The organism is Micromonospora sp. NPDC005174 (genome assembly GCF_040608495.1).
GTDB lineage: Bacteria > Actinomycetota > Actinomycetes > Mycobacteriales > Micromonosporaceae > Micromonospora.
On the sequence record NZ_JBEXIJ010000028.1, the window covers coordinates 1 to 56,678 of the forward strand.

Below are 56,678 nucleotides of genomic sequence, written 5' to 3' on the forward strand. Positions count from 1 at the left end.
CACCCGCTACGCCAAACGAGCATCCCTTTACCGGGCCAGCCTTGTCCTCATCGCCGCCATCATCTGGCTTCCATGATCGACAGGACAGGCCCTAGCTGCTCACGAACGGGATTGCCAGCCGAGCGACGACTACATAAACGGGCCTGTGTTAGGTCGCGACACGAGCGCGGAGTACCGTCGGTGATTGCAGCGCTGCTGGCTGTTGCCATTGCCGCCGTCAAGCCGTGAGGTAGGAGCGCCGTCATGCCCCCACGCGCAACCACACTCGTCGACCCACGGTTCCCGGCTGAACTGCGGCGGCTTCGGCAGGCGCGAGGGCTCTCGCTACGGCAACTTGCCGCCGTCGTCAGCCACGGCAAGAGCCTCATTCACCAACTTGAGGCGGGGCAGACCAAGCCAACGGTGGACGTGGCGGTCCGACTCGATGACGCGTTGCAAGCGAACGGCGGGTTGGCAGCCCTGGTCGTCGAAGCACCTCAGAGCGGCGATCGTCTGGCGTACGTGACGGCGCATCGGGGACGTGTGGATCGCGCCACTGTGGATGCGCTCGCCGGTCTTCTCTCGGGTTACCGCCGTTTGGAGGATGCCATCGGCGCAGGGGTAATCACGCGACCCGTGCGTGATCACCTCGAAACCGTGACCGATCTGCTGAGGGATGCTCCGGACGACGTGCGGCATCGCATGGTCGATCTGGCCGGGCAGTGGGCACAGTTCGCGGGCTGGCTCAGCATTGCGCAAGGTCAGGAGCGTGCCGCCACGGCGTGGAACGCGAGGGCGTTGCAGTGGGCCGAGGAGGCCGGCAACAGCGATCTGGTCGCTACCGTGCTGTCGTTTCAGGGATATCAAGCCGAGTGCCGCCACGAACTCCCGACCATGATTCGGCTCTCTCAGGAGGCGAGACGCGATAAGTCGGCGAACGCGGCCCTGCGGGCCTATTGCGCGGGGCAAGAGGCGCGTGGTCTCGCCATGGCCGGTGCTGAGCCAACCGTCGTCACCAACCGTCTATTCGAGGCGTCGGACCTGTCAGCCCAGGCTGCCGAAGAGCCCTTGTCTCCGTGGGGCTACTGGTACACACCGTCGTTCTTCGCCATCCAGCAGGGGAGCGTGCTGCGGCACCTCGGTGCAACCGACAGCCGTGCCAACGATCGGGCGGTGGAGTTGCTGACGGCCGGTGTGGCGGGCGTCAACGAGGAGGCCGGCAATGCCGAGTGGCACGGACACAACCTGATCCACCTGGCCGTCGCGCAAGCGCAAGCTGGGGACGCGGCGGCGTCTCGCGAGACGTTAGCGGCGGCAGACTCGATTGCCGTATCCACCGCATCCCACCACCTCGCACGCAAGGTCAGCGAGGCGGTCCGTCTGCTTCGGCTGTCCGCTATGCCGTAACGGACGCGTTTCGCCTGGTCGGCGACCCACTGTCACATTGACGATGACTGTGGGTGATGACGATCAGAGCTGTTCGGGGACCTACGTTGCGCCCATGGCCCGACGGAGGTGTGCATGCGTGGCGACGAGACGGCGAGCAAGGGTGAACAGGCTGAGGCGGCCGAGCGGGAGGCTGCCAAGCAGCGCATTCTGGCGCAGGCCGAGGCGGAACGCGTACCCGTCGACGACACGACTCGTGCGGTTCCCGATCGGCGGTGGCGGCGTGAGCAGGGATGACCTGCCCATCGGCCGGCGGGTGGCGGGTTGGCGGGTGCGGCGGTCGATGACGCAGCAGATGTTGGCCGATCGCCTGCGCAGGTCGAAGAGCTGGGTCGACAAGATCGAGCGGGGTGTTCGCCCACTGGACCGGTACTCGGTGATCCAGGAGGTGGCCGGCGTCCTGCGGGTCGACCCGGAGGTGCTGCTCGGCCAGCCGTCCAGCAGCACCGCGAGCGCGCCGGCCGGAGTGGACGACATCCGGGCCGCGCTCGCCCGCTACGACACCCCGCCGACCCCGCCAGACATGCACGAGCTGAGGCGTCAGGTTGGGCATGCCTGGTTGGGGTACCAGCACGCGCACTACCCGCAGTTGATGCGTGCGGTACCGGATCTGCTCGACGCCGCCCAGGGCGCGCGGTCGGCGGAGCTGCTGGTGCAGGCGTACCGGATCGCCGCCCTGCTGCTGGTCAAGCTCGGCGAGGCCGACCTAGCCTGGCTGGCCGCCGACCGGGCCATGGGTGCTGCCGGCGATGACCCGCTGCTCGCGGCGACGGCGGCCGTCGCGGTGGCCCAGGCGCTACGCGCGTCGGGCCGCGACCGGCTGGCCCTGTCCGCGACCATCACCGCCGCCCACCGGGTCCTGCCACCCCCACGGCGGGATGGTGATCAAGAGGTCTGCGGGGCTTCTGGAGATCAAAGTCTCCGCAAACCTCTTGATCACCCCGGCGAAGGTGTGGGCTTCCAACGGAAGTGGGCCGTGGGCGGGGCGCTGCTGCTCCAAGCGGCCCTCGCCGCCGCCGGCTGCGGCGAGCACCGCCGCGCCGACGACCTGATCGACCGGGCCGTGGCCATCGCCGCCAGCCTGCGAGGCTACGACGATCAGCACCGCACCAGCTTCGGGCCGGTCGCCGTGGAGATGGTGCGGGTGCTGCTGTCAGCGCAACGGGGTGACGCCGATGCCGCGCTGCAACGGCATGTGAGCGTCGTTCGGCGGGAGGCGTGGCGGCGGCTGCCGGCCGAGTATCGGGGCGCCTACCTGCTCGACGCCGCGCGGGCGTACCTCCACATGGGTGACCTGCGCGGGGCGGCGCGCGCCCTGGTCGACGCGGACAGTGTCGCGCCCGCCGAGGTCCGGTGGCGGCCGTTGGCGCGTACCCTCATCGCCGATGTCGCCTGCGCGCAGCCAGCGCCGGCCGGTGTGGCGCGACTGGCGACGCTGGTCGGCCTCAGCCGCTGACGGACGCGCGCCAGCCGCCGAGCTGTCGACGGCTACGGGTCAGCCGGCCAGCGCCGCGCCGATCACCCGCACCTGCGCCGGGGCGACCGACGCCCAGTAGTCGCCGTCGTGGCAGCCGACCCCGATGGTCACCACCTCCGGGTCGGGCAGCCGGTCCCGCAGTGTCTCGACCGCGCCCGCGAACGGATCGGCCGCGCCGATCGCGATCCGTACCGGAAGTCCGGCGAACTGCGCGGCGCGGGCCGTCACGTCGTACCGGGCCCACTCGTCGGGACCGTCGAACGCGCCGGCGTTGACCCGCTCCGCGTCGGCGTACGAGCGGAAGATCGCCGGTGACGTGGCCACCACCGCCTGGAACCGATCCGGATGGGTCAGCGCGGCGAGCAGCGCGCCGTACCCGCCCATCGACCAGCCGGCCACCGCGACCCGGTCGGTGCGCAGGCCACGCCCGGCCAGCAGCGGCAGGAACTCGTCGACGAGCATGCCGAGCGGGTCGTCGGTAGCGTGCGGATGCCAGTAGCCGTCGCCGCCATCTGGTGCGGCCAGCGCGAACGGGGGCACCCCTGCTGCGAGTGCGCCGGCCAGGAACTCCGGATACCGGGCTACGGCGACGGCGGAGCGGGCGTCGGCCGCGTACCCGTGCAGGGCCAGGCAAACGGGCAGCCGCGCGCCCGGGGCGTACCCGGGTGGGTAGGAGATGGCGAAACTTATTTCCCGGCGGCGTGCCGTCGAGCGGAAGCTGCCGGTGACCGGCGGTTGGGGCGTGCCCTGCGGCGCGGTCGGCGGTGCGGCGTCGCAGCGGCCCAGCGCGTGGTCGAGCACCGACCGGCCGGGCAGCACCTCGGCGTCGACCAGGGCGATGCCGCCCGCGCCGAGCGCGCTGACGCCGCCGCCGGCGGCCACCAACTGGAGGATTCGGCGTCGACTGATCGGCATCCGGTCACCGTAGTCGCTGCGCTCACAACAGGGGTTTTGAACGTGACCGAGCTGCGCTTCTCGGCCCAGCCCGCTGAGATCCGGGGACGGCCGTTGGCGTGTACTCTCATCGCCGATGTTGCCCGTGCCAAGCCGGCGCCGGCCGGCGTGGCGCGACTGGCGACGTTGGTCGGTCTTACCCCGCTCCCGTCAAGCCCCTGGCCACGAGGCACTTCGCTGTCGAGGTGTCAGTCGGCTGCCTCAATGGAGGGCTGCGGGGACGTTGGCCACTGAGTCAGCGCCTGCTCATAGCCGCACTCCTCATGCAACCAGCGATCAAGGTAGGCAACTCTGCCACCTCGCGAATCCACGACCGCGAGCCATTCGGTTGCTGCCCGCCTCATGTGTCGAACCGCAGCGACGTCCTGCTCCGGCGATCCCCTCCCAGGCGCGTCCATCTCATCTGTCAGTGCTCCCCAGATGAGGTTCAGCGCGGTCGGTGTCTCGGGCATGTACTCGCCTTCGGGGATCGTGACCATCGCTTGGATAGCCATCCCCTGAAAGTCGCGCCCCGCCTCGTAGGTGGGTAAGCCTTCTTCGACATCGAGCACGAGGCGTGCCTGGTGTGTAGTTGCTTCCAGGAAACCCTCGGGGCCGTCTTGTGGATGCCAGTGACCTGCCATGACGAAGACGCTACGCCGGCCCGTCCTCACCGGACGATTCCGGCGGTGCACCTGGTGGTGACGGTCTGGAGGGCGTCGAGGTCGTGACGCAGTTCCGCCACGCGGGCTTCGGCCTCAGCAACCAGCGAGTCGCAGACCCGCGCCCAGTCCTGCGCCGACGGCTCCTCGGGTAGAGCCTCGAAGATGGTGGCGATCTCCCGAACTGTCAGCCCGACCCGCTGAGCGAGTCGGGCGAACCGGATGCGACAGGCCGCGTTCTCGTCGAACCGACGCTGGTTCCCAGTGGTTCGACGCGCGTGGATCAGGCCTTGTTCTTCGTAGAAGCGCACCGCGGACGGAGCGACCTGGCTCGCGTGCGCAACGTCTTTGACGGTGAACACGAAAGATGGCAGGGCCTCCGTGGTGGTCATGTTCCCAACATGCTGCAACACGCTCTTGACTTCAACAGTCCTTGAACGTCCAGCATCAGCCGTATGCAAATCCCAGGAAGCAGTGGTGCCCCGATGCGGGCCGATGCCAACCAGGTGGCCGCGTACTGGACGCGGTTGGCGTATGAATCCATCATCCGGTTCACCCGCGACGAGCAGGCCAAGCGCGGCTTCACGCAGCCGCAGTTCTGGATCCTGCGCCACCTCTCTCCGCACGACCTCGCGCCTCATGACGGCGCAGCCAGGACCATTTCCCAGCTTCAGCAAGCCATGACCGAGTACATCCGCCCCGACGACGACCTCGCGAGCGAAGCCGAGGTACTCCTCAGCCGCGGATGGATTCACGCAGATCACGACGGCAACCTACGACTCACCGACGCCGGCGAGGCAGCTCGACTGCACATGAAGCGGTCCGCTCCCGAGATCCGTGCGCTGATTCATCGAGGTATCGATGACGCGGACTACGTCGCGGCGCTGACGGTGCTGCACAAACTCATCGCCAACACCACCCTGGCACCGGAGACGGACGCCTGAAGCTTGCGGGAGAAGCGCTCGGGCCTTGCCCTGGCCGTCGCGCCGGCTGAGGTCCGTGGGCGGCCTCTGGCGCGTACTCTCATCGCCGATGTTGCCCGTGCCAAGCCGGCGCCGGCGGGCGTGGCGCGGCTGGCGACGGTGGTCGGGCTTACCCGGTGACCGAGGTGCGGTGGCGCACGTCGTCGGCGGGGTTGATGGTGCGGACCGGGTTCGGTGTCGGGCCGCGTCGTCGCCACTCGCGGGGGTAGCCGAGCGAGACCTCCTCGAAGCGGACGCCGTCGTAGAAGGTCGTGCGGGGGATGTGCAGGTGCCCGTAGACCATCGTGGACGCGCCGAAGCGCAGGTGCCAGTCGCGGGTGCGCACGGTGCCGCACCACTGGGCGAACTCCGGGAACCACAGGATGTCGGTGGGTTCGCGCACCAGCGGGTAGTGGTTGACCAGCACGGTCGGCAGGTCCGGGTCGCGCTCGGCGAGGCGGCGCTCGGTCTCGGTGACGCGGGCGTCGCACCAGGCCTCGCGGCTCGGGTACGGGTCGGGGTGCAGCAGCGCCTCGTCCGTGCAGACCACGCCGGCCGCGTACGCGATGTCCAGCGACTCCTGCTTGGTGCTCGCCTTGGGCACCCGGAACGTGTAGTCGTAGAGCAGGAACAGCGGGGCGATGGTGGCGGGGCCGCCCTCGCCGTCCCACACCGGGTACGGGTCCTCGGGCGTGACGACGCCCAGGCGTTGGCACATCGCCACCAACTCGCGGTAGCGGGTCTCGCCGCGCAGGTGCTCCGGGTCGCCCGGCGGTGTCCACAGCTCGTGGTTGCCGGGCGCCCACACGACCCTGGCGAAGCGGCTGCTCAGCAGCTCGAGCGCCCACTCGATGTCGGCGAGCTTTTCGCCCACGTCACCGGCCACCAGCAGCCAGTCGCCGGGGTGGTCCGGGTGTAGCTCCTGGACGAACGCGCGGTTCTCCGCATAGCTGATGTGCAGGTCGCTGACGGCCCGCAGCCGGGGGGAAGCGCTCACGCCTTGAGGCTAGGCGGCGGTGGCCCGATCGGTACCCCCCCCGGTTCGTGTTCGTTCCGGACGGCAAGCCGGCGTCCCGGTGGGCGATGCAGTTTCCACGACTGTGCCGCCTTTGTCAGAAGTTGCCGGTCGATTCACGTTCGAGGATGCCCCGGCGGCGAGTCGGCCCGATCACGCTGCGATTGAAACATGATCGTAATAGGAGTTTACGGCGGAGCGTTCATGCTGGCTGGCAGGTTGTGCCGTCCGTCGGCTGAGGAGCGGTGAGTGCCAGATTTATCGAATTTGGGCTGTCCTGAGGACTTTTACAAGTGGGTGCCCTCTGGCTCTTACCTCAGCCTGGAGCGGGACGTGCCGCCGGAGGTCATGTCTGCCAGCTCGGTTCCCGGCGTGAACATGGTCTACTTGGTCCCGGATCCGGCCGTTGTGTCTGCGGCCGGGCAGTTCCTACAGACACAGTCGTTCGACGTGCAGGCGCGCACGGTGCTGGCAGGCTCGTCGGCATCGGCTGGCGCCCAACTGGACCTCACCGGGGCGATCACCCTGGCCGACACGCTACGGCTGCCGGTCCGCCTGAGCAGAGCTCAGGCAGACGGGAGCAGTGATCGATTCCTGTTGCCCATCGACGCCGCGTTTCGTCCTGTCGCTGCCGACGCCGCTGATCACGTACTCGTCCTGCCGGAGCGCCACCTGATCGCGGACTACCCCGACGCCGCGACCGACACCGAAGTCTTAGCTCGAATCCGCGACGGCGCGCCGATGCTGAGTCAACTGCGGTGGAACGGTACGCGGGTCGAGGTGGGCCTGCCGCAGCAGATTGTCGGCGCCCGGTTCGCCGACCTTGATCTCAGTGGAGTGCCGGCAGAGCAACTCCGACCTGTCGAGGGCGGAATCAGGGGGCTCCTAGACGAAATCATCGCCTTGGTGCCCCACCAGGGCGTCCGGATCCGTGCCACCACCGATAGCGTCACCGAGGACATCGTCGCGGTACGGGCGTCTGACGGTATCGCCCTGCTCCACGAGGCCCCGACTGGGACCGTCGCTGCGACCCTGCCCCGTCACCCGATCACGCTCCGCGTCTCACCGCCGGTGACCATCCCGGGTATCGACGCCCGAGTCGATCTGCCGCAGCCGCCGACGGACCCGCTGAAGGGGGCACTCGACCGCAGCATCGCGGGGATGCTCGGTTCCTTGCAGCTCATACCAGTCGGTTCGACCGGACAGGAGGATGTCGGGCCGCGTGCGGTCCTCAAGGCCCATCTCGAAGCGACCCGCAGCAACATCGGACGAGCATCTGGCGCCGACCTCGAGGGCTTGCGGACCACGGTTGAGCAACTGAGCCACGGCTTCTTCTCCTGGCGTCAAGTCCTCGCCGACAGCACCTCCGGCGTGCACCCGCAGTCGGTACGGTCAGACAGCCTGCCGGCGCGGCCCGAATGGCACGCTGCTCTGGCTGCCCAGGTGGGTGAGCTACATGAGAGGTTGACGCACCTTCCCACCGACCAGCGGGACGCGAGCACGCAGCACAGTTCTTCGCCGCTGGGGATCGTGTGGACGCGGAACATGGCTCGTCAGCAGCTCGTGCATGCCACTGGTCGGCTTGAGGCCGCCCTGTTCGCCTTGGATGGCGGGCAGCACGCACCCTGGGTGCTGACCGACTTCGACGCGGAGGTCGACGAAGCCAGACGGATGTTGACCAACACGCTGGTGGAAATCGGCAAGGCTGTCGAGAGTCGCGACGTTCCCGTTACGGAACTCGCCTCCCCGTCGGACTCGTGGGAGCCGCGCGAGAAGTTCGCCCCACCATTGTGGCTTGTTCCGGACGGTCACTCGCGGGCGAGCCTGGGAGCTGAAGATCAGCCCGCCGACTTCACGGACGCGCTCATCACCAAGATCAAGTCCGAGATCGTCTCGGCGTTCTACCAATTCGGCATCGAGCTGAAGCCAGCTGAACTCGGTAGCGTAGTGACGAGAGCAGCGCTGCTCACGGCTGCGGCGGACGTGATCGGTGACGAATGGACGTTCGAGGTCCAGGGCCACTCTGTCGCGGTGTCGCTCGCTCTGGGGCGTACGGAGAACGGGTGGCGGCAGGTCTCCGACGCCGTGGAGATGCGCGGCAAGCAGACGACGAGTCTCGCCGGACGGCACAGCCGTGGTCACGGGCACATGAACTTCCTCGACACGAACACCAACCTGTCCTGGTACCTGGGGCACAAGCCCGAATTGGTGAAGAAGGGCTTCACCATGAACGAGGCGTATGCCGGCCTAGCAACGATCATCTGGAGTGAGCACGAGGAAGCCAATACCCTCAGTCTGGCCCTCTCGTCGGAACGCACCATCAAGAATTCCTCCTACATCTCGTACCTGTTCGCTTTCGACGCGACGGTGAACATTCGTGTCACCTCTCCCGACAATGTTCAGAACCAGAACGTCGATCGTCAGACCGCGGTACCCGGCGCGGTCAAAATCTTCGTGTCGCGGGAGACCGCCCGACCCCTCGACGCGGCCGCGACCGACTTCTCCGAGGCGAAGCATCCGATCTACGGTGCCCCGACCTACGCAGCATCCACGGTGGCTGCCGACGCACCGATCAAGTTGCCGAGAGATTCGGCGGTTCAAACATTCTCCGGGGTTTCCGAAATCCGTCAAATGGTCGAGGAATACGTCGCGGACCTCGCCAAGCCGGGTAGCCCCGAGCACAAACGACTGCTCGCGGGACTGAAACCGAAGATGATGGTCGCCGGATCGTTCGCGGCGGCGACGAAGGGCTACGAGATCGTCTTCGGTGACATCGCGGGCCATGCCCCGTCGAGCGTCACAATCCACTTCGTCCCTGTCAACCCACGTGTGATCATCGAGAGCGACGACGCGACGTGGATGGACATCGATGATCAGACATCGATCTCGCACAACTCGGAACAGGTCGCTGCGGACGGCTTCGACATCCCGCCTGGTCTCCTGTTGCAGGCGTTCGGCATCGAGCTCCTCCCGGTAGCTGGCGCGGCGCTGCCGTCCGTCGCGAAGTTGGAGCCATACCTCTTCGCCTGGCCCACGCTGGATGCGGTGCGAATCAGGTCTGGGCCCAGCCTCGATGTTTCCGATCTGTCCGGGGTGCGCTTCACCGGTGAGCGGACCGCGGTCGTTGCTTTCGATGTCAACGTGTGGCTCGAACGGTCCGACCGGCCAAACCAGTTGAAAGGCCCGAGCCAGCTCGCTCAGGCCCTCCATCAACGGGTGCTGCGGGAGGACGCCAAGCAGTGGGCCGATCTGGCGACGCTTGCGGGAGATGTGGATTCTCAGAGCCTCTCTCTCCAGGTGCGTCCCGGGCAGCAGCTTTCCGCAGTCACTCGCATCGCGGACCTGACTCTCCACTCACCTGGCCAGAGCCCAGCCGGACCGCGCCAGCAGCCGTTGGTGGAAGCGGTGCTGGCGTTGATTCGTGCCCACTACCCAGGCTTGGTGGTTCACGAGGACGGTGCCGCGACCCACTACGCCGGTCGGTGGAGCAGCGTCGCCGATGCTCGGATGGCATTGGAGAACACCCGCCGGGTTCGCGATCAACTCAATGAGGACAGCGCGGCCAGCCTTATCCGGCGGGCTCAGGGAGCAGCGGGCGTTGCATTCGCATTGAGCAGGAAGGGCATCAGCGGGCGCGGCGGCGACCAGGTCGTGGTCCGCATCATGGCCCGCCGAGGGCAGTTGGCTGACGATGAGTCGGTCACCTTCGAGGATCCGCGGTACGTCCGCTGGCTGCCCCTGTCGGAGGCGGACGCCAACAAGACCAGTAACCAGGACCTCATCACCACGTCGATCAAGGATCCGGGAATCTGGGCGGGCCTACAGCCGATGCTGGCGTTGGTGCACGTCAGCACCAAGGTGTTGAAGTCGTTGCAGATCCGACCGATCGTGCAAGGCAAGTACGGCAAGGCGACACAGGTCAGCAGTGGCCTTGCCACCTGGGGTATGCACGGCATCAGCGTCGACGACGAAGCCCAGTTCACCGGACCGGTGGTCTTCCTGATGCAACTGGAAGGCCCCGGAACGGCCACGCCACTCAACGATCAGCCGTGGCCAGGGTCGGTCACGCCGGCGCTTCCCGTGATCCATCGGGCGCGACCCGTGACCGGCACGTACACCATGTCGATTCCGTCCGATCTGACATTGAAGGCGGTTGCGAAGGACGGGCAGTCGACCAACATTCCGTACTCCCTGGACCTGCCCAGCCTCAAGGCCGCCGGGGTGGCCTCGCTCGCCGGGGACGATGGCACCCCGTTGCGCTACCGCCCGACAGCGGACAAGCCGCTGCCATCGGACACACCGCTCTTCCTGACTGCCGACACGCTTGTCAGCCAGGTAGTCGTGGCGCTGACCGAGATGGTGCATGGGCCTATCCCGCTGGAGTTGCGCCTGAAGGTCGAGCAACTGCTCGGGGCTGGGCTCGACGAGTGGCTCCCGTGGCACTCCGTAGGTGACCAAGCAGGGGGCCCTGCCGCCCTGGAAATCTACGATGGCCCGATCAGCGCAACCCGGGGGGCATCCCAGGAGCAGACCAAGGCCACCATCGGCATGCGCCTGGTGTTCGAGGATGCTGACGGCTTCCAGTTGAACGGCCTACCACTGTCCTTCGGCACCTACTCCGACATGGGCGTGGCGGCAGTCAACTCCACCGGACTTCAGGTCACGAAGGGTTTCTGGGGCGGGCTGCGAATGCGGTTCCCTCTTAACATCCACAAAAAACTGCGCGGCATCCACATCGACCAGTACAGCTATCAACCCCAGCTTGCCCAGCGACGGGAGAAGACGGTCGCCTCCGAGGTGGAGAGCGCCGGCAGTTCCGGGCGACTGCACATGAACGTCAGTCGGATGGCGCTGGCTGCCGTCAACGTCCACGTCGAGGTGTCGATCGAGACACGCGTCGAACGTAACGTCGCCGGCAAGGTCGCCAAGTGGGCTCTCCCGCCGGCTGGGGCAGCACAGCGGGCGCTGCGAACCGCTGCTGGTGTGTTCGGAAGCTGGGGCCAGGCGGTCGCGAGCTTCTTGCTCCCCTCGGGCACGGGGGGAAATCGCACCGTGAGCGTGCCAGCCGTCGGCCAAACGGCCTTCGATGCGCTGGACGCCACCGAACTGGGGCTGATGCCGCCTCAGATGGCACTGCACTACGACAAGACAGTCACCTACGTCCTGCCCTCGACGCTGCGGCACGGACTCGGGGGTGGATCAGTGGCGAAGCCACCGGTCCTGAGCGGGTTCCTCACCCAGGTGGTGCAGTCGGTTGAACAGCGGTACGGCCATTTTGTCGCCAAAGCCGTACGTCAGGATATTGGCAAGCTTGGAGGCCCTGCCGCTGGCGGAGCGGTGGTGAACACGTTGCTCGGCGGCGGCGTCCGCATCGAGGTGCCGGTATCCGAGTACCTGCGCGCGTGGGGACTGCCAATACTGCCCGGCACCCGCACCATCACCGTCATGCTTCAGGCATCCCCGATCGGCGGCGAATATCTGGGCGTGGCACCGAGTCTGCACCGGCTCGGAAACCGGGCCGGCAGTGACACGACGAGGCGGGAGGCGGAGACCCGCGATTCGCGGACGATTCTCGATTACATGCGGGGATGGTTCGTCACCGAACCGGATGGTGCCAACAGCATGTTGGTCAACCTGCACGGCGACCTACGCGGCATAACCAAGCGCTCGACGACGCAAGCCGAGCATCAGGAACTCAGCACTGGCCTGATCCAGGAAACCGGGCGCTCCGGTGATGGCCTGGTCCAGTGGGCCAACGACAACGGCATCGAACCCGAGAGTCTGCGCGATGTGGGAAGTGCTGGAGGGGCGACGTTCGACGTACGCCTGCGATTGACAGCGAAGGTGACGGTCGAGACGGCACCGACGGCAGTGGCGGACGCGGCGACTTCCGGTGCGTTCCAGACCGAGGACCTGTGGTGGGTCGCCCAGGATGACGATCAAGGCCAGCCGAATCCCGACTATGTCGTTACAACTCGGGTGAAGTTCGACCCGCGACTACTGCAACAGGCCGTGTCCGATGTGGCACCGGAGATGACCGCCCCGGCGGCCGTCGCGCCCGTAACAGCGCCGACGTTCGACCTGCCGGCCGGTCAATCCCTCGCCGACCAGCGTATCGGCCTGGAAGTCGACCCGACCATACTGGCTCGGGCCAGGGAGGGGCTGATCTTCGGTATCGGCGCGATACGCGATCACGTTACTCACCTCGCCACGCCCGAGGCCGTCACAGCCCCCTTGCCCCTACCGGAGGTCGAAAGCCCATTCGCCGGCCTGATCGTCAAGGCTGCCCAGGGTGTGGCCAGCCTCTGGCAGAACTACGTCTGGTCAGCACCGCCTGGCTCGTCATGGTTCCACCCGAAGAGCGTCATCGCTGATCAGATCTTTGCCATCATCAATCCGGCGTTCCTCGCCAACCGCCTGCCCGAACTCCTCACCACCGGTATCACGGAACGGATACTGCTCCCGCGCTACCGGTTCTACCACCACTTCGCCGACCTCGAGTTGCACGTCGATCCCATTGAGGTCACGGAACACGGGATTACCCATGACGTGATGGACAAATCGATGCAGGCAACCACAGTCACCGACAGTCACACCACGACGAGCTCTGCCGGTCACGCGTTCATGCCCTGGATCAACCCAGACTTCGCGCTGACGAATTACGAATACTACGACGGGCCGGGGACAGCCTCCATGGGGGTGTTGCAGGGAGCCGACATCATTAGTCGACACGACGAGAGTGCCGGCACCCGGGAAAAGAAAGCCGCCAGCGGCGGTGTCAAGACCACCGGCGGTTCGTACACCACCCTGGAGTTCAGGGTGCGCTGGCTCGCCGCGATCAAGCCCACTAATCCCCCCGGTGGCAAGCTCAATCCCTACGGGTGGCTGTCCCCGCAGTACATCGAAATTCCCGACGGTGTGATCCGGCTACCGGTGCCAACCAATCTCAAGCACGAGATCATGGCCTCCCCGCGTCGCTTCTTCACGACGGCGACGCCAACTCCAATCGTTCGTTCGACTCGGCCCGCACCGGCCGTTGTCGAAGACCTGGGCGGCCATGGAGATTCCGCTGGTGCCGCGGAGACCGCCCACGTGCCGCTGTGGCCGTTGAAGCTGCCTGCCACCGTCGACACTCGTGACGGGCTTGTCCATGTCATCCCGGCAGCTCGCGACGAGCGCCACTCCTCGTTAATCAACAATCTGGCCACGGCCGCCGCTGCCGTTCAGCAGCCGGTAATTCTGTTGAACCAACCGACTCGCCAGGCGCTACCGTCCGCGCTCGCGGACCTGAACTATCTGCTCGAACAGTACGCCCAACGTGGCCAGCTACCCATCGTGGTGACGACCATGACCTCGGTGCTCAGTCAGGTGATCGAGCAGACGAACAAATATGGTGCGGTGGTGTTGCACCCTGCCCCGGCGGCCGGGCTCCGACTCGATAACGAATGGACGATGTCGCCCCCGGAGCATGCAACCGATGCCGGCAACGCACGTTTGCTGGCAGGGCAGAGCCTGTTTGGGCGGGCAGCCGGAACGAGCGGCTGGCGATGGGACAACATCACCCCGGAGGTTCTGCGGACCGCTGGTGAGCAGGCTAGGAAGACCCCAGCGGTCGCTGTGGTCGACGACATGCTCGCTAACTTGATCTGGGCAGCGAACCTGACGAAGGCGCGGGATGTCCTTCGGGAGAACCGGCAGCGATGGACTGCTCAATGGCGAGCGTCCAGCCTGGCCCAGGTTGAGAAGATGCTCGAACGAGTGCCCAACCAGCCTGAGTTGAGTGTCTTCGCGCCCGTGCTCGAGTTCGAGGCGAAGGGGCAGGCCGACATCGTCTTCGACTACGCCCTCGCTGAGCCGGCCGACCAACCCAGAGTGCTGATCGAGGCGGTGAACGGTCTGGAAGGAGCTGGAAAACTCAACCCGACCAGCCCGCTGGACGGCGGTCTCACTACGGTCGAGCTGCAATCGATGGTGACCAGAGTTGGTGGGCCCGATGTCGCGAAGACGATGCTGCAGGCTCTGCAGGACATCAAAACGGATTTCGGCGCAGCCGAGGCCTTCGTTCTCGCCAACAAGGACAAACTCGACCTGCCGCAGAAAGAGCAGTGGGTCGGGGCGATTGCCCTGCTCTCGGAGTACGGCGACCAACAGAAGGCGGCCCTGACCGCAGCCGTCTTCGAATGCTGATGGCGCTCTGGTCGGGTCATCCGCGTAGGTGGCAGAGGTTCGCGGCACCAGGAGTCGTGACCTGGGGTCGGCTGTCATGCAGTCAGCCAACGGCATATCCGGTGACCCGGCGGGAAAGCGCGAGGCGTCCGACAGCCCAAACCGGAGCAGGAGAAAAACATGCCTTTCATCACCGTGGGGACGGAAAACTCCGCACCCATCGACCTGTACTACGAGGACCACGGTTCCGGTAAGCCCGTGGTGCTCATCCACGGCTTCCCGTTCAACGGGGCAACGTGGGAGAAGGAGACCAGGGCGCTGCTCGACGCCGGATACCGGACGATCACCTACGATCGGCGCGGTTACGGCAACTCGGCGCAGCCGGCGTTCGGGTACGACTACAACACGTTCGCCGCGGACCTGGACGTGCTGATGACCGAGCTGGACCTCAACGACGTGACCCTGGTGGGGCACTCGATGGGCACCGGCGAGGTTATTCGCTACCTGGGCAACTACGGTTCCCAGCGCGTGAGCAAGGCAGTGGTGCTCAGCCCGCTGCAACCGATGCTGGCCAAGGCGAACGACAACCCCGAGGGCGTCGACCGGAACCTCTTCAAGGGCTTCCAGGACGCCATCATCAAGGACCGCTTCGCCTACCTGACGTCCTTCTGCGACGCGTTCTTCAACCCGGACCAGAACATGGGCAAGCGGGTCAGCGAAGAGGCGTACCGGGCGCACTGGCAGATCGGTGCGATGGCCTCCGGCAAGGCCACCCACGACAGCGTGGACTCCTGGCAGGAGGACTTCCGCCAGGACCTGCCGAAGATCGACATTCCGGTGTTGATCGTGCAGGGTGACCAGGACCGGGTGCTGCCCTACCCGGTGACCGGCCAGCGGCTCGGCCCGATGATGCCCACCGGCACGCTCATCACGCTCAAGGGCGCGCCGCACGGCATCCCGTGGACGCACGCCGACGAGGTCAACAAGGCGATCATGGACTTCATGAAGCAGCCGGCGAAGGCCCGCGCCTGACTCGTCCCGGTAGCCGATCGGACGCCAGCGCCGTAACGGCGCTGCGGCACCCGGCCCACGGTTCGCACCGGGGCCGGGTGTCGGCGTCGTTCACGCCCGGATCAGCGTCACCAGCCCCGCCGCCACCAGCACGCCGGCCCAGAGTCGGTCGACGTTGAACCAGGCCTTGCGCAGCACCCCCACCCCGAGCACCTCGTAGACCAGCACCGCGATGACCAGTGCGGTGCCGAGCATCGCCACGGTGTGTACACCGGCGGCCGCGAGCCCGGACAGCGCACCGACCGGCGCGGCGGCCAGGTGCCCGGAGTGGCCCCCGGACACCGGCTCGGCCACCAGCACCGGCAGCAGCATCAACCCCGCGCCGTGCGCCGACGACATGAGGAACGACCAGCCGGCGAGCTGTGCCGCCGACAGGCGCATGCCCGCCCAGCGGAAGTGCCGCTCGGAGAGCAGCCGCCACAGTCCGAAGCCGACCAGCAGCACGCCGCCGACCACCGCCAGGGCCGTGCTCGTCGTCACCGACCTGGTCGCGGTGACCAGGGCGGCGACGATCGCCACCGACGCGAGATGCCCCGCCGCGATCGGCGGCAGGGCGCGCAGCAGCGCCGCCCGGCTGCGCTCCTGAAGGCCCCGGGCCACCGCGAACAGCCAGCCCATCGCCGGGTTCAGGCCGTGGAACGCGCCGAGCGCCGCGAGCGTGGCAAGGGTCCCGAGGGTCACGGAAAGCAGTACGAGTCGGAGGACGCGTCCCCGCCCTGCAACCGGGTCTGGTGCACGCGCAGCCCTCGGAACTCGTCCCCGTGCGGGAAGAACCGCTCGTCGGGGGTGAGCCCGCCGGCCTCCACGTCGACGTCGAGCTTGGCCAGCCACGCGCCCACCCCGTCGGGGTAGAACTGGTCGTCCCACGAGCCGTAGAGCGAGTTGCTGACGTAGACGCGTCGGCCGTCCCGGCTGACCTCCACCATCTGCGGGCCGCCGGCCAGGGCCTCGTCCGGGGCGGACGGGTGGGCGGTGCGGCGGACGATCCCGCCCAGGTGCACCGAGCCGGTCTGCACCGGGTGCAGCGGGTCGCTGACGTCGTACTGGCGCAGCTCGCCGGTGCCCCAGCAGGACACGTACAGGAAGCGGTCGTCGACGGACAGGTCGATGTCGGTCACCAGCGGTGGTACCGCCCCGAACGGCTTGAGCAGGTCGGGCAGGTCCGCCGGGTCGGCCGGCTCCGCCGGAATGTCGATCACCTTGGTGACCGCCCAGGCGTCCCCGTCGCGGTGCCACAGCCAGACCGAGGCGGACAGGTCCTCGACGCTGATCACCACCCCGACGAACCCGTACGACTTCGTCGGATCGTGCGCCGGGCGCAGCTCCAGCGGCATCTGGTACTGATCGCCCAGGTCGACCCGCTGCACGTGCCGGCGCTTGGCGAGGTCCCAGAAGTGGATGGCGTGACCGTAGCGGCGGCCCAGCAGCAGTTCGCCGATGATGCCGTCCTCGATCATCGACGGGGTGCCCCACTCGCTGGTGACCAGCACGTCCTGGTTGAGGTGCCACCACACGTCGTACGCGAGGAACTGCGGCCCCCGGTCGGCCTCCCACGCCCCGCGGACCTCGAAGGTGGTGTGGTCGAGGATGGCGACGCCACCCGGGCCTTCCTCGCCGTCCGCGCCGCCCAGCGCGGACAGGTAGATCCCGTCCGGACCACAGTGCACGGTGTGCGGGCGGGAGTAACCGGCCCGCTTGGCCAGCTCCTCCGGGCCGATCACCTTGACGACCTGCGGCTGGCGGGGATCGGGCTGGGTGTCGACGACGTGGATGCGTGAGGAGCGCAGGCCCGGCACGATCAGGTAGCGCCGCTCGACGTGCGGGTGCGGGGCGGTCGGGCAGAGCGCGCTGCTGCACGCGTTCCAGCCGAAGTGGTGCAGCTCGTCGCCGAGGTGCGGCAGGTCGGTCCAGCCGACGACCCGGCCGTAGTCGGGGGAGTCCGGGTCGGTGTCGAGCACCACGATGGCGTCCGGGCGGCTGGCCGAACGGTCGAAGGCCGCCACGTAGGCGAGCTTCTCCGCCGGGGCGGTCGCCGCCTCGCGGGGTGACGGGTAGAAGGTGGGGTCGGGTGTCCAGCGGGTCATCGCATCTCCGCTTCCTCAGGTGGTGGGAACGCTTCCTCAGGTGGTGGGAACGCTTCCTCAGGTGGTGGGAACGCCGAGTCGGTCGAGCAGGAGACGGCGCAGCGCGCCGAAGCCCGGGTCGTCCGGGGTGCGGGTGGGTGGTAGGTCGACGGGGAGGTCCGCGGCGATGCGGCAGTCGTCGAGGAGCAGGATCCGGTCGGCGAGTAGCAGCGCCTCCTCCACGTCATGCGTGACGAGCAGGGCGGCGAAGCCGTGCTCGGCGCGTAGCCGGCGCAGCAGCACCTGCATCCGCAGCCGGGTGAGCGCGTCGAGCGCGCCGAACGGCTCGTCGAGCAGCAGCAGGTCCGGTTCGCGGACCAGCGCCCGCGCGACGGCCACCCGCTGTGCCTGCCCACCGGACAGCTCGGCCGGCCAGGCCCGGTGCCGCTCGGCCAGCCCGACTTCGGCCAACGCGCGCTCGATCCGGCCGGCGGTGTCCGGGCCGGACAGACCGAGCCCGACGTTGGCCGCCACCCGCTTCCAGGGCAGGAGCCGGTGCTCCTGGAAGACCACGGCGGCGGTGCCGTGCACGACCGTCTCACCGGTGGCCTCGCCGTCCAGGCCGGCGAGAATGCGCAGGAGGGTGCTCTTGCCCGAGCCGCTGCCGCCGAGCAGGGCCACGACCTCGCCCCGCGCGATGCTCAGGCCGACCCCGGCCAGCACGACCGTCGGCCCGAAGGACCGGCGGATCGCGTGGGCGGTCAGCACCGGGGCCGCGCCGGTCAGGTGGCTCGCAGTCCGCGTCGCCATGTCAACATCCTCCTCTCCGCAACGCGCAGGGCAAGGTCCGATATCAGCCCGAGCAGCGCGTAGACGAGCAGGCCGAGGACCACCACGTCGGTCTGGCTGAACTCCCGCGCCTCCATCATCAGGAAGCCGATGCCGGTCTGGGCGTTGACCTGCTCGCCGACGACGAGGCTGAGCCAGGCCGCGCCGATCGCGAGGCGCAGGCCGAGGAAGAGCGACGGCAGCGCGCCGGGCAGCACCACGTGACGCAGCCGGGCGGCCTGCCCGAGCCCGCAGACCCGGGCGGCCTCCACCAGCCGCTCGTCGATGTCCCGGATGCCGGCGTACGTGTTGAAGTAGACGGGGAAGAACGCCCCCAGGGCGACCAGGCTGATCTTCAGCGACTCGCCGATGCCGACCCAGATGATCAGCAGGGGCACCAGGCCCAGGTGCGGCAACATGCGGGCCATCTGCACCGGAGGGTCGACCAGGTCGTCGCCGAGTCGCAACAGCCCGGCCACCGTACCCAGGACGAGCGCCAGCACGCCGCCGATGAGCAGGCCCGCGCCGGCCCGGGTGAGGGAGTCCACCAGGTGCACGGCGAGCGTGCCGTCGCGGGACAGTCGCCAGCCGGTCGCGAGGACGTCGCTCGGCGCGGGCAGCTTCTCCGGCGCCAGCAGGCCGGTCCGGGCCGCCAGCTCCCAGCCCAGGACCAGGGCGACCGGGCTGACCAGCCGCCACCACCGCCGGGACGGCCGTGGGCGGCGGGCTTCGGGGGCCGCTTCGGCCACGACCTCCGGCGGCGTCTCGAGCAGCGGTGTACGACTCACTGGAACACCGCGCTGAAACGGTCGTCCACCCGGCCCCTGATGTCGACCGGCCCCGGGATCAGGTCCAGCGCGACGAAGCTGTCGGTGATCGCCTGGAGTTCGTCGCCGATGGCCGGGGTGACCGGGGCGAGCGGCTTGGCGCTGCGGTCCAGGGCACGGCTGGTGACGTCCTCCGGGATCTTCAACTCCGGCGCGAGCGTGCGCGCCCGCTCCTGCGGGTTGGCGATGCCCCAGTCGGTCGTCTCGCGGTACTTCTGAAGGAACGCCCGTACGTCGTCCGTGCGCTCGGTGACCGCGTCCGGGGCGGCCAGCACGTACTCGCGGTTGCTGGCCAGGCCGGTCGCGTCGGCGAGCACCCGTACGCCAGGCTGCTCGGCCAGAGCGAAGTACGGGTCCCAGATCACCCACGCGTCGACCTGCCCGCTGTCGAAGGCGGGCCGTCCCTCGGCCGGCTTGAGGTACTTGACGTTGATGTCGCGCAGCGTCATCTTGTTCGCCTCCAGCAGCCGTACCAGAAGCCAGTGCACGTTGGAGCCCTTGTTGAGGGCGACCGTCCTGCCCTTGAGGTCGGCGAAGCTGCGGTAGCCGCTGTCGGCCTTGACGAGCACGGCCTCGCCCTGCGGGATCGGGGCCGAGGTGCCGACGATGGAGAACGGGATCTTCCCGGCGGCGGCGAAGACCGGTGGGGCCTCGCCCACCTGCCCGATGTCGATCGACCCGGCCTTGAGCGCCTCGGTGAGCGCCGGCCCGCTCTCGAACAGCGACCACTCGACGTCCGGTGCCGCGTCGCGCGCCTTGACCAGGCTCAACCCACCGAAGCGCTGGTAGCCGACGCGCAGTTTGCCGCCGTCACCGCCGCCGGCGTCGGCGGACTCGCCGCACGCGCTCACGCCGCCCGCGGCGAGCAGGACGAGGGCGGTGAACGCCGCCGTGCGCAGGCGGCGACGCGGGGGATGACCAGGGGAGGGGGTACGCATGACGGCTCCTTGATCGGGGCAGGTGGGCCGGGCCGCGTCGACCGGCGGGGGATGGCGTGGGCGGTAGCCTACTAACCCGATAGGTTTTATGGGTAGGCTGTCGGCGGGTTCGTCCCACCCCTCAGGAGCGCCACGCGCACACACGGAAAGAGCCGCGATGACCCTCACCTTCCACTGGTTCCTGCCCACCAACGGCGACAGCCGGGACGTCGTCGGCGGTGGACACGGCGTACCCACCGGAGCGGCCGGTGGCGCCCGCCCGCCGAGCGTTGCCTACCTGGGGCAGATCGCCCGCACCGCCGAGCAGCTGGGCTTCGTCGGCGCGCTCACCCCGACCGGCGCGTGGTGCGAGGACGCCTGGCTCACCACGGCGATGCTCAGCGAGGTCACCGAACGCCTCAAGTTCCTGGTGGCGTTCCGACCCGGTCTGACCTCACCCACCCTCGCCGCGCAGATGGCCTCCACCTTCCAGCGGCTGTCCCGGGGGCGACTGCTGCTCAACGTGGTGACCGGCGGCGAGTCGACGGAACAGCGGGCGTACGGCGACTTCCTGGACAAGGACGCCCGGTACGCGCGAGCCGACGAGTTCCTGCACGTCGTACGCGCGCTGTGGCGGGGCGAGACCGTCGACCACGCCGGCACGCATCTGCGCGTCGAGCAGGCGCGGCTGCACCGGCTCCCCGATCCGCCGCCGGCGGTCTACTTCGGTGGCTCGTCCGCCGCCGCCCTGCCCGTGGCGGTGCGGCACAGCGACGTCTACCTCACCTGGGGCGAGCCGCCGGCCCAGGTCGCCGAGAAGCTCGACCGGGTCCGGTCGCTGGCTGCCGCCGCCGGCCGGGAACTGCGCTTCGGCATCCGGCTGCACGTCATCGCCCGCGACACCGCCGACGAGGCGTGGGCACAGGCCCGCCGGCTGCTCGACGGCATCGCCGAGGCCGACATCAAGGCGGTGCAGGACGGGCTGCGTCGCAGCGAGTCCGAGGGGCAACGCCGGATGCTCGACCTGCACGGCGGCTCCCGCGACAGCCTGGAGGTCGCGCCCAACCTGTGGGCCGGCGTCGGCCTCGTCCGGGGTGGAGCCGGCACCGCCCTGGTCGGCAGCCATCGGGAGATCGCGGACCGGATCGCCGAGTACCACGCGCTCGGCATCGACGAGTTCATCCTCTCCGGCTACCCCCACCTGGAGGAGGCGTACTGGTTCGGCGAGGGTGTGCTGCCGATCCTGCGCGAGCGCGGACTGTGGCGGCACCCCGACGGCGAGCCGGACTCAGCCGATCTCCCGGACATCCCCTTCGCCGGGACTGCGACCCTTCGTCCGGCACCACAGCCGGCCGCGGCCCGCTGAGCGACCGGTGGGTGCGGGCGCCCGGCGCGCCCGCACCCGACGACGTGCCGCTGCCTCCACGCGCATCCCGCCCGCGCCGGTAGTCTCGCCGCGTGAATCCGAAGGTGATCGAGGGCCGGTTGACCGAGACGCAGGCCGGCTCGGGTGTGGAACGGCGCGCTTTCGGTGAGTTCGTCGGGCCGCGCGGTGAGCTCGCGTCGTACGCGTTCGGCTGGACGACCAACTCCGAGCACCACCACGCCCGGCTCACGGTGGGAATCGGGGCCGGAAACCCCGGCGGCGCCAGCTTCCACGCGGTCATCTTCGACAGGGAGAACAGCTACGCCTGCTCGCTCGTCGACGAGCCGTTCGAGCGAGTCCCCGAGGGCGGCCCCGACCTCACCGCGACCGAGGCCCGCGCACACGAGGATCTGCCGTTCATCTGGTGGCTGGTGGACCTCGTCATGGAGCGGGACCGGCGCGCGCGGTGGATGGAACACTGGCTGCTGGGGACCAACAGCATCCAGACCGGCGAGGTCTTCGACCAGAAAGAGCCGATCCTGTACGTCAGCCACGACGCCGACGACGGACTCTGGCAACTCATCGGCACGAGCGACGCCGACCCCGCGACGGGCAAGCTCAGTCACCTCCACCACGCCGTGGAACACGACCTCACGCTGCTCGACGTTCTCGACCTCGGTCCCGGCGAGAGCGCCCACCGCACCGGGCCGGACGCGCCCTGGACCGCCGGACCGTCCTGAGACGAGCGGGCGACAACGCCGAGGCGAAGCACGTGCCCCCAATGCAGGTTGGGCTGTGCAGCACGCGCGACCAGCGGCATGAGCGGATGGTCTACACCGGGCATATTGAGCCAACCATGTAAAGCGCCCGGGCTTACTCGAAAGCCTTGGTGCAGCTTTATTAAACGGCGTCCCGCGCCGCAGCTCAATTGAAAGCGGGTACATACGACGCCATCCGCGCCTTAGCGTGGCTCAACCGTGCCAGCCGCGAACTGCGCGTTGCCTGACGAAACCCTTACCCAAGGGCGTAGGAGTAGCGCGTCCTGCCGCCCGCAGGTAACCGGCAGACCTCTAACTCGGTTTACGGGCACTTACCAGGTGAGTCGACAGCCAGGGACCGCTCCACCACAACCGCCAGCCTAAGCCGCGCCGACTTACTTCGGCCATACCGAGGTGCCGCAGTCGTTGCTGGTACTGACGGGTGCCGCTAAGGTCAGCGATCAGCAATCGCCCTCCGGGCCGCAGTACCCGCACCGCTTCATTCATCGCACGGTCTCGGTCATCAAGCGCTTTAAGGTTGTGCACAGCCACATTGGAGACGACCACGTCGAACGATTCATCCGCCAGCGGTAGCTGGATCAAGTTGCCGGTATGAAGCTCGACGCGATCCGCGACACCCGCAGCGGCCGCATTGCGCATGGTCGCGTCCGGGTTGTTGCCCGATTGGTCAGCACGCCAGAGGTCGACGCCGACCGCTCGCCCGGCAGGGACCCGCTGCGCTGCGGAGATCAATAACGCGCCGCGACCGCAGCCGAGATCCACAACCTCTTCGCTACCGCGCAGCTTCAGCTCGTCGAGCAGCCGCCCCCAGACCACGAACTTCCCGACCCGAGAGGCATAGAGGGCCAACAAGCAACAGGACAAAATCAGTGCGGTGCCGACCAGCGGCCAGAACGTCTGCTGGACAACAGCTTGGGCAATACCGGCACCCATCAGCACCACCGGCACGATCAGAAGCCGCGGAGCGTCGATCCCGTAGTCGCCCGGCGGCCTGGATTTCGGCATCTCACTGGCCGGATCATGATTCACATCGCGGTACGTTATCCGCTACGGACGGAAAAATCTGCCCCGCCGGACGACCGAAGCAGCCGAAAAATCTCGTCAATGATCGCCTTGGCTTGTGAGACGCACTGATCTCGGCGAAAGCGCGCTCCGCGACGCAAGGCGGCGTTACGCCCCCTACCTGCAGTGCGTCATGCTGGTCCAAACCTCGCTCCATGAGGGTGGGGTCAACAACCAACGAGCCGTCGCGAGGTCGTCCGGATGCGTCCTAGTACTCCAGCCGTACCTGGTGGAGGTGAAGTCTTCGCTGGTAGTGGGCTGTTTTGGCGCGGTATTGGTGTCGGCGTCGCCATCGTGACCATCGATGGATGTGGACGAAGGGTCGGATGGTGGTGATCAGGTGTGCCAGCAGACGGCGGACCTCGCCGAGGGTGAGAGGGATGAGGCCGTCGTCGGATTCGGTGCCCCCTTTTTGGCGTGGGCGGCGGTGACGGCGAGGTAGGCGTGGGCGCACAGAACGAGCGTTATGTGGCGGTACCAGGCGTCGTAGCGACGCACCTGATGATGGTCCAAGCCGATCTCGGTCTTCGCGGTCTGGAAGCATTCCTCGACCGCCCACCGGGTCCCGGCGATCTGGTGATGCTGCGGCGGATCAGCAACCAGTGGCCGTAACCGTCGTCGGTACCGGGGAGGGAGGCCACGGCCCAGTCGTAGAGTCGTGGTCCTTTGGCGCCGGCGCCACAGCTACGGCGCTTCCATGCCAGGGCCGGCGCGTTGGCGGCGAGGACGTCCGGGCGGGAGTTGCCCGCCGTGGTCGGGACCCGCTGGTTGCGAGGCACGGCCAGGACATAGCCCATCCTGTGCTGCTGCAGCCAGGTCCGGAATTTCGAGTCCTGTCCGTATGCCTCGTCGGCGGTGACCCATCGCGCCGGCAGGCCGGCGGTGATGGCGCGTTCGATCATCCGCAGGCCCAGGGCGGGTTTCGTGGCGAACCCGACGCTGGCTGCGATGCCGGCTTCCTCGCGGCGGGCGGGGTCGTCGCACCAGCCGCGGGGCAGATACAACTCCCGGCGTGCGCCCGGCCGGGCTGGCATAGGCCAGGAACACCCCGAGCTGGCAGTTCTCCGTCCGCCCGGCCGTGCCCGAGTACTGACGCTGCACCCCGGCCGACTTGATGCCCTTCTTCAGGAACCCGGTCTCGTCGACAATCAGCACACCGTCGTCGTGACCGAGGTGCTCGGACACGTAGGCGAACAGATCATCGCGGACCGCGTCCGGGTCCCACGCGGACCTGTTGAGCAGCCGCTGCATCCGGTCCGGCGTCGCATCGCCGGCAGCCTCGGCCAGGGTCCAGCCGTTCTTGCTGGCCAAGGGTGACAACAGCCCGACCAGGTAGGTCAACGCCTGCCGGCGCGGTTCCGCACGCCCGAACCGGTGCGCGAACCGCGCCAACAGATCATCCAAACCCGCCCGCCAGCCCACGATCTCATCGATCAACACAAGCACGGGAGCCTGCCGGCGCTTCGACCGACCACAACAGACAGACGGTGCGATCACGTCACCCGTGAGCCGGTAGCATCGACATCCGCAGCTACGTGGCAGGCTCAACTACGTCGTCGATCATGCCAGTGAGCTGCCGAAACTCCAGATCAGGCAACTGCGGCTGGAGTACTAGGCCGTGTGTCTAAAGCCCCTGGCCGGCCTGCGGAGGCCGTGAGGACCGGCCGTTTCGGCCGTTGGTGAACCGCCGCTCGCGGGCCTGTGGTCCGGCCGGATCGGAGCCGCCCGCTCCATTGAGCGTGATGCCTGTGGGGCATCAAGATGACTCACAGGCATCACCCTCATTGTGGTGTCCGCCGCGCCAGGCTCAAGGCGAAGGCCTCACACCTGCTGTCTGCCCCTCGGCTCGACCGAGGACCTTGACACACGGCCTAGTCGGAACGGGCGACCCGGCCTCCGGCAACCCGGCGGACGGCGAGGCTCACCGTCGTACTGCCCACTGCCATCCCGACCAGCACCAGGACTGCTCCGACAACCCACAGAACCTGTCGTCGCGCAACGCCGCCTGTCGGGACCAGGCGGCGGTGAAGGCGACGGTCATCACGGGTGCCACCAGCCACGGGCTGAGTCGCCACGCGGCCAGTGCGGCCAGCAGCGCGAAGTTGGCAGGGAACGCCGCAGGGTAGGCGGCCCGCAGCCGTTGCGCTGGATCTGATTCCCGGCGCTGCGGCCCGCCTCCCGGCCGATGACCCGGATCAGGGGCGTGGCATGGCGGACCGCTCGTACCGACGCACCAACTCGGTCAGGAACCGGATCGGCTTGAGCACCCGCTCGGGGTCCTCCGCGCGGAACACCGGGCCGGACCCGATCACCGCACGCTCGTCCACCACCACACCGGTGAGCGGCTTGCGCCACCCGAAAGTGGCGGACGTCGCCCACCTCTCGAACTCCGGGGACGGCTCGGGCACATGGACCAGCCAGGCCGTGAACGTCTTCCCAATCCAGGTGTAGTCGAAAATCGTGAACCGCAACCCGTCGTGGGTGCCGCGCAGCACCGACCACGCCGCCGGGCTGCTCTCGAACTGGAGGTGATGCCGCAAGGTGTCCACCAGCTCCGTGTCCACCTCGGTGAACTGCCAGCCCTCCCGGCGGGCCAGCTCGAGCCGGTCGGCCACTGGGGCCGACGGGTCCTTCCCGCGGTCGCCGCGGACCAGGAACCCGCCGAGCAGGACCATCAGGGCGCCCAGGCCGACCAGGGCGCCACCCTTGGACTGGTTGACGGCGCGCTGCCCCTCGGCGTCACGGACGCTGCGCTGCCCGTCGCGGTAGGTGACGCACGTGTCGCCCTCGCTCATCTCCGAGCCGCCGCAGGAGTTCGAGCCGTCCGCCAGGAACACCGCGCCCAGGATCAGCATCGCGATCCCCGCCAGCAGGATGAACCACGATCGACGGTCCACTCGTCGCTTGGCCATGAGTTCCCCCGGGATGACGCCGCTCGATGTTCGAAAGTCGTGTCAACCTAGCAGGACGCCCGGCGTGGGCGTCAGACGCCCAGCAGTGCGGGCCCGGCCCGGGCCCGGCGGCGTTCGGCCTGCCCACCACCAACGACGGGGCACGCGACGACGTGCTGGTCGCTCAGAACCCATCCGGCGCAAGCCTTATCAGCCGATCACCTGCCACGCCTCGTACGAGCCGCTCGTCGCGCCGGTCCGCGCGTCGACCGTGTAACCGGTGTCCCAGCCCAGCCAGACGAGCCAAACCCCGACTGTGGCCACCGCCAGGAAGAGCCCGCCGATCAGTGCGCCCGTACGCCTCGCCGCCGTCATCGAGCGATCATCTTCCGCATCGGCCTGTCGCGGGAATGACATCCCGTTCGTGGGCACGTCGACGCCCCGCCCGCCGTCGGAGCCCGTGATCGTTGGTCGTTGAGCGACACGACACGCCGTGCAGTTTGTTGCTCAGCCGCCAACGATCATCGGGTCAGGTGCCCGTGGCGTCCCACACGACGACGCGGACCACGAACGCCTGATCGGCACGGGTGTTCGTGATGGTGGCGAACCCGAGGCGTCCCTCCGAGGTACGGAAGCACCAGTCCGCGCCGGGCGTGAACAAGGCCCGCGCCGAGCCGGTGGCCGACGCCACGCAGCCCGCGTACGCCTGGGCGGGGTTGCCGCCGGAGTACTGGTACACGCTCGGAGTGTTGGCGACCTGGATGTTGTCCGACCGCACCTGCCCCCAGTCGTGGTAGAGGTCCAGCCCGTCCGTGGCCCCGTCGGAGTGGTGCGGCACGACCGGCTGATCCCGCTGGTCGACGTCGACGGCCGCCGACCGGGGCAGCACCACGGTCTGGTCGACGAGGGTGCGGGGTGTGTCGGGGTTCGCACCAGGGGTGGCCTGGCTCGGGGAGGGCGCGGCGGGGCCGGTGGTCGGTGGGGGTGCGGTGGCCGACGTCGGCGAGCCGGTGGGTGACGGCATCGACGACGAGCCGGCGGTGGATGACGGCGTCGACCGGTGGCGGAGCTGGGTCGCCAGGACACCGCCGAGCAGCAGGCAGCCGAGTGCCAGCATGGCGATCGCGACGCGGGTCCGCCGACGCCACAGCCAGAACCCGCCGAGCAGCAGCACCGCCGTCAGGGTGAGGGCGAACAGCAGCACGTCCTGTTTGAGCCAGCTCTCCACCGCGGTCACCACACCGAGGATGTTGGCCGCCACGCCGATCACGGCGAGCGTCCTGATCCGACGGTCGTCGCTGGCGCCGGTGGTCGACGCGGGGGGCGGGGACTCACCCAACGGATGCCTCCACTATGGATCGGACGAGGCGGACGGGAACGCCCGCTACCGCCATGATCCCATCGACGCGCTCGCGTGCGAGCCGCCGCGAACCACGATGCGGCCCGCAGGCGCGTCGGCTTTCCGACCCCGGCGCCGGCACGGCATGATCCCTCATCCCGGGCAGACTGTTGCCCCCGCCGGTGGCGATCCTCTACGGTCGGCACAAGCGGTGGGCGGTGCGGTCCGCATCCGACCGACACCGCCGGATGCCCGTCGTGCGGGCCGGGATGGTGGAGTCCCGGGCCACCCCGGCGACGACGGTTCCGGCGGTCGTGTGATCCCAGCTCGTACTCCGGGTGTCGCTGCCCGGCGCGGCTCCGCGCGGAGCCGACGGCGAGCCGGCCACGCCGATCCCCACCGGAGAATCCCGTGTTCCTCAGCCCGCACGAGCAGGACCGCCTGCTCGTCCACGTCGCGGCCGATGTCGCCCGCCGCCGCCGCGAGCGCGGCCTGCGACTCAACTACCCCGAGGCCGTCGCGATCATCACCGCCTTCCTGCTGGAAGGGGCCCGTGACGGCCGGTCGGTGGTCGACCTCATGTCGGCCGGCCGGACCGTGCTCGACCGCGACGACGTCCAGGACGGCATCCCCGAGCTGCTGAGGGAGGTGCAGGTGGAGGCGACGTTCCCGGACGGTACCAAGCTCGTGACGGTGCACCACCCGATCCCGTGATCCCGGGGGAGATTCTGCCGGCGGCCAGCCCGGTCGAGATCAACGTGGGTCGGCCGGTGACCACGCTGGTCGTGGTCAACACCGCCGACCGTCCGGTGCAGGTGGGCTCGCACTACCACTTCGCCGAGGCCAACCCGGCCCTGATGTTCGACCGGGGCGTCGCCTGGGGGCAGCGCCTCGCCGTACCGGCGGGCACCTCGGTCCGGTTCGAGCCGGGCGTGAGTCGCAGCGTCGACCTGGTCCCGCTCGGCGGCGCGCGCGTCGTGCCCGGCCTGCGCGGCGAGTGCGCCGGGCCGCTGGACACCGGGTCACCGACCGACGCGCCGACGAGCGACGGGTTGGCACGGTGAGCGCCGTGCGGCGGGACCGCTACATCGACCTGTACGGGCCCACCACGGGCGACCGCATCCGACTGGCCGACACGAGCCTGCTGATCGAGGTGGAGACCGACCACTGCGTGGGCGGCGACGAGGCGGTGTTCGGCGGCGGGAAGGTGATCCGCGAGTCGATGGGCCAGTCGCGGGCGACCCGTGCCGAGGGTGCCCTCGACACCGTCATCACCGGTGCGGTGGTGCTCGACCACTGGGGGGTGGTCAAGGCCGACGTGGGCCTGCGCGACGGGCGGATCGTCGCACTCGGTCGGGCCGGCAACCCGGACACCATGCCCGGCGTCCATCCCGACCTGGTGATCGGACCGGCCACCGAGGTCATCGCCGGCAATGGCCGGATCCTCACCGCCGGGGCGGTCGACACCCACGTCCACTTCATCTGCCCGGAGATCGTCACCGAGGCGCTCGCCAGCGGCGTCACCACGCTCGTCGGTGGTGGCACCGGCCCCGCCGAGGGCACCCGGGCCACCACGGTCACCCCGAACGCCTGGCACCTGGCCCGCATGCACGAGGCGCTGGACACGATGCCGGTCAACGTGCTGCTGCTCGGCAAGGGCAACACCGTCTCGGAAGAGGCGCTGTGGGAGCAGTTGCGCGCCGGAGCGGGCGGTTTCAAGCTGCACGAGGACTGGGGCACCACCCCGGCGGCGATCGACGCCTGCCTGCGGGTGGCGGACGCCTCCGGGGTGCAGGTGTCGATCCACACCGACACCCTCAACGAGGCCGGGTTCGTGGCCGACACGCTGCGGGCGATCGGCGGTAGGGCCATCCACTCGTACCACACCGAGGGCGCGGGAGGCGGGCACGCACCGGACATCATCACGGTGGCCAGCGAGCCCAACGTGCTGCCGTCGTCGACCAACCCGACCCGGCCGTACACCGCCAACACCCTCGCCGAGCACCTGGACATGCTGATGGTCTGCCACCATCTCAACCCGTCCGTGCCCGAGGACCTGGCCTTCGCCGAGAGTCGCATACGACCGTCCACCATGGCCGCCGAGGACCTGCTGCACGACCTCGGCGCGATCTCCATCATCGGCTCCGACGCGCAGGCGATGGGCCGGGTGGGCGAGGTCATCCTGCGCACCTGGCAGAGCGCGCACGTCATGAAGGAGCGGGTGGGCGCGCTGCCCGGCGACGGCGCGGCCGACAACCGTCGGGCCCGGCGGTACGTGGCGAAGTACACCATCTGCGCCGCCATGGCGAACGGGTTGGAACGGGAGATCGGCTCGGTCGAGCCGGGCAAGCTCGCCGACCTGGTGCTGTGGGACCCGGCGTTCTTCGGCGTACGACCGCACCTGGTCATCAAGGGCGGCATGATCGCGTATGCCCAGATGGGTGACGCCAACGCCTCCATCCCGACGCCGCAGCCGATGCTGCCGCGACCGATGTTCGGGGCGTACGGCGCGGCGGCGGCGGCGACCAGCCTGGCGTTCGTCGCGCCGGCCGCCCTCGACGCCGGGCTGCGCCTCGACGTGCGGCGACGGGTGGTGCCCGTCGCCGACGTGCGCTCGCGGGGCAAGGCCGACCTGCCGGAGAACGACGCGATGCCGCGGATCGAGGTGGACCCGGACACCTTCACCGTCCGGATCGACGGCGTCGTGGTGGAGCCCGACCCGGTGCAACGCCTGCCGATGGCCCAGCGGTACTTCCTGTTCTGATGGCGACGTCGAGTCTGCTCCTGTTGCTCGCCGACGGTCGCTTCCCGGCCGGCGCGCACGCGCACTCCGGCGGCCTGGAGGCGGCGGTGGCCGCCGGGCGGGTCGCCGACCTCGCCTCGCTGGAGGCGTTCCTCGTCGGCCGGCTGGCCACCGCCGGGCTGGTCGGCGCGGCGTTCGCGGCGGCGGCGCACCGGGCGGTGACGCCGTCCGCCGCCGAGCCCGCCGAGGGCACCGCGAGGCCGGTCGGCCTGGGTCATCCCGCCGGGCGGGGCACCTCGCCGACCGATCCCGCCGGGCGAGGGACCACGTCGACCGGAGCGGCCGTACGCGGGAGCATGCTGGCGCGGCTCGACGCGGAACTGGACGCCCGTACCGCGTCGCCGGCGCTGCGCGCGGTGTCCCGTCGCCAGGGCCGGGCCCTGCTGCGCGCCGGCCGGGCCATCTGGCCGGGCGCGTCCTTCGACGACCTGCCCGCCACGCCCGGGGGAGCGCACCAACCGTTGGTGCTCGGGCTGCTCTGCGCCGCCGCCGGTCTGAGCCGCGCCGAGACGGCCATGGTCGCCGCCCACGGGACGGTGACCGGCGCGGCCAGCGCCGGCGTACGCCTGCTCGGCCTCGACCCGTACCAGGTCCAGGCCGTTCTGGTCGGTCTCGTCGACCTGTGCGACGACACCGCCGCCGAGGCGGCCCGGGCCGCCGACGATCCACCCGAGCGGCTGCCCGCGGCCGCCGCGCCCCTTGCCGACATCCATGCCGAAGCTCATGCCACCTGGGAGGTGCGTCTCTTTGCGTCCTGACACCGTTTCGCCGACCGCTGCGCCCACTGCCGACCCGACCCCGCACGACGAGACCGTTCCGCACACCCACCCCGAACCGGGGGTGGACCCGCATCCGCCGCTGGCGCGGGCCGGCCGGGCGCTGCGCGTCGGCATCGGCGGTCCGGTCGGGTCCGGCAAGACCGCCCTGGTGGCGGCCCTGTGCCGCGCGTTCGCAGACGAGCTGCGCCTCGGCGTGGTCACCAACGACATCTACACGACCGAGGACGCCGACTTCCTCAAGCGGGCCGGCGTGCTGGACCCGAGCCGGATTCGCGCGGTGGAGACCGGCTGCTGCCCGCACACTGCGATCCGCGACGACATCGGGGCCAACCTCGACGCCGTGGACGAGCTGGCCGAGGCGGTCGGCCCGCTGGACCTGGTGCTGGTCGAGAGCGGCGGGGACAACCTGACCGCCACGTTCAGCCGAGGCCTGGTGGACCGGCAGATCTTCGTGGTCGACGTGGCCGGCGGGGACAAGGTGCCCCGCAAGGGCGGCCCCGGGGTCACGTCCGCCGACCTGCTCGTGATCAACAAGACCGACCTCGCGCCGATGGTGGGCGCGGACCTGGCCGTGATGGACCGGGACGCGCGGGCCCGGCGCGGCGACCTTCCGACGCTGTTCCTGTCGATCGTCGGTGACCCGACGGCGGGTCTGGTGGCCGACTGGATCCGTCACGAACTGGCCCACCACGCGGCCCTGCACCCGATCGCCGCGCAGGTCGGCCCGGCCTGATGCGTGCGCTCGCCCGGCTGGTGGCCCGGGCCGACAGCCGGGGCGGCACCGTCCTCACCGAGCTGCACGGCGAGACGCCGCTGTTGCTGCGGCAGACGCCCGGAGACGGTCGTGTGGCGAGCGTGTACGTCGTCGGCGGGGCGGCCGGTCCGCTCGCCGGCGACGACCTGCGCCTGGAGATCGACGTGGGGCCGGGGGCGGCGGTGCGGGTGCACGGCGTCGCCGCCTCGGTCGCCCTGCCCGGCCGGCCCGGCGCCGTGTCCCGGATGGCGGTACGCGCCGTCGTGCGCGACGGTGGCGCCCTGCACTGGCTGCCCGAGCAACTGGTCGCGGCGGCGGGCTGCGCCCACCTCGCCGAGTCCCGCATCGAGCTGGCCGCGGGGGCCAGACTGACCTGGCGCGACGAGGTGATCTGCGGCCGGTACGGCGAGACGCCGGGCGGCGCTGTCGTGCACACCCGGGTCGACTACGACGGCCGGCCGCTGCTGCGCCAGTCGCTGGCTGTGGGGCCGGGAGCGCCCGGCTGGGCCGGTCCCGCGGTGCTCGGCGGCGCGCCGGCGACCGGGTCGCTGCTGGTGGTGGACCCGGAGCGTCCCGCCGAGCCCGTGTTCGTCGAGGGCACCTGCGCCCGACTGCCCCTGAGCGGCGGCCCGGCGACACTCTGGACCGCCACCGCTCCCGACGCGCACACGCTGCGCGCCCACCTCAGCGTCAAGGAGGTGGACCTCGCCGAGATGGCCGCCTGAACCGTTCGCGGATGCCGTTGTGCGCCATCTCCGCCCCGGCAGGTCGGGATGTTCCTATCCTCGGAAGGTGCGATCGCCGTTCGGGTGACGGGCACAGGAGGCCGTGATGAGTGGCAAGGAGCGACCCGAGGGCATCAGTCCGACGGCTGTCGAGGGCGCTCCCGGGCTGTGGCGTGTCGACCTGCAGAGGCACGATCTCAGCATCGAGGGCCGCGAGGTCGTCCAGAGTCGGGTCGAGTTCACGCCGGACTCGCCGCCGTTCAAGCACTTCCACCCCGGCGAGGAGATCATCTGCGTGCTCCAGGGCTCCCTGGAGTACACCCTCGAAGGTCAGCCGCCGGTCGTGTGCAACGTCGGTGACGCCCTGACCGTGCCGTACGGAGTCCACCACCAGGCGCGCAACGTCGGCGACGGGGTGGCCGTCGAGCTGGCCACGTACGTCGTCGAGAAGGGCAAGCCGCTGCTCACCAAGGTGGAGTGACGCGGGTCAGCGGCGTGGGCCGGCCGCCTCGGCGTGGTCGCGCTGACGGGCCGGGTCGAGGCGGGCGATCAGGTCGTCGAGGTGGTCGAGCAGGGCGGTGTCGGCGGGTACGCCCAGCTCGGCGAGGCTGGCCCGGACCCGCTCGTCGAGGCGGGCGTGCTCGCGGCGCCCACGGGTCGTCAGGTAGGCACGGATGCGTCGGCGGTCCAGCGCGTCGATCCGTCGGAACACCAGGTTACGGTCGACGAGCTGGTCGACCAGCTTGGTGAGGGTGCCCGGCGGCAACGACGCCTCGGCGGACACCTCGGTCATCGGATGGCCCTGACCGTCGGCCAGCAGGCAGAGCACCCGCCACGCCTCGGTGGTCAGCTCGTCGTCGGCCAGAACGGCGGCCAACCGGCGGGAGAGCAGCCGTTCGGCGCGGGTGAGCGAGCGCAGCAGGTCGGCTGGCGCCCCGGACACGTCTGACATGGAACTCCCTGGGCCGGTGGCCCTGTCATCGTAGCGAGTCGTCCCGGTCCGTGGTGAGGTCTGGTCTTCCGACGTGGGCCGGGCAATCATGTGCTCATGTCCGCGCCGGCACCGCCGTGGCTCACCGTCGATCGGGCCGTGGTCAGCATCGCGCTGGTGTACCCGATGCGCGGTCCGGCGGGGATGTTCGGTCCGACGTGCGAACTCTGCGCCCAGCTCGCGGTGGAGGAGATCAACGCCTGCGGCGGGGTGCTGGGCCGCGAGGTACGGCTGGTGCCGGTCGACGGTGGCGCCCCACCGGCCGAGGTGGCCGCCCAGGTCGAGGCGCTGGTGTCGGTGGGTGCCGTGCAGGGCGTGACCGGCTGGCACATCTCCTCGGTGCGGCAGGCGCTCGCGCCCCGGGTCGCCCACCGCGTGCCGTACGTCTACACCGCCCTCTACGAGGGAGGGGAGCGTACCGAGGGGGTCTTTCTGACCAGCGAGACGCCGGACGCCCAGTTGTGGCCCGCCATGCGGCTGCTCGCCGGGGAGCAGGGCGTACGCCGCTGGTTCGTGGTCGGCAACGACTACGTGTGGCCGCGGCGCACCGCGCGGGCCGCCCACCGGTACGCGCTGCGTGGCGGCGGACAGGTGGTGGGTCAGGCGTTCCTGCCGTTGGAGACGCACGACTTCGACGACGTGCTGCGCCAGATCGAGCGCAGCGAGGCCGATGCGGTGGTGATGCTGCTCGTCGGGGCCGACGCGGTGCGGTTCAACCGGGCGTTCGCGCGGGCCGGGATGGACCAGCGCTGCCTGCGGCTGAGCACTCTGATGGACGAGAACATGCTGCTGGCCAGTGGCGCGGGCGCGACGCGGCGGCTCTACAGCACCGCGGGGTTCTTCGCCGGCCTCGTGACGCAGGAGAACCTCGACTTCCACGGCGAGTTCGCCCGCCGGTTCGGGGTCGAGGCGCCGCCGCTGGGCAGCCTGGGGGAGTCCTGCTACGAGGGCGTGATGCTGCTCGCCGCCCTGATCGCGCAGGCTCGCACCCTCGACGTGCGGGCGATCGAGACGGCCGCCGACACGGTGGCGTACCACGGGCCGCGGGGTCGCCTGCGGCTGCGTCGGCGGCACGTGCGCCAGCGGATCTACCTCGCCGAGGCCGACGGTCTCGACTTCACCGTGCTCGCCCAGCTCTGACCGCCCGTCCGGACCCTTGACAGGCCCACCCGGCACGACCCTAAGATGCTTCCTGCGTGAAGTATCTGGCCCGGGGGCCCGATACCGCGAATGTGTGTCCACCGTCGGCGAAATCTGTTCGCCGACCATTGTGGTGGCAATTCCCCATCGAATTAATCACGGCCGGCACTGTCCTGCGCGGACGGTGCCGGCCTTTGTGGCGCGCGCGCCCGGACGTGCCCGGGAAACAGTCAATTAAGGGCTGGGAAACACTCACGCAATCATGCCGGTCGACGCTTTGCGTGCCCGTACCCGACGCGATGACCACAGGCGACGTCCACCCGTTGCCCCGGCATCGCCAACGTCAGCTCCACCGGACCGCACCGACCGTCCTTTCGCTACCTCAGTGCACCGCAGGGAGATTAGATGTCACTTCTTTGGGGCCGCCGCATCCTGGCGGGTGCCATGACCCTCGTCGCCGCGGCCGCGCTGACCGCGTGTGGCAGCAAGACCAATGACGAGGGCAGCGCGGCAGGCGTCACCGCCGACGTCTCCGGCGACACCGTCAAGGTGGGCCTGCTCAACTCACTCTCCGGCACCATGGCGATCAGCGAGGTCACCGTCCGCGACTCCATCATGCTCGCCGTCGAGGAGATCAACGCGGCTGGTGGCGTCCTCGGCAAGAAGATCCAGCCGGTCGGGGAGGACGGCGCCTCGGACTGGCCCACCTTCGCGGAGAAGGCCGAGAAGCTCATCTCCGAGGACCGGGTGGCCGCCGTCTTCGGCTGCTGGACGTCGGCGAGCCGCAAGGCGGTCAAGCCGGTGTTCGAGAAGAACAAGGCACTGCTGTTCTACCCCGTGCAGTACGAGGGTCTGGAACAGTCGCCCTACATCTTCTACACCGGCGCGACGACCAACCAGCAGATCGTTCCCGGGCTCGACTACCTCAAGTCCCAGGGAACGAAGTCGGTCTACCTGGTCGGCAGCGACTACGTCTTCCCCCGCACGGCCAACAAAATCATCAAGGCGTACGCGGCGGCGAACGGGATGACAGTGGTCGGCGAGGATTACGCGCCGCTCGGGTCCACCGAATTCGGCACGATCGTCAACAAGGTCAAGTCGTCCGGTGCGAAGGCCGTCTTCAACACCCTCAACGGTGACAGCAACGTGGCCTTCTTCAAGGAGTACAAGTCGGCGGGCCTGACCGCGACCGGGATGCCGGTGGTGTCGGTGTCCATCGCCGAGGAAGAGGTCAAGGGCATCGGCACCCAGTACCTCCAGGGCCAGCTCACCGCCTGGAACTACTACCAGACCACGCCCGGCGCGGCGAACACGAAGTTCGTGGCCGCGTACAAGGCGAAGTACGGCGCGGACAAGCCGACGAGCGACCCGATGGAGGCCGCCTACGTCAGCGTCTACCTGTGGAAGGCGATGGTCGAGAAGGCCGGCGCGTTCGACGTCGAGAAGGTCCGCGGCGCCTCCGACGGGATCACCTTCGACGCGCCGGAGGGCCTGGTCACCGTCGACGGCAAGACCCAGCACATCGCCAAGACCGCCCGCATCGGCAAGATCGGCGCCGACGGCCTGATCACCGAGGTGTGGAACTCCGGTAAGCCGGTCACGCCGGACCCGTACCTCAAGACCTACCCGTGGGCGAGCGGCCTGAGCTGACGACGCCGGCCCGGGCGGGCGGCGCGACGACGCGCCCCGCCCGGGCCCCCCGACCAGCAGTACGGAGTACCCACCGTGACAGTCCTCTTCGGTCAACTCTTCACCGGCATCAGCATCGGCGCGGTGCTGCTGCTCATCGCCCTCGGGCTGGCGCTGACCTTCGGCCAGATGAACGTCATCAACATGGCGCACGGCGAGTTCATCATGGCCGGCGCCTACACCACGTACGTGCTGCAACAGAGCATCACCTCCGCTGGCCTGTCGCTGGTGGTCGCGCTGCCGGTGGCGTTCGTGGTCGCCGGCACGATGGGCGTGCTGCTGGAGATCCTGCTGATCCGCCGGCTCTACGCCCGCCCGCTGGACACCCTGCTGGTCACCTGGGGTGTGTCGCTGATGCTGCAACAGCTCGCGCGGGACGTCTTCGGCAGCCCGAACGTGCAGACCCGCGCGCCGGACCTGCTCACCGGCAACGTGGCGTTGCCCGGCGGGCTGACCATCGCCAACAACCGGCTGTTCATCCTCGCCCTGGCGCTGTCCGCCGTCGCCGCGCTCACCCTGGCGCTGCGGCTCACCCCGCTGGGGCGTCGCATCCGAGCGGTGGTGCAGAACCGTGACCTCGCCGCGGTGTCCGGCATCCCCACCTCCCGGGTCGACCGGACGACGTTCTTCCTCGGGTCCGGCCTGGCCGGGCTCGCCGGGGTGGCGCTGACCCTGCTCGGCCCGATCGGCCCGACCATGGGCACCAACCTGATCATCGACGCCTTCCTGGTCGTCGTGGTCGGCGGGATCGGCCAGCTCAAGGGCAGCGTGATCGTCGCCTTCGCCCTCGGTGTGCTCCAGGCCACCGGGGAGTACCTCACGACCCTCAGCGTCGCCAAGGTGATCGTGTTCGTGGCGATCGTCGCGTTCCTCCAGTGGCGGCCCCAGGGCCTGTTCACCCTGCGGACCAGGAGCCTCGCATGACCGCCGTGACACCCGCGCCCCCGAGCACCACCACACCGCCCGCCCCGGCCGACGCCGCGCCACCGAGCCGGTCCGGCGGCCGGTCACGGCTGCGCGCGGCGGCCGGGTTCGCGTTCGGCGCGGCGGTGCTGTTCGGCGTCGCGCCGCTGCTGTTGTCGGACTTCCGGCTGGCCCTGCTCGCCAAGTACCTCTGCGTCGCCATGGTGGCCGTCGGCATCGGCATCGCCTGGGGGCGCGGCGGCATGCTCACCCTCGGCCAGGGCGTCTTCTTCGGCCTGGGCGGCTACGCGATGGCCATGCACCTCAAGCTCGCCGACGCGGGCCCGGGTGGGATGCCGGACTTCATGCAGCTGTACGGGCAGCTCGACGAACTGCCCGTGTGGTGGCGGCCGTTCGCCAGCCCCTGGTTCGCGTTGCCCGCCACGGTGCTGCTGCCGATGGTCGTCGCCTTCGGGCTCGGCTCGCTGGTGTTCCGTCGCCGCGTGCGGGGCGCGTACTTCGCCATCCTCAGCCAGGCCCTCGCGGCCGCCATGGTGATCCTGCTGATCGGGCAGCAGGGCACCACGGGCGGCACCAACGGGCTGACCGACATCCAGGGCTTCTTCGGTTACGACCTCGACGACCCGGTCAACCAGCGGATGGTCTACTTCATCATCGCCGGCGTCCTGCTGGCGCTGCTCGCCCTGGCCCGCCAGCTCATCCACAGCCGCTACGGCGAGCTGCTGGTGGCGGTGCGCGACAGCGAGGAGCGGGTCCGTTTCCTCGGCTACGACCCGGCGTCGGTCAAGCTCGTCGCCTACGTGGTGGCGGCCGGCATGGCAGGCCTCGCCGGCGCGCTGTTCGTGCCGGCGGTGGGCATCATCTCGCCCGCCCTGATCGGCATCGTCCCGTCGATCGAGTTCGTCATCGGAGTCGCGGTGGGTGGCCGGGCCACGCTGCTCGGCCCGGTGCTCGGCGCGGTCGCGGTGGCCTGGGCGCGTACCGCCCTCTCGGAACGGTTCCCGGGCACCTGGACGTACCTGCAGGGGTTGCTCTTCGTGGTGGTGGTGGCGTTCCTGCCCGGCGGCCTGGCGTCGCTGTGGGCGCTGGCCCGCCGCGGCAACGCGGACCCCGCGTCGAGCCGGCGTGGGTGGTCGGCGCTGGGTCGGCGGCGCGCCGAGCGGGCGGAGGTGGAGGTGGCATGAGTGAACGCACCGAGCGCAGCGAGGGCCGTGAGGGCATGCCCGGCCAGCACGGCATGAGTGAACGCACCGAGCGCAGCGAGGGCCGTGAGGGCATGCCCGGCCAGCACGGCATGAGCGAGGACCGACTGGACGGGCTGTCCGTCCGTGACGTGCGGGTCAGCTTCGACGGGTTCACCGCTGTCGACGGCGTCTCGCTGGAGGTGCCGGCCGGCGACATCCGGTTCCTGATCGGGCCGAACGGCGCCGGCAAGACCACCCTGGTCGACGCGATCACCGGCCTGGTGCGGGCCACCGGCTCGGTCCGCTTCGGCGACCAGGAGCTGCTGGGTCGGCCCGTGCACCGGATCAGCCTCCTCGGCATCGGTCGGACGTTCCAGACGTCGACGATCTTCGAGGAGCTGTCGGTCGTGCAGAACCTCGACATCGCGGCGGGCGCCCGCCGGAGCTGGGCGACCCTCGCCCGGCGTCGGCGGGGGATTCCGGACGAGGTCGCCGCCGCGTTGGAGACCATCGGGCTGATCGAGCGTGCCGACCAGCTCGCCGGCACGCTCGCGCACGGCCAGAAGCAGTGGCTGGAGATCGGCATGCTGCTCGTGCAGGACGCGCGGCTGCTGCTGCTCGACGAGCCGGTCGCCGGGATGAGCCACGAGGAGCGCGACGCCACGGGCGCACTGCTGGAGACGGTCAGCCGGGACCGCACGGTGGTGGTGATCGAGCACGACATGGACTTCCTGCGGCGCTTCGCGCGCAGCGTCACCGTGCTGCACGCGGGCAAGGTGCTCAGCGAGGGCACGGTGGCGCAGGTCCAGGCGGACCCGCGCGTACAGGAGGTCTACCTCGGCCACCCGGTCGCCGCCGGGTCGGTCCCCAGTCCTTCGGAGGCATGATGCTGACCCTGCGTGGGGTGCACGCCGGTTACGGACGTTCCCGGGTACTGCACGGGGTGGACCTCGCCGTCCCACCCGACGGGGTGGCCGCGGTGCTCGGGCACAACGGCGCCGGCAAGAGCACCCTGCTGCGGGTCGCGGCCGGCCTGCTGCGTCCGAGCGCCGGGGTGGTCGAGCTGGACGGCGAGGACGTCACCCGTCTCGCGCCGCACGAGCGGGTGGCGCGCGGGATGGCGTACGTCCCGCAGGGCCAGCAGTGTTTTCCGCACCTGACCGCGGCGGAGAACCTGCGCCTGGTCGCCGACGGCCGGCGTGACGGGGCGGTGGCCACGGCGGAGGTGCTGGACCTGTTCCCGGCGCTGCGCCCCTTGCTGCGGCGACGGGCCGGGCTGCTCTCCGGCGGTCAGCGTCAACAGCTCGCCATCGCCCGCGCCCTGATCACCCGGCCGCGGCTGCTCATGCTCGACGAGCCGACCGAGGGCATCCAGCCGTCGGTGGTCGCCGAGATCCAGGAGCGGATCGTCGAGCTGACCCGGCAGTCGGGCTTCAGCGTGCTGCTCGTCGAACAGCACCTCGGCTTCGCGCTGCGGGTGGCGAACCGCTACCACGTCCTCGAATCCGGGCGGGTCACCTCGCACGGCGACGGTGGGGTCACGGCGGAGCGCGACGTGCGGGCGGCGCTGGCGGTCTGACCTCGCCCGTCGCCGCTCAGGTCGTCGGTGCGGGGCCGGTCGAGTCGCGGACGACCAGCAGGTGACCGGTGGCGCGCCGACGGGGTCGCGCCGCACGAGGCTTGAGGGCGAGGGTGAGCGCCGTACGGCCCATCTCGGTCAACGGCAGCCGGATGGTGGTGAGGCTGGGCGCGAGGTCGGCGGCGACGGAGACGTCGTCGAAGCCGACGACGGAGATCCGCGCCGGCACCGGCACGCGACGCGACCGCAGCGTCGAGAGCACGCCGGTCGCCATGGCGTCGTTCAGCGCGACGATCGCGGTGGTCTCCGGGTGCTCGTTGAGGATCTGCTCGGTGGCCGCCCGTCCGCCGCCGCGGGTGAAGTCCCCGTGCACGACCGTCAGGTCGGCCGGTCGCAGGCCGCGCTGCCGCAGCGCGGCCGTCACGCCGGCGAGCCGGTCGGCGACCGTGGTGAGGCCGGCGCTGCCGGCAGCGACCGCGATGTGCCGGTGACCGAGGTCCATCAGGTGCGCGGCGAGCGCGTGCCCGCCGGCCTCGTTGTCCGGTAGGACGGCGTCGACACCGAGCGCGTGCCGGCCGATGGCGGCGACCCGGCCACCGTGGTCCTGGAACGCCGCCAACTCGGCGCGGGCCTCGGCCTCGACCCTCGGGTCGTCGTACCCCGAGCCGCTGATCAGGATGATGCCGACCCGCTGTGCGATCAGGTGGCGTAGTTGCCGCAGCTCGTAGACCGGATCCCGGCCGGACTGGCAGATCTGCACCAGCAGCCCCTGCTCGGCGGCGAGCTGGATGACCCCTGCGGCGATCTCGGAGAAGTACGGATCGTCGACCTGGTGGACGATGAGCCCCACGGTGGAGCGGGCGCCCCCGGCCAGGGTGCGGGCGTACGGGTTGGCGACGTACCCCAGCTCGTGGGCGATCCGGCGAATCCGGTCGGCCACCTCGGTGCTGACCCCCTCGCGGCCGGCGAGTGCTCGCGAGGCGGTCGCCAGTGAGACCCCCGCGCGTTCGGCCACCTCCACGAGGCGCGGCCGCTGGCCAGCCCTGGGCATCCGCAACTCCCCGGAAACATCCATGTCACCCGATCTATTGCCAGTGACGATCGTCGAAGCCTAGGGTACGTAAGCGCTTACGTAAGCGCTTACGTACCGGGCACCGGCGTGCCGCGAAACGAGGTGAACGATGTCCAGGACTCGAATCGTCGCCGTCTCGCTGCTGGTGGTCGGCGTGCTGACCGGTGTCGGAGCGCCGCCGGCCCAGGCGGACCGGAGCGTCGCCCGCGGCGTCCACCCGGCGCTGCGAGCGCACGTGGTCGCCGCGTACGACTTCGACCACCCGGTGCCGGGTGACCCCGCCCTGGAACGCGACCAGGGGCGCTCCGGCACCGAGATCGAGCTGGTCAACGGCGGCTCGGCGATGCGGGTGCCCGACCACGCCTACCGGGGCAGCGGTAACGCGGTGCAGACCCGGCAGGTCGACCCGACGACCACCGGCAACGACGACTGGAAGGCCGGCACCTGGTCGGCGAGCGGAGTGCGGACGCTACGCGCGTTCAGCGCCACCGGCGGCACCACCATCATGGGCTGGTTCAAGCTGAACATGGACAGCCCCGCGCCCAACTCCACCACCGCCGAGCCGAACGACAGGTACAACGCGATCGGTCTCGCCGGTCTGCTCACCGGCGACTCCGAAGGCCACGGCGTCCGGGCCCTGCTGGAGCTGATCGACGTCGACGGCGAGCTGCGCCTCGTCGCGCTCGGCCGCCGCCTCGACGGTGGCAACTCGCAGACGTTCGCGGCGCGGCCGGACTGGCGCGAGCTGCTGCCGGTGGGGGAGTGGGTGCACCTCGCCGCCACCTTCGACTTCGGCACCGGCGCGCTGGCCCTCTACCGCAACGGCGAACCCGTCGACGGCTTCTACACCCGCGCCGACGACCCGTGGCTCGTGGCGGGGCCCGGCCCGCACGTGACCACCGCCTCCGACCCCCGGGGCATCAAGATCGGCGGGAGCTTCCCGCAGAACACGGTGGAACGCAACCCCTGCGACTGCCGGATGGACGGCCTGCTGTTCCTCGACAGCGTGGTCTCCGCGTCCGACGTGCGCCGGCAGTACCGCCACCTCGCCCGCTGACCACCCTCGGCACCGTCCCACCGAGAAGGAGACACGCGTGCTCACCGCCCACCATCCCCGCGCGCTGCGCCCCACCGCGCTGACCGCCGGCCTCACGGCGCTCGTGCTGGTGCTGTCCACCCTGTTCGCCACGCCCGCCCGGGCCGCCGACGCCGTCTACGACCCGATCCCCGAGATGCCGACCCAGTCCCGCCTCGGGCTGGTCCTCGACGAGTACGCGCGATTCCCGCAGTCGTACCCGACCCCCGCGCCGACGGACCAGCGGCTCATGCGGACCGCCCGGATCAACACCATCATGGAGCTGCCCGACGGGTCCGGCCGGCGCGCGGTGCCCGACCTGAACGGCAACCTCTATCTGGTCGAGAACGGCGTGCCGCACGTCTACCTGGACGTGGCGGCGACGTTCGCGCCCCAGTTCTTCTCCGGCCGGGGGCTCGGCCAGGGCTTCGGCTACGTCGCCTTCCACCCCGAGTTCGGCGTCAACGGCCGTTTCTACACCATCCACACCGAGTTGGCGTCGGCGACGACCACGCCACCGGACTACGCCCAGGCCGGCACGATCTACCACGGCGTCATCACCGAGTGGACGGCCGACGACCCGGCCGCCGACACCTTCGCCGGCACCCGCCGGGAGGTGCTGCGCATCGGCTTTGGCGGGCAGGTGCACGGCATCCAGGAGATCAACTTCAACCCCACGGCGAAACGCCACGACCGCGACTACGGCCTGCTGTACCTCGCGGTCGGCGACGGCGGCCTCGGCGTGCGCACCACCGACCCGCAGAACCTCGGCCTGCCGCACGGCAAGCTGCTGCGCATCGACCCGAGGGGCACCAGCTCCGCCAACGGCCGGTACGGCATCCCCGCCGACAACCCGTTCGTCGGGCGGGCCGGGGCGCTCGGCGAGATCTACGCCGTGGGCTTCCGCGACCCGCACCGGTTCAGCTGGGACCGGGCGACCGGCCGGATGTACCTCGGGCACATCGGTGAGCACGCCGTCGAGGCGATCTACGAGGTCCGCGCCGGCGACAACTTCGGCTGGAGCGAGCGCGAGGGCTCCTTCGTCTTCGACAAGGCGGCCACCAACCCCTGCGACCGGCTGTTCCCGTTGCCCGCCGACGACGAGCGCTACGGCTACACGTACCCCGTCGCCGCGTACGACCACGACCCCGCCGCGGACTGGAACTGCACCGCGGACGTCGGCGTCGCGGTGGCCGGCGGTTTCGTCTACCGCGGACGCGCGGTGCCGGCGCTGCGCGGCAAGTACGTCTTCGGCGACCTGGTCGACGGCCGGGTGCTCTACACCGAGGCGAACGAGATGCGCCGCGGCCACGGCCTCGCCCCGATCCACCAGCTCGCGCTCTTCGACGCCGCGGGTTCGCCGGTGCGGATGCGGGACCTCTCCGGACCCGGCGCGCCCGGCGACCCCAACCGCGTCGACCTGCGCTTCGGCACCGACGCGGCCGGCGAGCTGTACCTCGTCGCCAAGGCCAACGGCACGGTCTGGAAGGTCACCGGCACCCGGGAGTTCGCCAGCGGCGACGTCGGCGGCACCACCCTGCGCCACACCGCCGGCGCCGCCAACTGGGCGCCGGTGACGCCGACGAAGTGGCAGTTCACCCGCGACGAGGTCATCCTCGCCGAGGCCGGCGAGAGCCGGCCGGGCCCGCGCCGGCCCTTCGAGTACGCCGTGCTGACCGCCGGCCCGACCTGGTCGTCGGTGCTCCTCGACACTCGGGTACGACTCGACACCCCGGTCGACGTCAGCAACCGGGACGTGATCATCGTCTTCGGCTGGCGCTCGGACACCGAGTTCTACTACGCCCACCTCTCCACCGACAACACGATCTATCCGCACAACGGCATCTTCAAAGTCAACAATGCCGATCGGGAACGCATCGACCACCAGTGGAACGGCCGCTCCCGTGGGGCCAACCCGGCGATCACCGACGCCGCGTGGCACCGCGTACGCGTCGTGCACCTGCCGGCCACCGGCGAGATCGCCGTCTACGTCGACGGGCACCGCGACCCGCTGCTGACCGCGAAGGACACCACGTTCGGGTCGGGGCGGGTGGGCTTCGGCTCGTTCGACAATGTCGGCCGAGCACGCCATCTCACCGTGACCGGCACACCGGCCCAGGCCGGATCGCGGTCGAGCTAGACGCTCGCCATCCGCTTCGGCTGGCCCGCCAGCGCGATGTGCCAGTGAGCGGTATGCCTCAGGGTCATATTCATGACTCTGAGGTATACCGCTCACTACCGCAGCCACCCCCACGGCGGTCGCCGCCGGCCTCGCCGACAGCCCGAGCCAGTGCGCGGGCCCAGTCGTCTGCGGACCTGACCCGTCGGAGCCGGTCCGCTTCGTACAATTCCTGCCATGCCGGAGATCGTCGAGTTGCTGGCCTCGCCCGTACACCGCTTCCTGGGCCGGCCCTCCGACGGCCCGGCGCCGGCCCCGCCCGGCGAGCTGGTCGACACCGTCCAGATCCGGGCCGGCCTCGGCATCGTCGGCGACCGCTACTTCGGCAAGCAGGCGCACCGCGACGCGAGTGTCACGGTGATCGCCCAGGAATCGCTGCCGGCGGGCATCGGCCTGGCGCAGGTCCGCCGCAACATCCTCACCATCGGCCTCGCCGTGGACGAGCTGATCGGCAGGGTGCTGGTCCTCGACTCCGGCGACGGCCCCGTCGGCCTGCGCGTGAACCGTGCCGCCCGCCCCTGCGCGTGGATGGACGTCACGGTCGGGCCGGGCGCCTGGAAGGCGCTGCGCACCACGGGTGGCGTCCGTTGCACGCCGCTGCACGACGGCGTGCTGCGTATCGGTCCGGTCGAGGCGACGGTGAGCTGACCGGCTCTCAGACCTGGCTGATGTGCGCGGCGAGGACCCGCCAACCGTGCTGGTCGTCGTGCACCCAGGTGCGGGTGTAGCGCAGGCGCGCGCTGAACGGCGCGCCGTCGAACGTTCCGGCGACCCGGGCCAGGCAGAACGTCACACCTGTCGATCCGACGACAAGCAGGTCCAACTCCTCCTCGGTGAGCTCCTCGACGACCGAGGTCCGGTCCCGGTGCGCGGCGAGATCCTCCGCCTTGGTGTGCTTGCGGCCGTCGGGGCCGATCGCGATCAGTTGGTCGACCAGCAACTGGTCGAGGGCCGCGACGTCACCGGCCCTCTGCGCGGCCTGCAGGGTGCGTTCGGCGTCGAGCAGCTCCGCCTCGCGTGCGCTGTCCGGCATGGCACCGTCCTCCCGGTCTCCCGCTCCCGGCGCCGCCGTCCGGACTGACCGCATTGTGGCAGGCCGCACCGCCCGGACGTGGACGCATGGGCGCGGCGGCGCGCCACCCGTCCATCCGAATCACCGACCTGGGCGTCTTTCATCCCGAATACTGGCTCTATGCCACGAAAGGTGATGCCGAATGAACGCGCCTGACACGTCCGGCCAGCAGGCGGGGTTGCCCACCATCGTGCTCGTGCACGGGGCCTTCGCCGACTCGTCGAGCTGGAACGGGGTGATCGCCCACCTCAGGCGCCGAGGCTATCCGGCCATCGCTGTCGCCAACCCGCTGCGCGGTGTCCAGGAGGACGCGGCCTACGCGCGTTCCGTCGTGGACAGCATCGACGGGCCGGTCGTGATGGTCGCCCACTCCTACGGCGGACTGGTGATCACCGAGGCCGCGGACGGCGCGGCCAACGTCAAGGCCCTGGTGTACGTCGCCAGCATCAGCCCGGACGTCGGCGAGAGCGTGGTCGACCTGGTCATGAAGTATCCCGGCAGCCAGCTCGTCACGTCCATCAAGATGGTCCCCTTCCCCCTGCCTGACGGTGGGACGGGGATGGACCAGTACATCCAGCAGGACAAGTTCCCGGCCGTGTTCGCGGCCGACGTCGCCCCCGAGGTCGCCGAGTTGATGGCGGTCACGCAGCGGCCTGCGACGGCGAGCGCCCAGACCGGGTCCGTGACCAAGGCGGCCTGGAAGACGATCCCGTCGTGGACCCTGATCAGCAAGCAGGACCAGGGCATTCCGCCGGACCTGCAACGCTTCCTGGCCGACCGGGCGGGGTCCACCGTGATCGAGGTCGACGGGTCGCACGCCGTGGCTGTCTCGAAACCCGGTCCGGTGGCAGATTTCATCGACACCGCCGCCCGCGCCACCATGCGCTAGGCCCGCACCCCGAACAGGTGCTCAGCACGCTGGCCGGCTCAGCGTCCGAGCCTGATCCGGACGATCGTCCCCTCGGGGGCGGCCCGCACGGTCACCTCGTCGCAGACCTGCTCGACGATGGCCAGTCCGCGGCCCCGTACGGCGTTGGCGGCGGGCATGTCCCGGCCGAGCGCCCGTGCCGGGCCCTGGTCGACGACGTCGCAGAACACCTGGTCGCCCTCGGCCCAGAGCCGGACCCGGCCACCGCCGACGGTGTGCTGCAACGTGTTGGTCGCCAGCTCGCTGACCGCGAGCACCAGCAGCTCCACCCGCTCGGCCGACAGGCCCCGCGCGGTGGCGGCGTCCCAGACGAAGGCGCGCAACGCCCGCAGGTCGGACGCCACCTCGTACGTCATCGTGTCGGTGCGCGAGGCGAACGCAGGCTCCTCGGCCACCGCGTGGGTCTCCCGACGGTCGGTCGCCATCAGCCCGCCAGCCGCGGGTCGTCGACGGGCGGACGCAGCAGGTTGCCGATGCCGGTGATGTCGAGGACGGTCGCGACCGGGCCGGACGCGTTGACCGCGTACAGACGACGACCGGTCGCGCGTGCCGCCTGATGGGCGGTCACCAGGCCGTGCAGGCCCGTCGAGTCCATGAACCGCAGCCCGCCGACGTCGACCACCACCACCGACGCGGCGCGCACCGCCGCGGACAGCACGGTCGTCAGCTCGGGCTGGGCCGCCAGGTCGCACTCACCGGTCAGCGTGACCACGATCCGCCCGGGTGTCGTGGACGTGCGGGCCTCGAAGTGCGCCATCGGACAGCAGCATCCTTCCTCGTAGCGTCAGCCGTTGTCGGGACATCATGTCATCCGACAGCCGCCCAGCCGTGTCCTCCATTCGGCGGTTGATCAAGAAGGCGCGGCCACTGTGCGGCGGCGGACGGGTCAGGACCCCGCGTCGAACGCGACGGACTCGCTCAGCTCGCGCCACCGCGCGTCGGACGCGGCGAGTGCCTCGGCGACCGTCGATGCGGCCGCGACCGCGTCGACGCCCAGCAGCAGCCGTGCCGGCGGGTCGTCGACGCGGGTGATCTCGATGATCGCCCGCGCCGCTTCGCGGGATCGCCCGGCTGGCGACCCGGTCGCCGACGCTGGAGATCTGGACGCATGTCCTCGATCGCGCCCACGTCGCGTACCGGCACGGCATCTCCTTCGGAACGGGCGACGGGCGGTCGCTACGGGCGGATGTCCAGGGCGCCGATCAGGCCGTCGCGCAGGGTGAACCGGTACCGCAGCTCGATCGGGCTGCCGGGGAAGTCGCCGGACACCCGCGTGAGGACCAGGTACGAGTCGCCGGCCTGGGGCGTGACCCGCACCGGCTCGGCGGTGTACGAGTACTCCGACATCGTCCGCTCCCGCCAGGATCGGATGGAGGGCCGGCCGTCGTACAGGCGGTCCCCGTCGGCCACGCTCGCGGTGTCCGCGAAGCAGGCGACGAAGGCGTCCAGGTCACCGTCGCCGACCGCCCGGAAGTACCTGTCGATCACGTCGGGCAGGTCGACCGTCATCTGCTCCTCCTGCGGCATGGGCCGCCGTCGGGCGGCCGCCGTGGTCCCGGTCCGACCTCACCGTACGAGACGGCGTCGGTGGGACGCGGCGCAACCGACAGAACCACCGGCGGGAGGGCCCGGGTTTGCCGCCGTCCGGCCCGGGTAGCCACGCGTTCCGGCGACGGAAGGGGCGGGACCATGGCCGAACTGGCGTTCGTCGACAAGGTCGCGGCACGGGCGGGCATCCCGCCGGAAGAGGCGCGCTCGCTGACCGAGGCGGTCCTGCGGACACTCACCGAGCGCCTCAGCGGCGGCGAGGCGTCCGCGCTCGCTCCGCACGTGGCCGACGAGCTGAGCCCGCTGCTGGTCAAGGCCGCCGAACCGCCCGAGACATTCGGGTACGACGAGTTCCTGCGCCGCGTCGCCGACCGTGCCGGCACGGATCGGCCCGGCGCCGAGCGGGGCGCACGGGCGGTTCTTCAGACGATGCACCGGGTGGTCGGCCACCGGGAGTTCACCGACGCCCTGGCGCAGCTCCCGGCGGACCTGCGGGCGCTGGCCCAACCGCTGCCGCACGGCCCCTGACCGACGCGCGCCTGATGCGTCGGTGACCGTTCGGTCCCTGGCGTGCCGCCACGACACCGGATCTACTGTGCGTAACCGATCGAACGCGCAGTGGCGGTTGTCCCGCGCCCGTCCGCCGGGTCGTCGCCGCTCCGATCCGGAGGAGCGTCCCCCTTGGCGTCCTTGGTGTCCCCGCGTCCCCTGCTGACCGCAGTGACGACCGTCGTCGCGATGATCACCCTCGCTCCCGCTCCCGTCGTCGCGTCCCCGCACAGCTATCGGGTCGTCGACCTCGGCACCCTGAGCGGGGGTGACGGCGCTGCGACGGCGATGAACGACCGCGGCGACATCGTCGGCTGGAGCACCGTCGCCGGCGGCGCCCGGCACGCCGTGCTCTGGCGACACGGCGTCATCACCGACCTGGGCGTGCTGCCCGGTGACACCGATTCCAGCGCCGTGGACGTCAACGAGTTCGGTGACGTGGCGATCACCTCGTTCGGCTCGGACTACCTGACCCGCGCGGTGCTCTGGCGCGACGGCCACCTCCGCGACCTTGGCACCCTGGGCGGGGAGAACAGTGTGGCGATCGGCGTCAACGACCGGCGGCAGGTGCTCGGCACCAGCGATCCGGCCGACGACATGCGGCACCGTTTCCTGTGGCGCGACAGGGTCTTCACCGACCTGGGTCAGGAGTACTTCTACGAGTTCACCGCCGACTTCAACAACGCGGGCGACGTGGTGGGCGGGTTCAACGTGCCGCCGCAGGACTACCCGTGCACCTGCGTCGGTGGCCGGTTGCGCGACGGCGTCCTGACCCAGATCGGCAGCGCGGCGCTCGGGATCAACAACCGGGGTCAGGTGGTGGGCGCGGCGAACGGCCGGGCGTTCCGCTGGCAGAACGGGACACTCACCGACCTCGGCACGCTCGGCGGCGACCGGAGCCACGCCACAGCGGTAAACGACCGGGGGGTGGTGGTGGGCCAGAGCGCCACCGCCAGCGCCGCGTGGCACCCGTTCCTCTGGCGCAACGGTGTGATGACCGACCTGACCACCCGGGGCGTGTGGGAGACCGACTGGATCGAGGACATCAACATCAGCGGCCACCTCGTCGGCGCGCGGGGGAACCGACCGGTGCTGTTCCGCTGAGCGTCGGTTCCCACACGGCTCACGAGACGGGGCGTGGCCCGACCCGCCGGTCTGACCACGCCCCCTCGTCCGAGGTCAGCCGGTTACCCCGCTGCTGACCACCCACTTCTGGTGTGCGCCGCCCGCGTACGTGCCGAGCTGGATCTGGGTGCCGTCGCCGGTGTTACCGCCGGCGGCCTCCATGATCTTGCCAGACTGCGGGTTGCGGATGGATCCGTCGCTCTGTGGCTGCCAGACCTGCGCGCCGGTGCCGTTGCAGGTCCAGAGCTGGATCTTCGTACCGTTCGCGGTGCCCGCGTTGTCCACGTCCAGGCACTTGCCGAGCACCCGGTACGTGTCGCCGACCCGGGTCCACGACTGGGCGGCGGTGCCGTTGCAGGTCCAGAGCTGGATCTTCGTACCGTCGGCGGTGCCCGAGTTGTCGACGTCCAGGCACTTGCCGCCGACGCCGGTGATGGTGCCGCCGATCGGCGGCGGCGGGCTGCCCGGGATGGAGTTGAGCGTGTACCACGCCTCGGTGCTCCACAGTGACTGGCCGCTGGTGGAGGTGAACGGGCGCGGCGAGCGCAGGTGCACCACCCGACCGGCCTTGCGGCCGGCCACCGCCAGGCTCACCTTCTTTCCGTCCGACGAGAGAGTGGCCGAGGTGACGGTGAGGGTCTCCTCGTCGATCTTCGGCCCGCCGTAGGCCGAGGTGGCCACGTACCGCCATTGCTTGATCTTGTAGTGGGACGCGAGGTTGGCGGCGGTCGCTGCCGAGACGGGCTGGGTGTACTCCACCTCGAAACCGGTGGTGGTGGCACGCATCGCCAGCATCTCGAAGGTGCTGGCGCTGTTCGGGGTGAGCTTCTGCAACCCGTACGTCAGCTTGCCGGTCTGCCCCCAGTTGCCCCCGGCGCCGAGCCCGCCGACGTAGATCGCGCCGTCCGGGCCGAGGTTCACCTCGGAGACGCCCGCCTCCAAACCCTGGGTGAGTCGGAACAGCGCGCCCTGGTACTCGCCGTTGACCTTCTCCACGGAGGCGCGTTGGAGACCGCCGTAGGTGACGTCGCCGATGACGAACTGGCCGGCGTACCGCCCGCTGGTGAGGTAGAGCGGCGTGCTCGGCGAGTTGGCGATCTCGTTCTGCGGCATCCAGAGCACCGGCGGGGTGACCGGGTTGGTGTCGAACGGACCGGCCGGGGTCGTGTAGTGGTTGAAGAAGCGGCCCTGCTTGATGTGCACCAGCTTCGACGACGGCAGCCAGCCGCCCTGGTTGTCGGTGACGAAGATGCCGCCCTCCGGCCCCCAACCGATGCCGTGTGGTGTCCGCAGGCCGCCCGCGACGTAGCTGACCGCGCCGGTGTCCTTGTTGACCTTGATGGTGGTGCCCCGGTTGGCGGCGGGCTGCGGCACGGTGGTCGCGCCGCCGTAGTCGATCGACACCGACAGGTTCACGTAGAAGAACCCGTCCTGGTAGAGCAGACCGAACGCGAACTCGTGGAACTTGCCGCCGTACGGCCAGGTGGCGACGGTGTCGAGACGGTCGGCCACCTCGTCGCCGGTGGTGTCCACGAGCCGGGTCAGCCGCTGCTTCTCCGACACGTAGACCACGCCGTCGACGACCTTGAGCCCCATCGGCTCCTTGAGGCCACCGGCGATCTTCTTGGTGGTCACCGCCCCGGGACTTGTCGCGCCGCCGGTGCCGCCCATGATGTACACCTCGCCGTCCTGGGAGGTGCCGGACTGGTCGCTGCCACCCCAGGTGCTGATGACCAGCCGTCCGTCGGGCAGCCAGTCCATCCCGGTGACCTTCGGCTGGAAGCCGCTGGGTCGCAGGTTCGTGAGCGTGTAACCGGGGTGCACGCCGGTCAGCGGCAGGCCGTCACCGGGCGTGTCGCTGACGCCCTCGCACTCCTTGCGTCCCGGTGCGGTGACCCGGACGACCCCGGCGTCGGTGCTCAACGCCGAGTTCGGTACGACCACGAAGGACGACGAGCCGGGCGTACGCCACTCCAGGGTGATCTGCTGGTCACCACCGCGCTCGAAGTGGTCGATGCGCAGTGGATGCAGGCCGGTGGCGAGGGTGACCGTGCCCTCCTTGGGTGGGGTGGCGCCGTGCAGACCGTCGTGGTCGACGACGACGGTGTTGTCGATCGTGAGCTTGGACCCGTCGTCGCTGCTGAGCCGGAAGGTGTAGCTGCCGGCCTGGGTGACGGTGATGTTGCCGAGCACCTGCGAGACGAAGTTGTCGTCGAAGCCGAAGTCGGCCGCCGACGTCCAGTTGATCGTGGACATGAGCTTGTCGACGTTCGGGGTCTGCGCGGGCTTGAGCGTGCAGATCTCGGAAAGCGGCACCTGGACGTCGTAGACGCGCAGGGTGACGCCCGGTTCCTGCTCTGCGGCGGCGTCGGCCGGGTCGGCCCAGAAGCCGACGGTGAGGACGAGCGCGAGCGCGCCCAGGACGGGACTGCGGAATCGGCGAGGCAGCCGTGTACCCATCGTTCCTCCAACGAGGATGAGGAGTGACCGGCGGCCGGCATGCAGCGATGGTGAGGTGGGTGGCCGCCGGCCCGGTCCGTAACGTCCTCGACGCCGACGAGTGACGATCCGGAAACACCGGGTTGATGGGTCGAGACATTAAGGGGTTTCGATCAGGGTGTCCATGCCTTTGCATCGATACATCAAAAGTTCCCGATGTCCGTGCGAAAGCTCGCGGCACTGATCCCCGAATGTCCAGGGATGTGACCGGCCTCAGCGGCGTCCGCGGCGAGCCGGACGGCGGTTCGTTCCGCCGCGTGGACGCGGGAGGCTGCCGCCTGTTGGACGTGCGGCGCCGCCGCGCGGGCGGGCAGCCTTACCCGCCGGCCGGGCGGCGGGGCGACGGCGGGCCGCCACGAGGATGAGCGTGCCCACGACGGCGACGATGGCCGCGGGTACCACCCACGAGGGAAGTCCCTTCTCCTTCGAGGACGCCGGCGGCGCGGCGGCGGGGGTGATCGCCGGGTCGAGTGTCGCGGCCGGTACGGCGGACGCCGACGTGCCGCCCTCGGCCTGGGCGAGCAGGGCGGGATCGGGACCGTCCGTCGGGGCCGTCCAGCCGGCCGGGGCCGCCGTGCTCGGCCCCTGGTAGTCGAACGTGACGGTGCCCCGCACCGCCTCGCCGTCGGAGGCGACCGTGAGGTAACTGGCGGTGTACCTGCCCTTCGCCGGCCAGTGCGCGACGGCCACCATCGCGGGGAAGCCGGTGTGGTACAGCCGCGGCTCGAAGACGCCGTTGACCATGAAGTACTCCTGGACCGGCTTGTCCAACCGCTTCGGCTCGCCGTGCGACCAGCCGCTGTCCACCCGCGACCCGTTCGGGCCGCTGAGGGTGAAGTGCGCGTTGGCGGCCGGCTTCTCCGTGAAGTACAACCCCACCTGGGCGAGAGGCTGGCGCACCACGGTGCCGGTCAGCGGGGTGGAGGTCGCCAACTGGCCGTGCGCGGACGCCGGGGCGGCGGGCAGCGCCAGTGCCGCCACCAGCAGCGCGGCCAGCACCGCGAGGGTACGACTCACGTTGTTACCGACAGTGGCGAGCCTCGATCGCATTCGTTCATCATGGTCATTTCCCCGTCGCCGAACAAGACGTAGAGTTCACCCTCCGACGATCATCTCGACACCCCGTCCCCCCGCGTCGTTCGGAGTCCGCCGTGCCCGTCCCCGGTCCGCGCCCCACCGTCCGCTCCGCCGCCCTCGTGGTCACCGGTCTGCTCACCGCCCTGCTCGCCGCGGGCTGCGGCCACGATGACGACCCGTCCGTCGCCACACCCTCGACGGCCCCGACGTCGGCCGCCGCGCCGACCACGTCCGCCGCGTCGGTCACCCCGGGCAGCCCCACTCCCGCCGCCACGCCCAGCACGACCGCGGTCGACCGGGAGATCACCGTGACCGTCGCCAAGCGACGGGTCACCCCGCCGACCGGCCGGGTGACGGTGACCAAGGGCCAGTTGGTCCGGATCACGGTCACCTCGGACGTCGCCGACGAACTGCACGTGCACGGCTACGACCTGGGCGCTCGCCTGCCGGCCGGCGCGCCGGGCATGGTCGAGTTCCGGGCCGACAAGACCGGGCTGTTCGAGGTCGAGACGCACGAGACCGAGCTGGTGCTGTTCCAGCTCGTCGTCCGCTGATCGGCATGTCCGCCGCTCCCACACTGCTGGCGCACGGCGTCGGCGGCCGCCAGGACCTTCCGATCACGCTGCCCGAACTCGTCGTCGCCGCCGCCCTGACCCTGGTCGTCACGTTCCTCGCGTTGGGCCTGCTCTGGCGCGAACCGCGCCTCGACCGGGACGCCGCCGGTGGCCGGCCCGTGCCGGACCGGCTGGCCCGCGCCCTCGACGCCCCCACGTTCCGGTGGGTGCTGCGCGCACTGGGGTTGCTCGCCACCGGCTGGTTCTGCGTCGGCCTGCTCGCCGGGCCGGACACCCCGGACAATCCCACGGCCGGCGCGCTCTACGTGCTCCTCTGGGTCGGCCTGGTGCCCGTCTCGCTGCTGATCGGCCCCTTCTGGCGGGCGGTCAACCCGCTGCGTACCGTGCATCTGCTCGGCGCGCTCGCGGCCCGGCGCGACCCGGCGCGCGGCATCCGCGAACTGCCTGGCGGCGTGGGCCTCTGGCCCGGCGCGGTCACCCTCTTCGCATTCGTCTGGCTCGAACTGGTCGCGCCGGACCGGGCCACCCTGCCGGTCATCACCGCGTGGCTGGCCGGGTACGCCGTGGTGATGCTGGCCGGCGCGGTGCTGTTCGGCGCGGAATGGTTCGACCGGGCCGACCCGTTCGAGGTCTACAGCGCGCTCGTCGGCCGGCTCGCTCCGATCGGCAGGGCCGCCGACGGTGTGCTGGTGTGGCGCAACCCGCTCGACGGGATCGCCGGTCTGCGACCCCGTCCCGGGCTGGTCGCCGTGGTCATCGTGCTGCTCGGCTCGACCATGTTCGACAGCCTCTCCAACGCGCCGGCATGGCTGCGCTTCGCCCAGGAGAACGGGCTGCACCCGGCGGTCACCGGCAGCGCCGGACTGGTCCTGGTCATCGGGGCGGTCGCTGTGGCGTACCTCGCCGCCACCGGCGTCGCGGCCCGCGTCGGTCGCAACGAGCGGGCGGACGCTGGCGCGGTCGCCGCGCGGCGGGTGCCGGGCGAGATCGCGCACTCGATCGTGCCGATCGCGGTGGGCTACGTGGTGGCGCACTACTACTCGCTGCTGATCCTGGAGGGTCAGCGCACCGTCGCGCTGCTCTCCGACCCCCGCGACACCGGAGCGGACGTCTTCGGCACCGCGGGCTGGGAACCGCACACCGCGCTGGTCACCCCGTCCGGGGTGGCCAACCTCCAGATCACCGTCATCATCGTCGGGCACCTGCTCGGCACCCTGCTCGCCCACGACCGCGCCCTGTACCTGTTCCCCCGCGCGCGGGCGGTCGTCGGTCAGCTCCCGTTGCTCGCGCTGATGGTCGCCTACACCGTCGCTGGCCTGCTGCTGCTCTACGCCGGTTAGGCCGTGTGTCAAAGCCCTTGGCCGGCCTGCGTAAGGCCCAGACGACGACCGGCCGCTTCGGCCGCTGGTGAACCGCCGCTCGCGGGCCCGTGGTCCGGCCGGATCGGAGCCGCCCGCTCTATTGAGAGTGATGCCTGTGAGTCATCTTGATGCCTCACAGGCATCACTCTCATCGTGCCGTCCGCCGTCCGCCGTCCGCCGTCCGCCGTCCGCCGTCCGCCGTCCGCCGTCCGCCGTCCGCCGTCCGCCGTCCGCCGTCCGCCCCTCGGCTCGACCGAGGACCTCGACACACGGCCTGGCCGCGTCCACGCCCGCAGACGAGGATGGGGGCGTGGACTTCGCTCTGACGCGCTACCTCGACGATCTCGTGGACACCGCCCGGGACGTGCTCGGCGACGATCTCGTCGGCGCGTACGCGGCCGGCTCGGTGGGGCTCGGCGCGTACCAGGCCGGACGCAGTGACGTGGACGTCGCGCTGGTCTGCGTCGACCCGCTCCCCGAGACCGTCAAGCGGACGCTCGTGGCACGGCTGCGACACGAGGCGCTGCCCTGTCCGGCGCGCGGGCTGGAACTGGTCGTGTACCGGCGGGCGGTGGCCGCCGCCGGCAGCCCCGAGCCCGGCTTCGAGGTCGAGCTGAACACCGGCCGCGCCATGCCGTTCCGCCGCACCCTCGACCCGGCCGACCGCCCGGATGCCGACGGCCGGTTCTGGTACGGGCTGGACCGCAGCATCCTGCACCAGAGCGGACTGCCGCTTGCCGGTCCTCCGGCGGCGGAGGTCTTCGCCGACCTTCCCCCGGACGCTCTGCGTCGGCTGCTGGTGGAGGCGCTGACCTGGTGGCTGGCCCTGCCGACGCCACCGGACGACCGGCCCGCGCCCGGGGCGGAGGACGCGGTGCTCGGCGCATGCCGCTCCCTGGTGCGCCACCGCGACGGCGTCTGGCTGTCCAAGGTGGCCGCCGGTCAGCGACTCGTCGACACCGGCGACCCGGCCGACGTGATCCACCGGGCGATCGCCGCGCGGCACGGCGGCCCACCGCCCGCCGGACCCGAGGCCCGTGCCTTCCAGCAACGGGTACGCGCCGAGATCGCCGGCTGACTGCACCCGGTGCGAGGTGCTCAGCGCACCGGGCGGGACCTGAGTGAGGCGAAGAGCAGGTTGAGGCCCTCGGCCATGGTCGGATGCGTGATGATCGCGTCCCGCAGCGCGGTCCACGGCATCCGCGCGAGCATTGCCAACTGCACCGAGGTGATCACCTCACCCGACTCCGGGCCGAGCAGTGCCGCG

At 70.3% G+C, this 56,678-nt stretch carries 55 protein-coding genes and 1 pseudogene (1 of these 56 running past the window's edge); 31 read left to right on the forward strand and 25 right to left on the reverse strand.

The features are described from left to right. Nucleotides 1–243: 243 nt before the first annotated feature. From ABZU91_RS25280 to ABZU91_RS25290, 3 genes are all read left to right on the forward strand, one after another. Nucleotides 244–1,386 carry a helix-turn-helix transcriptional regulator gene (locus ABZU91_RS25280; RefSeq protein WP_355245149.1) on the forward strand — a complete coding sequence of 381 codons (1,143 nt, stop codon included), beginning with the start codon at nt 244–246 and terminating at the stop codon, nt 1,384–1,386. Between the two features lie 114 nt (nt 1,387–1,500). Beyond that, the gene (locus ABZU91_RS25285; RefSeq protein ID WP_355245152.1) at nt 1,501–1,662 is read left to right on the forward strand and encodes a hypothetical protein; all 162 of its coding nucleotides are present in this window, start codon (nt 1,501–1,503) and stop codon (nt 1,660–1,662) included. After that, complete coding sequence (locus tag ABZU91_RS25290; RefSeq protein ID WP_355245155.1) at nt 1,649–2,881, forward strand: helix-turn-helix domain-containing protein; 1,233 nt, start codon at nt 1,649–1,651, stop codon at nt 2,879–2,881. The genes ABZU91_RS25285 and ABZU91_RS25290 overlap by 14 nt, the downstream gene beginning before the upstream one ends. Before the next feature lie 39 nt (nt 2,882–2,920). Here ABZU91_RS25290 and ABZU91_RS25295 read toward each other — a convergent pair whose 3' ends face one another. From ABZU91_RS25295 to ABZU91_RS25305, 3 genes are all read right to left on the reverse strand, one after another. Further along, a complete protein-coding gene (locus ABZU91_RS25295) occupies nt 2,921–3,817 on the reverse strand; it encodes an alpha/beta fold hydrolase (RefSeq protein WP_355245158.1) in 897 nt (298 codons plus the stop codon). 227 nt (nt 3,818–4,044) lie between these two features. Further along, nucleotides 4,045–4,479, reverse strand: a complete 435-nt coding sequence (locus ABZU91_RS25300; RefSeq protein ID WP_355245161.1) for a hypothetical protein — start codon at nt 4,477–4,479, stop codon at nt 4,045–4,047. Between the two features lie 26 nt (nt 4,480–4,505). Next, nucleotides 4,506–4,889: a MerR family transcriptional regulator gene (locus tag ABZU91_RS25305; RefSeq protein WP_355245164.1), complete on the reverse strand. Its 384-nt coding sequence runs from the start codon at nt 4,887–4,889 to the stop codon at nt 4,506–4,508. A gap of 93 nt (nt 4,890–4,982) precedes the next feature. Here ABZU91_RS25305 and ABZU91_RS25310 point away from each other — a divergent pair, with 93 nt between their 5' ends. Then, complete coding sequence (locus ABZU91_RS25310) at nt 4,983–5,441, forward strand: MarR family transcriptional regulator (protein ID WP_355245166.1); 459 nt, start codon at nt 4,983–4,985, stop codon at nt 5,439–5,441. A 148-nt stretch (nt 5,442–5,589) separates the two neighbouring features. Here the strand turns inward: ABZU91_RS25310 and ABZU91_RS25315 are convergent, their stop codons facing one another. Then, on the reverse strand, nt 5,590–6,456 hold the full coding sequence (locus ABZU91_RS25315; protein WP_355245169.1) for a metallophosphoesterase: 867 nt from the start codon (nt 6,454–6,456) through the stop codon (nt 5,590–5,592). Between the two features lie 267 nt (nt 6,457–6,723). On the opposite strand from ABZU91_RS25315, the gene ABZU91_RS25320 reads away from it, so the two are divergent. Beyond that, nucleotides 6,724–14,661 carry a hypothetical protein gene (locus ABZU91_RS25320; protein ID WP_355245171.1) on the forward strand — a complete coding sequence of 2,646 codons (7,938 nt, stop codon included), beginning with the start codon at nt 6,724–6,726 and terminating at the stop codon, nt 14,659–14,661. A 159-nt stretch (nt 14,662–14,820) separates the two neighbouring features. Further along, nucleotides 14,821–15,672 (forward strand): alpha/beta hydrolase, encoded by an 852-nt coding sequence (locus ABZU91_RS25325; protein ID WP_355245174.1) that lies wholly within the window; start codon nt 14,821–14,823, stop codon nt 15,670–15,672. Nucleotides 15,673–15,762: 90 nt separating this feature from the next. Here the strand turns inward: ABZU91_RS25325 and ABZU91_RS25330 are convergent, their stop codons facing one another. Genes ABZU91_RS25330 through ABZU91_RS25350 form a run of 5 tightly spaced genes read right to left on the reverse strand, consistent with a single transcriptional unit; the run spans nt 15,763 to nt 20,367 of the window. Next, entirely contained in the window at nt 15,763–16,392 is a 630-nt protein-coding gene (locus ABZU91_RS25330; RefSeq protein ID WP_355245177.1) for a hypothetical protein, read from the reverse strand. Next, nucleotides 16,389–17,795, reverse strand: a complete 1,407-nt coding sequence (locus ABZU91_RS25335) for a selenium-binding family protein (protein WP_355245180.1) — start codon at nt 17,793–17,795, stop codon at nt 16,389–16,391. Before ABZU91_RS25335 ends, ABZU91_RS25330 begins: the two co-directional genes overlap by 4 nt. Before the next feature lie 57 nt (nt 17,796–17,852). Then, a complete protein-coding gene (locus ABZU91_RS25340; protein ID WP_355245183.1) occupies nt 17,853–18,584 on the reverse strand; it encodes an ABC transporter ATP-binding protein in 732 nt (243 codons plus the stop codon). Beyond that, complete coding sequence (locus ABZU91_RS25345) at nt 18,557–19,390, reverse strand: ABC transporter permease subunit (protein ID WP_355245185.1); 834 nt, start codon at nt 19,388–19,390, stop codon at nt 18,557–18,559. The genes ABZU91_RS25340 and ABZU91_RS25345 overlap by 28 nt, the downstream gene beginning before the upstream one ends. Continuing rightward, a complete protein-coding gene (locus ABZU91_RS25350) occupies nt 19,387–20,367 on the reverse strand; it encodes an aliphatic sulfonate ABC transporter substrate-binding protein (RefSeq protein WP_355245188.1) in 981 nt (326 codons plus the stop codon). The genes ABZU91_RS25345 and ABZU91_RS25350 overlap by 4 nt, the downstream gene beginning before the upstream one ends. A gap of 157 nt (nt 20,368–20,524) precedes the next feature. Between ABZU91_RS25350 and ABZU91_RS25355 the strand changes: the two genes are divergently transcribed. Next, the gene (locus ABZU91_RS25355) at nt 20,525–21,712 is read left to right on the forward strand and encodes an LLM class flavin-dependent oxidoreductase (RefSeq protein WP_355245191.1); all 1,188 of its coding nucleotides are present in this window, start codon (nt 20,525–20,527) and stop codon (nt 21,710–21,712) included. A gap of 92 nt (nt 21,713–21,804) precedes the next feature. Then, nucleotides 21,805–22,452 (forward strand): hypothetical protein, encoded by a 648-nt coding sequence (locus tag ABZU91_RS25360; RefSeq protein ID WP_355245193.1) that lies wholly within the window; start codon nt 21,805–21,807, stop codon nt 22,450–22,452. A 330-nt stretch (nt 22,453–22,782) separates the two neighbouring features. On the opposite strand, the gene ABZU91_RS25365 is transcribed toward ABZU91_RS25360, so the two are convergent. From ABZU91_RS25365 to ABZU91_RS25395, 7 genes and pseudogenes are all read right to left on the reverse strand, one after another. Then, nucleotides 22,783–23,520, reverse strand: a complete 738-nt coding sequence (locus tag ABZU91_RS25365; protein WP_355245196.1) for a class I SAM-dependent methyltransferase — start codon at nt 23,518–23,520, stop codon at nt 22,783–22,785. Between the two features lie 369 nt (nt 23,521–23,889). Beyond that, nucleotides 23,890–24,237, reverse strand: coding sequence for a transposase (locus ABZU91_RS25370; protein WP_355245374.1), 348 nt, complete (start codon nt 24,235–24,237; stop codon nt 23,890–23,892). 134 nt (nt 24,238–24,371) lie between these two features. Beyond that, nucleotides 24,372–25,050 (reverse strand): annotated as a pseudogene (locus tag ABZU91_RS25375) (IS701 family transposase); the annotation flags it as partial. Nucleotides 25,051–25,474: 424 nt separating this feature from the next. Then, complete coding sequence (locus ABZU91_RS25380) at nt 25,475–25,606, reverse strand: hypothetical protein (protein WP_355245198.1); 132 nt, start codon at nt 25,604–25,606, stop codon at nt 25,475–25,477. A 142-nt stretch (nt 25,607–25,748) separates the two neighbouring features. Further along, on the reverse strand, nt 25,749–26,465 hold the full coding sequence (locus ABZU91_RS25385; RefSeq protein WP_355245201.1) for a hypothetical protein: 717 nt from the start codon (nt 26,463–26,465) through the stop codon (nt 25,749–25,751). 189 nt (nt 26,466–26,654) lie between these two features. Next, entirely contained in the window at nt 26,655–26,819 is a 165-nt protein-coding gene (locus tag ABZU91_RS25390; protein ID WP_355245204.1) for a hypothetical protein, read from the reverse strand. 154 nt (nt 26,820–26,973) lie between these two features. Beyond that, nucleotides 26,974–27,783: a hypothetical protein gene (locus ABZU91_RS25395; protein WP_355245207.1), complete on the reverse strand. Its 810-nt coding sequence runs from the start codon at nt 27,781–27,783 to the stop codon at nt 26,974–26,976. 182 nt (nt 27,784–27,965) lie between these two features. Between ABZU91_RS25395 and ABZU91_RS25400 the strand changes: the two genes are divergently transcribed. The 8 genes from ABZU91_RS25400 (at nt 27,966) to ABZU91_RS25435 (ending at nt 33,325) form a co-directional block, all read left to right on the forward strand. Next, nucleotides 27,966–28,103 carry a hypothetical protein gene (locus ABZU91_RS25400; RefSeq protein ID WP_355245210.1) on the forward strand — a complete coding sequence of 46 codons (138 nt, stop codon included), beginning with the start codon at nt 27,966–27,968 and terminating at the stop codon, nt 28,101–28,103. Nucleotides 28,104–28,194: 91 nt separating this feature from the next. Then, a complete protein-coding gene (locus ABZU91_RS25405; RefSeq protein ID WP_355245213.1) occupies nt 28,195–28,497 on the forward strand; it encodes an urease subunit gamma in 303 nt (100 codons plus the stop codon). After that, nucleotides 28,494–28,847 (forward strand): urease subunit beta, encoded by a 354-nt coding sequence (locus ABZU91_RS25410; RefSeq protein ID WP_355245216.1) that lies wholly within the window; start codon nt 28,494–28,496, stop codon nt 28,845–28,847. The genes ABZU91_RS25405 and ABZU91_RS25410 overlap by 4 nt, the downstream gene beginning before the upstream one ends. Next, nucleotides 28,844–30,547, forward strand: coding sequence for an urease subunit alpha (locus ABZU91_RS25415; protein ID WP_355245219.1), 1,704 nt, complete (start codon nt 28,844–28,846; stop codon nt 30,545–30,547). The genes ABZU91_RS25410 and ABZU91_RS25415 overlap by 4 nt, the downstream gene beginning before the upstream one ends. Next, on the forward strand, nt 30,547–31,344 hold the full coding sequence (locus tag ABZU91_RS25420; protein ID WP_355245222.1) for an urease accessory UreF family protein: 798 nt from the start codon (nt 30,547–30,549) through the stop codon (nt 31,342–31,344). Before ABZU91_RS25415 ends, ABZU91_RS25420 begins: the two co-directional genes overlap by 1 nt. Beyond that, nucleotides 31,334–32,098: an urease accessory protein UreG gene (ureG, locus tag ABZU91_RS25425; RefSeq protein ID WP_355245224.1), complete on the forward strand. Its 765-nt coding sequence runs from the start codon at nt 31,334–31,336 to the stop codon at nt 32,096–32,098. Before ABZU91_RS25420 ends, ureG begins: the two co-directional genes overlap by 11 nt. Continuing rightward, the gene (locus tag ABZU91_RS25430) at nt 32,098–32,844 is read left to right on the forward strand and encodes an urease accessory protein UreD (protein WP_355245227.1); all 747 of its coding nucleotides are present in this window, start codon (nt 32,098–32,100) and stop codon (nt 32,842–32,844) included. Before ureG ends, ABZU91_RS25430 begins: the two co-directional genes overlap by 1 nt. A gap of 106 nt (nt 32,845–32,950) precedes the next feature. Further along, nucleotides 32,951–33,325, forward strand: coding sequence for a cupin domain-containing protein (locus ABZU91_RS25435; protein WP_355245230.1), 375 nt, complete (start codon nt 32,951–32,953; stop codon nt 33,323–33,325). A 6-nt stretch (nt 33,326–33,331) separates the two neighbouring features. Here the strand turns inward: ABZU91_RS25435 and ABZU91_RS25440 are convergent, their stop codons facing one another. Beyond that, a complete protein-coding gene (locus tag ABZU91_RS25440; protein WP_355245233.1) occupies nt 33,332–33,796 on the reverse strand; it encodes a MarR family transcriptional regulator in 465 nt (154 codons plus the stop codon). 96 nt (nt 33,797–33,892) lie between these two features. Between ABZU91_RS25440 and ABZU91_RS25445 the strand changes: the two genes are divergently transcribed. From ABZU91_RS25445 to urtE, 6 genes are all read left to right on the forward strand, one after another. Continuing rightward, on the forward strand, nt 33,893–34,975 hold the full coding sequence (locus ABZU91_RS25445) for a substrate-binding domain-containing protein (protein WP_355245235.1): 1,083 nt from the start codon (nt 33,893–33,895) through the stop codon (nt 34,973–34,975). A gap of 405 nt (nt 34,976–35,380) precedes the next feature. After that, on the forward strand, nt 35,381–36,625 hold the full coding sequence (urtA, locus tag ABZU91_RS25450; protein WP_355245238.1) for an urea ABC transporter substrate-binding protein: 1,245 nt from the start codon (nt 35,381–35,383) through the stop codon (nt 36,623–36,625). A 75-nt stretch (nt 36,626–36,700) separates the two neighbouring features. After that, nucleotides 36,701–37,588: an urea ABC transporter permease subunit UrtB gene (urtB, locus tag ABZU91_RS25455; RefSeq protein WP_355245241.1), complete on the forward strand. Its 888-nt coding sequence runs from the start codon at nt 36,701–36,703 to the stop codon at nt 37,586–37,588. Beyond that, nucleotides 37,585–38,772: an urea ABC transporter permease subunit UrtC gene (gene urtC, locus ABZU91_RS25460; RefSeq protein WP_355245243.1), complete on the forward strand. Its 1,188-nt coding sequence runs from the start codon at nt 37,585–37,587 to the stop codon at nt 38,770–38,772. The genes urtB and urtC overlap by 4 nt, the downstream gene beginning before the upstream one ends. Then, complete coding sequence (urtD, locus tag ABZU91_RS25465) at nt 38,769–39,659, forward strand: urea ABC transporter ATP-binding protein UrtD (protein ID WP_355245245.1); 891 nt, start codon at nt 38,769–38,771, stop codon at nt 39,657–39,659. Before urtC ends, urtD begins: the two co-directional genes overlap by 4 nt. Further along, the gene (gene urtE, locus ABZU91_RS25470; RefSeq protein ID WP_355245248.1) at nt 39,659–40,351 is read left to right on the forward strand and encodes an urea ABC transporter ATP-binding subunit UrtE; all 693 of its coding nucleotides are present in this window, start codon (nt 39,659–39,661) and stop codon (nt 40,349–40,351) included. The genes urtD and urtE overlap by 1 nt, the downstream gene beginning before the upstream one ends. 16 nt (nt 40,352–40,367) lie before the next feature. On the opposite strand, the gene ABZU91_RS25475 is transcribed toward urtE, so the two are convergent. Continuing rightward, nucleotides 40,368–41,402, reverse strand: coding sequence for a LacI family DNA-binding transcriptional regulator (locus ABZU91_RS25475; protein WP_355245251.1), 1,035 nt, complete (start codon nt 41,400–41,402; stop codon nt 40,368–40,370). Between the two features lie 130 nt (nt 41,403–41,532). Here ABZU91_RS25475 and ABZU91_RS25480 point away from each other — a divergent pair, with 130 nt between their 5' ends. The 3 genes from ABZU91_RS25480 to ABZU91_RS25490 all read left to right on the forward strand — a co-directional run bounded on the left by ABZU91_RS25480 (nt 41,533) and on the right by ABZU91_RS25490 (nt 45,325). After that, on the forward strand, nt 41,533–42,480 hold the full coding sequence (locus tag ABZU91_RS25480; protein ID WP_355245254.1) for a LamG-like jellyroll fold domain-containing protein: 948 nt from the start codon (nt 41,533–41,535) through the stop codon (nt 42,478–42,480). A gap of 37 nt (nt 42,481–42,517) precedes the next feature. Then, entirely contained in the window at nt 42,518–44,638 is a 2,121-nt protein-coding gene (locus tag ABZU91_RS25485) for a PQQ-dependent sugar dehydrogenase (RefSeq protein WP_355245257.1), read from the forward strand. A 216-nt stretch (nt 44,639–44,854) separates the two neighbouring features. Beyond that, the gene (locus ABZU91_RS25490; protein ID WP_355245260.1) at nt 44,855–45,325 is read left to right on the forward strand and encodes a molybdenum cofactor biosysynthesis protein; all 471 of its coding nucleotides are present in this window, start codon (nt 44,855–44,857) and stop codon (nt 45,323–45,325) included. 7 nt (nt 45,326–45,332) lie between these two features. Here the strand turns inward: ABZU91_RS25490 and ABZU91_RS25495 are convergent, their stop codons facing one another. Further along, complete coding sequence (locus ABZU91_RS25495) at nt 45,333–45,710, reverse strand: nuclear transport factor 2 family protein (protein WP_355245263.1); 378 nt, start codon at nt 45,708–45,710, stop codon at nt 45,333–45,335. A 181-nt stretch (nt 45,711–45,891) separates the two neighbouring features. On the opposite strand from ABZU91_RS25495, the gene ABZU91_RS25500 reads away from it, so the two are divergent. After that, on the forward strand, nt 45,892–46,638 hold the full coding sequence (locus tag ABZU91_RS25500; protein WP_355245266.1) for an alpha/beta hydrolase: 747 nt from the start codon (nt 45,892–45,894) through the stop codon (nt 46,636–46,638). Between the two features lie 38 nt (nt 46,639–46,676). Here the strand turns inward: ABZU91_RS25500 and ABZU91_RS25505 are convergent, their stop codons facing one another. From ABZU91_RS25505 to ABZU91_RS25515, 3 genes are all read right to left on the reverse strand, one after another. Then, the gene (locus tag ABZU91_RS25505; RefSeq protein WP_355245269.1) at nt 46,677–47,102 is read right to left on the reverse strand and encodes an ATP-binding protein; all 426 of its coding nucleotides are present in this window, start codon (nt 47,100–47,102) and stop codon (nt 46,677–46,679) included. Then, nucleotides 47,102–47,434, reverse strand: a complete 333-nt coding sequence (locus ABZU91_RS25510) for an STAS domain-containing protein (protein ID WP_355245272.1) — start codon at nt 47,432–47,434, stop codon at nt 47,102–47,104. Before ABZU91_RS25510 ends, ABZU91_RS25505 begins: the two co-directional genes overlap by 1 nt. Nucleotides 47,435–47,853: 419 nt before the next feature. Next, a complete protein-coding gene (locus tag ABZU91_RS25515) occupies nt 47,854–48,186 on the reverse strand; it encodes a nuclear transport factor 2 family protein (protein WP_355245275.1) in 333 nt (110 codons plus the stop codon). 180 nt (nt 48,187–48,366) lie between these two features. Here ABZU91_RS25515 and ABZU91_RS25520 point away from each other — a divergent pair, with 180 nt between their 5' ends. Next, on the forward strand, nt 48,367–48,753 hold the full coding sequence (locus ABZU91_RS25520) for a DUF2267 domain-containing protein (RefSeq protein ID WP_355245278.1): 387 nt from the start codon (nt 48,367–48,369) through the stop codon (nt 48,751–48,753). A 153-nt stretch (nt 48,754–48,906) separates the two neighbouring features. Further along, nucleotides 48,907–49,878 (forward strand): hypothetical protein, encoded by a 972-nt coding sequence (locus ABZU91_RS25525; RefSeq protein ID WP_355245281.1) that lies wholly within the window; start codon nt 48,907–48,909, stop codon nt 49,876–49,878. Between the two features lie 75 nt (nt 49,879–49,953). Here the strand turns inward: ABZU91_RS25525 and ABZU91_RS25530 are convergent, their stop codons facing one another. Further along, nucleotides 49,954–52,359 carry a ricin-type beta-trefoil lectin domain protein gene (locus tag ABZU91_RS25530; protein ID WP_355245284.1) on the reverse strand — a complete coding sequence of 802 codons (2,406 nt, stop codon included), beginning with the start codon at nt 52,357–52,359 and terminating at the stop codon, nt 49,954–49,956. 252 nt (nt 52,360–52,611) lie between these two features. Further along, entirely contained in the window at nt 52,612–53,448 is an 837-nt protein-coding gene (locus ABZU91_RS25535) for a copper resistance protein CopC (protein WP_355245287.1), read from the reverse strand. Nucleotides 53,449–53,549: 101 nt separating this feature from the next. On the opposite strand from ABZU91_RS25535, the gene ABZU91_RS25540 reads away from it, so the two are divergent. The 3 genes from ABZU91_RS25540 (at nt 53,550) to ABZU91_RS25550 (ending at nt 56,489) form a co-directional block, all read left to right on the forward strand. Next, complete coding sequence (locus ABZU91_RS25540) at nt 53,550–54,029, forward strand: hypothetical protein (RefSeq protein WP_355245290.1); 480 nt, start codon at nt 53,550–53,552, stop codon at nt 54,027–54,029. Between the two features lie 5 nt (nt 54,030–54,034). Further along, the gene (locus ABZU91_RS25545; RefSeq protein WP_355245293.1) at nt 54,035–55,390 is read left to right on the forward strand and encodes a hypothetical protein; all 1,356 of its coding nucleotides are present in this window, start codon (nt 54,035–54,037) and stop codon (nt 55,388–55,390) included. Between the two features lie 331 nt (nt 55,391–55,721). Continuing rightward, nucleotides 55,722–56,489: a nucleotidyltransferase domain-containing protein gene (locus tag ABZU91_RS25550; RefSeq protein ID WP_355245296.1), complete on the forward strand. Its 768-nt coding sequence runs from the start codon at nt 55,722–55,724 to the stop codon at nt 56,487–56,489. 20 nt (nt 56,490–56,509) lie between these two features. On the opposite strand, the gene ABZU91_RS25555 is transcribed toward ABZU91_RS25550, so the two are convergent. Next, nucleotides 56,510–56,678: the 3' portion of an FAD-dependent oxidoreductase gene (locus tag ABZU91_RS25555; protein ID WP_355245299.1), read on the reverse strand. Its footprint extends 1,226 nt past the window's final position; only the last 169 of its 1,395 coding nucleotides appear in the window; its start codon lies beyond the right edge, outside the window; its stop codon occupies nt 56,510–56,512.

Coding starts and splice junctions, on each gene's coding strand:
- ABZU91_RS25280 (WP_355245149.1), top strand. CDS start 244: ATGCCCCCACGCGCAACCACACTCGTCGACCCACGGTTCCCGGCTGAA.
- ABZU91_RS25285 (WP_355245152.1), top strand. CDS start 1,501: ATGCGTGGCGACGAGACGGCGAGCAAGGGTGAACAGGCTGAGGCGGCC.
- ABZU91_RS25295 (WP_355245158.1), bottom strand. CDS start 3,817: ATGCCGATCAGTCGACGCCGAATCCTCCAGTTGGTGGCCGCCGGCGGC.
- ABZU91_RS25300 (WP_355245161.1), bottom strand. CDS start 4,479: ATGGCAGGTCACTGGCATCCACAAGACGGCCCCGAGGGTTTCCTGGAA.
- ABZU91_RS25305 (WP_355245164.1), bottom strand. CDS start 4,889: ATGACCACCACGGAGGCCCTGCCATCTTTCGTGTTCACCGTCAAAGAC.
- ABZU91_RS25310 (WP_355245166.1), top strand. CDS start 4,983: ATGCGGGCCGATGCCAACCAGGTGGCCGCGTACTGGACGCGGTTGGCG.
- ABZU91_RS25325 (WP_355245174.1), top strand. CDS start 14,821: ATGCCTTTCATCACCGTGGGGACGGAAAACTCCGCACCCATCGACCTG.
- ABZU91_RS25335 (WP_355245180.1), bottom strand. CDS start 17,795: ATGACCCGCTGGACACCCGACCCCACCTTCTACCCGTCACCCCGCGAG.
- ABZU91_RS25340 (WP_355245183.1), bottom strand. CDS start 18,584: ATGGCGACGCGGACTGCGAGCCACCTGACCGGCGCGGCCCCGGTGCTG.
- ABZU91_RS25350 (WP_355245188.1), bottom strand. CDS start 20,367: ATGCGTACCCCCTCCCCTGGTCATCCCCCGCGTCGCCGCCTGCGCACG.
- ABZU91_RS25355 (WP_355245191.1), top strand. CDS start 20,525: ATGACCCTCACCTTCCACTGGTTCCTGCCCACCAACGGCGACAGCCGG.
- ABZU91_RS25385 (WP_355245201.1), bottom strand. CDS start 26,465: ATGGCCAAGCGACGAGTGGACCGTCGATCGTGGTTCATCCTGCTGGCG.
- ABZU91_RS25390 (WP_355245204.1), bottom strand. CDS start 26,819: ATGACGGCGGCGAGGCGTACGGGCGCACTGATCGGCGGGCTCTTCCTG.
- ABZU91_RS25420 (WP_355245222.1), top strand. CDS start 30,547: ATGGCGACGTCGAGTCTGCTCCTGTTGCTCGCCGACGGTCGCTTCCCG.
- ABZU91_RS25430 (WP_355245227.1), top strand. CDS start 32,098: ATGCGTGCGCTCGCCCGGCTGGTGGCCCGGGCCGACAGCCGGGGCGGC.
- ABZU91_RS25435 (WP_355245230.1), top strand. CDS start 32,951: ATGAGTGGCAAGGAGCGACCCGAGGGCATCAGTCCGACGGCTGTCGAG.
- ABZU91_RS25440 (WP_355245233.1), bottom strand. CDS start 33,796: ATGTCAGACGTGTCCGGGGCGCCAGCCGACCTGCTGCGCTCGCTCACC.
- ABZU91_RS25445 (WP_355245235.1), top strand. CDS start 33,893: ATGTCCGCGCCGGCACCGCCGTGGCTCACCGTCGATCGGGCCGTGGTC.
- urtA (WP_355245238.1), top strand. CDS start 35,381: ATGTCACTTCTTTGGGGCCGCCGCATCCTGGCGGGTGCCATGACCCTC.
- urtC (WP_355245243.1), top strand. CDS start 37,585: ATGACCGCCGTGACACCCGCGCCCCCGAGCACCACCACACCGCCCGCC.
- urtD (WP_355245245.1), top strand. CDS start 38,769: ATGAGTGAACGCACCGAGCGCAGCGAGGGCCGTGAGGGCATGCCCGGC.
- urtE (WP_355245248.1), top strand. CDS start 39,659: ATGCTGACCCTGCGTGGGGTGCACGCCGGTTACGGACGTTCCCGGGTA.
- ABZU91_RS25475 (WP_355245251.1), bottom strand. CDS start 41,402: ATGCCCAGGGCTGGCCAGCGGCCGCGCCTCGTGGAGGTGGCCGAACGC.
- ABZU91_RS25480 (WP_355245254.1), top strand. CDS start 41,533: ATGTCCAGGACTCGAATCGTCGCCGTCTCGCTGCTGGTGGTCGGCGTG.
- ABZU91_RS25490 (WP_355245260.1), top strand. CDS start 44,855: ATGCCGGAGATCGTCGAGTTGCTGGCCTCGCCCGTACACCGCTTCCTG.
- ABZU91_RS25495 (WP_355245263.1), bottom strand. CDS start 45,710: ATGCCGGACAGCGCACGCGAGGCGGAGCTGCTCGACGCCGAACGCACC.
- ABZU91_RS25500 (WP_355245266.1), top strand. CDS start 45,892: ATGAACGCGCCTGACACGTCCGGCCAGCAGGCGGGGTTGCCCACCATC.
- ABZU91_RS25505 (WP_355245269.1), bottom strand. CDS start 47,102: ATGGCGACCGACCGTCGGGAGACCCACGCGGTGGCCGAGGAGCCTGCG.
- ABZU91_RS25510 (WP_355245272.1), bottom strand. CDS start 47,434: ATGGCGCACTTCGAGGCCCGCACGTCCACGACACCCGGGCGGATCGTG.
- ABZU91_RS25515 (WP_355245275.1), bottom strand. CDS start 48,186: ATGACGGTCGACCTGCCCGACGTGATCGACAGGTACTTCCGGGCGGTC.
- ABZU91_RS25520 (WP_355245278.1), top strand. CDS start 48,367: ATGGCCGAACTGGCGTTCGTCGACAAGGTCGCGGCACGGGCGGGCATC.
- ABZU91_RS25530 (WP_355245284.1), bottom strand. CDS start 52,359: ATGGGTACACGGCTGCCTCGCCGATTCCGCAGTCCCGTCCTGGGCGCG.
- ABZU91_RS25535 (WP_355245287.1), bottom strand. CDS start 53,448: ATGCGATCGAGGCTCGCCACTGTCGGTAACAACGTGAGTCGTACCCTC.
- ABZU91_RS25545 (WP_355245293.1), top strand. CDS start 54,035: ATGTCCGCCGCTCCCACACTGCTGGCGCACGGCGTCGGCGGCCGCCAG.